Consider the following 57,671-nt stretch of genomic DNA (forward strand, 5'->3'; position numbering starts at 1 on the left):
AGTCATTCTCGAGTGCCAGTACTCGTCGCTTTTGATTGTCGCAACTGCTTTGAAACTGGCTTCCCCATTGCCCGTATCCCAGGCAGGAGGCACGCTGAATCCATCGACGTTTCGAGAATCGCGATTTGGTGTAGGTATTGTGCTCCAGGCCGTAATTGCCGGGAGCCCGGCATTGGCCATCAGTTGTCGTACTTTTTGGATCATCTGGCGATGCATGAACAAGAAGTCTTCACCGGCCCCATTATCTGGTTCCCTGTCTGCAACGGTCCCCCTCGTTGGGAGTTGATTAGGCCTGGGAGGTGCCCAGTCCAACTGGCCTACCAGCTTTTTCTCATCTGGTGAAAGTTCCCCATCGCGGGGCTTTACCCAGTTGTCCCTCAAGCCATGCCAAATCGCATGGTGTAGCCGATGATGCTCCGAACCTAACATTTGCAGGACAACATTGGGCAGTGGAATACTGGTGTTTGCTTCGATAAGGATATCGCGCACCATGATGAAGGAGGCTACCGCTCCAGCGCGCGCTTGCCGATCAACCGTTTGATTAGGATTCAGATCATCATGCGGCTGGCTCCGAATCACTGATCCCACAATGGAATCGACTTGTTTTGAACCATTGATCCAATTATTAATGATGTATCCTTCGTATTCGTACAACCAACCATCACTCTCGGAATTGGCGACGCCATAAGCATTCCATTTCACCCACAGGACACCTTCACGCACTTCTAGCTTGCCGCGTATATTCATATCAAGCGTAGTCTTGTCATCACCCATTCGAAAGAGTCCTGTCAGCCCTCCTGTGACCGTAGGATGAAAAATCATCAACCCTTGGCCGAACATGTAGCGTGACCATTGTGCAACATCGTCTTTGACGATGTTTTCCGCGTCCAATTGGGGGAGGATTTCTGGTTTATTAATAAAGCTTCTATACGTCCAGTTTCCAGCGAAATTGTCGTAAACCATTTTGACGCTCCCTTGCGAAGTGAATGGGATGCGGACTTGTAGGTGACTTGGCCAGCCGCTTACAGACAACATTGGTAAAGAGACCACACGTGAGTGCTAACGCGCCTGGAATCTGTTGGGCGATCCGTCCCCACCGCCCCCCCCTAGGCGCAGCGACCGAAGATTGCCTTCGGCCACCGCGCCAGCAGTGGGCAAAGCCCGCTGTGGATCAGTAGGTTTCCAGCTTAAATGGCGCGTCCACAGTGGCGGCGTTGCCGGTGCTGAGCAGACCTGCCGCATTTGGCCGCCTCAAGACCGTTTCACGGGTCTGTATTTCCACCTCGATACTGTCGTCGTCAATCGCCGAGTTATCGGCGTTGAGTGGCAGCTTGAAGGTGGCCTTGGCTTCCAGGTGCGTCTGGCAGTTCATGCAACCTTCGACGTGCCAACGGCTGAGGATCGGCCGGGTACCTAGGTACTCGCGCTTGCCGTCGATCTTGGCATAGGCCGAGATCAGGAACGAACCACGGATTTTCGCTCGGTTGATACGGCTGACCCGCAGGGTCTTGCCGGTTGGCTGCGGTGCCTCGGCTTTGAACAGCAACTGCTTGGCGGGTTGGACATAGGCATCCAGGGAGCCGGCGCCATAAATGTAGCCCAGTTGATTCTCGATGTTGATGCAGTCACGGGTGGTGAAGGGTTTGCCGTCGGCCTTGACGAAAGGGTCCAGGGTAGTGTCCAGGCTCAGTATGGCGTTCGGGTCCAGGCCCGCGCCGCCCGCAGGGGGTTGCACGCCGTCGGGTTTATAGTAAGTGGCTCCAGGATCCTGGGGGTCGATGCTGAATTCATCAGTGGCCCCTTGCCGGCGTTGCCAGGTCCAGAACACATAGTCGATAAAGCAGTGGTGGAAGAAGAAAACCGGGTCCAGGCCAGCGGTTTCATTCTCGCCCATATCGCCATTGGCCCCGGGAATCGCCGAACTGTCGCCCTGGCCCGGATAGTCGAAACCGCCGACCGCCAGGTGCATGAAGTTGTGGGGCTCCTCCAGCGACACATAGTGAGGGCCCTCCGGGACGGCGTCGTTCTTCGCACCGGCGGAGGTGGTATTGGAGAACAGTGTGTAGCTCGGAGAGTCGAGGCAGGCTTCGAAGCGACTGAACACCTCGCCGCGCCACCTGCCACCAATCTTGATCTTGCCGCTCAGCCAGGTGCTGACGTTCTCATTGAGGTAGGTGATGTTCTTCGCCGGGTCCTTGAACTGCGCGTTGTGTGCCGCCGTGGCTACGCGGTCCGATTCGGTGCCTACCAGCCCGGACAGCGGATAGCGCACGGTCTCGTAGCCTTCGGGTTTGCTGTAGATGATCGGTGTGCCCGTGACCTCATCGGTGATGGCTTGCGGGAACACGAAAGAGCGCAGCGGGTTTTCGATCTTCTGACCGTCGATCACGAAGTATTCCTGGGTCAGGGCCGAAGGCAGGCCATTTTCTCGTGACTCGTCGCTACATTCATCCCAGAACGGCAGGGTGACGTTTTCACATTTGGGGACACTGCGCAGCGCCTCTTCCAGGCGCCAGAGATAGGCGCGGTGCCAGCTCGGAAAGAGCACCGTACCGTGCTGACAGTAGCCGCCCCACCAGTTGGGGTCAGTCTTGCCTTCACCACGGAACGGCTCGCCATGCAGACCACCGATGGAGAAGAAGGAGTTGGGGTGGCTGGCGGGAAGATCCTTGATGCCTTTCCAGGCGCGGATCAGTGCTTCAAGTTCATCTTTTTTGCCGTGGTCATAGTCGTACTGAACATCACTGAGAGAACGGCGTACACGAGGGGTGGATGACATGGTGACCTCCTTGTTGCCAGAAGTCCCGAAAGGCTCGGGGGGTACTGCTCCATCGTCAGCATATACAGGATCTAGCAACGTGCCAGTACGAACGCCAATACACAGACCAGCGGCTCACATTGGTCGAAAACAGATGAGCGACAAGGTTAGGATTCAGATTATTGACTAGGAGTTGTCGACGGACCTTCCCTACTGTCCCTCATCACAAAACCGGATGCCTGACTCTGCGAGAAAATATCGGACTGGATGTTGAAGCGCCTGTTGCTACTAACCCATCGTCTTTCTCATGAGCGCGGGGCCCGTCATCACCGGCTAGAGGCCCACTGGCAGCCATTGGGCGGACATGTAGAGTTTTCTGTTAATTTGGAGCGCCCGACCGACTCAGCGTCTAAAGCATCCAGCATCGCTTTTAGAGGAAAAGAAAACATAACCGTGTACGACACTGATGAGCGGTCGGTGATTTGGACGTTGACCAGCATCCCATGCACGGACATCGTTGTTCTCGACGAAGGTTGGGTTCAATTTTCGATCGAGCAATACCAGCTTTGCTGCTGTGAATTCAGCACGGGCACTGAACATGAGCGAGTTCGTCAACTCCATCTGGGCGCTGTATACCTGACGGCTTTCAGCCTCAGGGTCGGAAACCTACGGTTACCCGCATAGGTTTTCAGCCTGAAACGGTCCTGCCGCGACCACAAAAAACGTCGCCGGAATTCCCCTCCTCGCTAATCACTCCCCCACACCTCCATAGCTATCCCCAGCGTCGATCAATACCACTCAGCACCTGCCTAAAAAAACGCCTTGCAGGTGGAAGGGCGCCAACTATGCTCCCCTGAAGCTGCCCTTGGGCATTGGTTTCAGGCAACAGGACCTCCGGTTTTGCCGTCCGGGCATCGCAACGTTGATTAGCAGGACGCTACACACCTGACGACGCAAGCGCGTTCGCCGCGGTGTTCCCCAGGAGGGAGCCATGCCCGCACCAAAACAGTACTTGATTGCGATCCCGGTCTACGATGGCGTGGACTTGCTCGACGTCAGTGCCCCGTTCGAGCTGTTCAACTGGATGGCTCAGATTGAATCGCAGCACAACCCCGCTGCACCACCCCGGGCAGTACGGCTGATTTCCCTTGATGGGCCGTCCATCACCACCCGGGACGGCTTGACGCTCGGCGGCGACTTACCGATTTTCGATCAACACTCTGAATACATCAGTTTGCTGTGGATTCCCGGCGGCGAACCTGACGACTTGCAGCGCCTGATGGGCGATCCCCAGCGTATGACCTGGCTATTGCGCCAAGGCGAGGCGGCGAAATTTTCCGCCTCCGTCTGCGAGGGCGCATTGCTGGCTGCCGCGGCCGGCTTGCTGGACGGTTACAATGCGACGACTCATTGGGCCTTCATCGCATGCCTGAAACTCTTCACCCGAGTAAATGTGGTGGAAGGCTATCCACGCTACATCGTCGACAGACAACGCATCACCGGTGGTGGTATTTCGTCGGGGCTGGATGAGGCATTGAAAATCATCGCCTTGATCTCCAGCGAGATCGTTGCCCAACAAGTGCAGTTGACCATCCAGTACAACCCCGCCCCTCCCTTCACCAGCGGCGACCCTTCCGTGGCCCAGCCGCCGGTCTACACCCCAGGCGCCGGACGCACCTGCAACTTTACCGGCATGACCACGACCATCGCCAATGTGCTCAAGCGCAGAGGTTCTTCGTAGGAAACGTGCAGCCACCGCAGGGTTTATGCCGCTTTCCATGTAATTCAGCGGATCAAAGGTCACACGGCCGTCAAGGCTGTCGCACACATTCGCGCAGTGGCGCAGGGAGCACAACATGACTTCGCTTCGTATAGTCCTGGCCGGGTTGATGGTCTGTACGGCCTCCACGGCAGCGCTCGCTGAACTCGCCGCCCAGTCTTTCCTTACACCACCCAGGCTCCTTGAAAAAGGACCGACGGGCACGCTGAAGGCGACCGAACTGGCCGTTCCGGAAGGTGGTTGCAACCCGGCGGGCGACATCACCCGCGACGGTCAAACCATCGAACTCAACCTGCAAGTGCAGAAGCGCGAAAACTATATCTACAACCCAGGCAATCCCGACGGAGCCAAGGACAAGGTCAAGCTACGTTCCTATGGCGGCTGCCTGTCGGGGCCGCTCATCGATGTGCAGCCAGGCAACACCCTGCGGGTGCACCTGGACAACCAACTGGAGAAAAACGATCCCAGCTGTCCGGGGGGAAGCGATCCGGCGAATGGTGGGGCTGGTTGCTTCAATACGATCAATCTGCATTACCACGGGATGCACGTCTCGCCGTCGGGCAACAGCGACAACGTGCTGTTGAACATCGCGCCACAAACCAAATTCGAATACGAGATCAACATCCCCACCGATCACCCTTCGGGCACCTTCTGGTACCACGCGCACCGGCATGGTTCCACGGCGCTGCAAGTCGCCAGCGGTGCGGCCGGCGCCCTGATTGTGCGTGGCAACCGCGCCTACACCGGTGGTAAACCAGGCGACATCGACACCATTCTCAAGAACGCTGCCGGGAAGCCCATTACCGAAAAAGTCTTTTTGTTCCAGCAAATCCCGTATGCCTGTTTCGACGACAAGGGCGCCATCATTATGCAAAAGGATGGCACCTGGACGTGTCCCAGCGGCAAAACAGGTGTGGTAGAGAACTTCGATGCGCAACTCTCCTCGGCCACTGTCTGGGATGAGAGCGGTCGGTTCACCAGCATCAACGGCGTGGTGCAACCGACCCTCCAAGGCATTGCCGCGGGAGATATCCAACGCTGGCGCTTCATTCACGGGGGTATCCACGACACCGTGAACCTACAGATCGTGCCCATGAAAACGACCAGTCCCAAAGCCAGTCTCGCGCTCAAAGGTGTGCTCAGTGGTACACCGAAGGAACAGGCTGCGCTGATCGCCGACCTGTGCCCGGTGACCGTGCCCGATTCCAGCAACCCGGTCGAGCTCGTCCCTCAATTCGAGATTGCCGCCGACGGACTCACACGCACCGCAATTCGCCCCATCGGCGTGAACAAAAAGAGCGTCAGCGGCGGCATCGGCAGCAACTTCCTGCAACCCGGTTATCGCAGTGATGTGTTGCTGATGTTCCCCCGCGACGGCACCTACTGTGTGCTGAACCAGGCGGCAACACCCGCAGAACGTGCCAATGCTGGTCCCAATGGTGGCCCGGGCGGCCAGGGCCCGAACGAAACCCAATTACTGGCAACGGTGATCGTCTCTGGCGGCAAGGCCGTGACCGACGATCCGCAAAGCTATATCCAGCAAGCGCTCTACGACGCCAACAAAATGGACCCATCGCTGCCCGTCACGGCCCTCGAAGGATTGCGTACCGGCAATCTGAGCCCTTGGCGCGGGATGGACGACCTCAAGGGTGCGGTGGTCAACAACGACATCCAGAAGGCTGACTTCTTCATCGGCAATCCGCCATTCCCGCCCTCACCGCCTGCCACCCCGCCGAAAAAACCGGGGGATCCGTGGACAGGCGCGTTCGGCTTTTTCATCAACTACAAGTCCTATGACCCCGACCGCATCGACTTCACTCGCCAGGTCAACACCACCGACGACTGGGTGCTGAGCTCGCAGGGCGAACCCCACATCTTTCACATTCACGTCAACCCGTTCCAGGTGATGGACGTGCTATACGCCAAACCCGGCGAGAAACCCATAAGTATCTTCGGCCCCAATGGCGAGTGCCTGGTTCCGGCCGACGAACTGGGCCTGCAAAACCAATACTGCGGGATGTGGCACGAGTTCAAGGACACCATCTTCGTGCAGAACGATTACCAGGTGTTGGTGCGCACGCACTACGACCGTTACATCGGCGAGTTCGTCATCCACTGCCACATCCTCGACCACGAAGACGGCGGCATGATGACCAATATCCAGATCGTTCCAGACCTCAAAGCCGTTGGCGGCGGCATTGGCATGACGGGCATGAAGCACACCTCGAATCAACCGTCGGCCCCCCATCAACATTGATGGGTAATCCCTTTACACAAAAATTGACGACAAGGAGTCGGGCATGACAATTAACTCAACAACCGCGCCTGTCACCACCCCCACCTGGTATAGGCAGATCCGCGATATGTTCACCACCGAGGACCGGGGACACATGGCCAGGCAAGGCCTCGACCTGGCCAACTACGGCGTGGAGGTGAACCACGCCGGCAACATCTACCAACAAGTAGCGGCGGGCAACATGCCGTCGGGGCAACCCTGGTCCCCTGACTGGGTGGATAAGCGTTCTCAAGCGAAGTGGTGTCGTGAGTTGAGAGCGACCTCATGCGGCTAGGCCCTGTTCTACGCAGTTTTACTTACGACCCCTGGCCATTGCTTTTGGCCACGGCGGGACTCGGCCTGGCCCTTTCCGCTTACAACGAGGTCAACACAGAAGGACCCGCGTTTTGCGTGACCGTGAATGGGCTATCGATCATCACCAGTTGGCCCGCTGCACTGCAAGCGGAGCTCGCACTTAACCCATTCCACCGAATCCTGGCGGGTTGGGCCTTGATGCTTCTGGCCATGATGCCGCCCCTTTTGACGATGCCACTCATCCATGTCTGGCGCTCTAGCCTGCCGAGCAGGCGAATACGAGCGTCAGTCGGGTTCCTACTCGGTTACTGTGCGCTGTGGATGGCCGTCGGCCCCATCCTGATAGCCCTGGCGCTGCTGCTACAGATTGCTGTCGTAAAAAACGCCCTGGTCGTGGCACTGCTGATCGCGATGCTATGGAGCGCGAGCCCGTGGCACCACGCAGCACTCAATCGTGGCCATCAACGGCGGCGAATAGGCCTGTTCGGCTGGGCTGCCGACAGGGATTGTCTGATCTTAGGCATGACGCATGGCGTCTTTTGTATTGTTTCGTGCTGGGCCTGGATGTTAGTGCCGCTTGTTAGCGGGGCATGGCACATTCCGATGATGTTGTTCGCAGGCGTAATCTTACTCGCTGAACGGCTCACGCCACCTGGACCGCCACGCTGGGGCTGGCACCCGGTTTTTTCACCGATTTACCTTTACACCCTCCTCACTAAACGCAATGCGCAGCGTCCCCATGGTTAAAGGGACTTGTTCAAGCCACCGTTGCAACCTTACGTCTACTCATACTTGCTAGTAAGGACTAATGACGAAGCACCTAATGATGCCTCGTCATGAAGCTTAGACTGGGTTGAAGCAGTACTCGGCCAGCTTGTTACCATCGAGGTCCCGTGCGTAAGCTGCATAGGCGTTGGGTGCCCAGCCTTGGGGACCTGGTGCACCTACATTGGTGCCGCCACTGGCCAGTGCTGCGGCATGGAAGGCGTCAATGGCTGCGCGATCCGGTGCAGTACGCTAAGGGCTACCAGACGCTGATCCTAGCGGCGCTGCAAGCTATTGCCGGCATACCCTGCCGCATTGACAGCCTCGACCGTGATGAGCTGCGCCGCGCCTTCGCATCTATCACCTCATCTACTCACGCCGGCAGGCCAAACAGTCCATGGAACGATCAAAAGCCCGCACCAGATCGTGTTCTCGTGCGGCAAACGACTGATCACTGACCTGACCCAAAGGCTTAAGTGACCATGCACAGTGAAGGTGAGATGCCCCCTCTGAATTCAAACCTCACCCCGACGCTTTTCAAAGCGCTGCCAGAAAGTCGGCTGCTCACTCCTAGTGATGCTGGAGGCTTGACCAGACTTCTAGCAGACGTGACACCGTAATCCTTCGTACATCGTATGGAGCACGTACACTCCATTCGCTTCTGGGCTATTTGGATGCCAGTGACATGATTGCCCCATGCAGCCTGCGTTCTAACGACTAATAGCCAGTTGCCACTTAGCCATCTCATCGCCATGCTATGCACCAAACGGGATCCAACACATGGAGCGAAAGGTGCCGGACGACGACCTGCTGATTCAGCTTACCCAGCAACACCCTGACTTCTGCCGCCTGCGCACGGAGCTGGAAGAGGCGAAAAGCCTTGGCCCGGCACCTCGGATTGCCGTATGCGGACTCATGAATGCGGGCAAGAGCGCACTGCTCAACGGCCTGACCGGGCATATTGAAACGGAAGTCTTTGAAACCAAGGAAATACGGGCAACCACGCAATTACAGGCGTTGGAGCATGAAGGACGCCTCTATCTGGATACCCCGGGAATCGATGCCTGCGATGAGGATGATCGACTCGCGTGGTTGGGCCTGGCCAATGCCGATGTCATTTTGTTCGTGCACAACTTGCGTACCGCCACGCTTGAACAAATCGAAACGGCCTTCTTGTGCGAGCTCAAGCGCCGTCGCCCGGATCTGGAGCGCCACCTGGTGGTGGTGCTAACCCATGCCGAAAGCGTCACCCAGCGGGAAGTCAGCGAGAAGGCGATCGGCAAGATCTTACAGTCGCTGTTCGGGACCGTGCCGGCTGCCTTCGCAACCTCGTTCACCACCTTGCGCAACGGTGTGCGTAAGGGCAACACGAAGCTGCTCGAACTGAGCGGCTTCGACTCTTTGCGCGAGCATCTGCAGGCGCATCCGGGGCTGCTTGAGCGAGGCATGAGCAAACAGCGTGCCGAACGCGACAATCACCGTCGCGACGCCCTGGAGCATTTCCTCGACCAGCAGATTGCCCAGCGCAGAAAGCGACTGGTCAAGCTCGAGGGCACGCAGGCCGCTCAGCTCGAACAGTTGCAAAGCAGTGTCGAAGGACTCTTCGAATCGGTAAGCCATGGCTTGGCACGCGGCTGACTAATTGATATCACGCAAGGAGAATCAACATGTGGTGGTTACTGATACCCGTGATCGGAACCGTTGTGGCAGCGGTCGTCAGTTCCGACAGCAGTGAAAAGGAAGAAGCCGAGCGCCAGGCACGCGCCAAGTCGCGCGAACGCGCCGAGGCGCGGGCACGCAAGCAGGCAAGGGATCAGCTGCAGGCGCAGCGCAATCAACAGCTCACTCAGGACATCGATGCACAGCTGAGCGAGCTGATGGCCTCGCACAAGGCCGACATCATACTTTCAGGCAAAGGCCACGCCGGTGTGACGATAGAAAGCCTGCAGGCGTTTATCGCCAGCCCGCCTCAAGCCACAGCCCAAGGCCAGCTCAAGGCCCTGCGTCTGCTGGCCCCCAACACCCGATTCAGCCCTAAATGGCTAGAGTGCGAAGGCCAGGTCAAAGCCCTGCGCACTGAAATTCAAGGCCTCAAACGCTTGAAACGACAATTACTGGACAGATCGCTATGACGCCCGCTCCCGCCAACCGCAGCGAACTGCTGCATATCTTTGCGCAGGTCGCGCAAGGGTTCAACGAGGTGCAACGCCAGGTCGAGGAGCGCGAAGCGCGCCTTAAGCAGACTCTGGATGCGCTGGAGCGGATTCGCACAACTTCGCCATGGAGCCGCTCCGGCCTGGCTCCCGATCACCCCTTCCTGACCTTTGCCAAGGCCTGCCAAAACAATCTGGATGAGCGCTTCGACGCCTGGATCAAGAACGTCAGGAACTACGAGCGCAACACGCAGTTTCGCAGCAAGTTCGGCGACTCCCTGCTGGTGTTTGTCTTTGGCAAGGTCAAGGCTGGCAAGTCATCGCTGGGTAATTACCTGGCTTATGGCCGCACCGAACCCGATGCGCAACTGATCGCCCAGGCACAGCCCAAGCCTGAGTTTTTCAGCGAAACCTCCACTCGGTTGTGCGAACAGACCAGCGATGCGCAGATCCGCGAAAACGGCTGTTTCGGCGTCGATGTCGTGGAGGCCACCAGCGCCATCCAAGGGTTCCGCCTACCAGGGTTGACTTGGGTCGATTCGCCCGGGCTGCATTCGGTCAACGCGGGCAACGGTGAGCTGACCAAGGACTACGTCGACGCCGCCGACCTGGTGATCTTCCTCAGCAAATCCGAAAGCCCGGGCCGTCGTTCGGACTTGGACGAGGCCAGGGCTCTGTTGCACAGAGACAAGAACATGATCGTGCTGCTCACCGGTAGCGACGAAAACGACGTGGACGTCGATGATGACGGTGAGGTCGTGGAGAAGCTGATCATGAAAGGCGACAGCGCACGCCAGCTGCAAGTCGACTACTTCATCCAGTCCCTGCGCGAATCAGCCCCCGAATGTTCGCTGGATGATCTCAAGGTTCACTCCATCTCCTCCTGCTATGCCGAGCAAGGCCCCGCCGAGGAACAGCAAGAGCGCTGGCAAGTCAGCGGCTTGGCCGACTTTGCGGCAGAAATCGGCCGCCTTGCCGTTGCCGAAGGCCTGCAGATCAAGCAGCAAGTGCCGTTGAAGAATCTGCAAGCCTTCTGCCGCCAATTGAGCGAGTCGATCAGTTTGCAGCAGACGCTCTTGAGCGAGTTGCAGAGCGAACTGACCAATGCGCGCAAAGAGCTGAAAAACAACACCGAGCGGGTGCTCTCCCAACTGCAGCAGCGCCTGCCCATGGAGATCAACAAGCTGGCTGATCAACACGCGCTGGACGACCAGGGATTTTCCGACGCCTGCTGGGCGCTGTTCGACCGCCAATTTGCCGAGTGCGCCGGGGCACTGTGCGAGGCCATCGGGCAGAAGTTCGAAGACTTGGGCCATGCAGCCCAGAGCGTGGCGCCGGCCGGCAAGGCGCTACCGGGGTTTACCCCTCGCACGCGCAGCGTCAACTACCAATCGCGGCGCAACGAAGGCATCGGCAAGGCCGGGGGTGCCGGGCTCGGCGGTTGGGGCGGGGCTGAGGCCGGTGCCGCCCTTGGTACGATGCTGCTGCCGGGACCCGGAACCATCATCGGCGGGTTGATCGGTGCAGCCATCGGTGGCTGGATGGGGGCCAAGGCTGGGGCGGCGGCGGGCGGCCAGTTCGATGAAACGACCCAATTCGAGATCATCGTCGGCGACAACCGTGACGAAGTTTCTCTAACGACGCGCGAGCATTTCATTGACTACGCCAAAGATCGCCTCAACCGGCTCTACCTCCAGCTCGATGCGCTGTGCTTCGTCGATGTATCGACCTGGCTGTCAAATCTCAGCCAGGCCCTGAAAAACCTGGACGACCTCGCTGCACAACAGATCAACGCCATTAGCAAGGAACTCGATCATGGCCCTGCCTGACTTCACTCGTGTACTCGCCACTTACGACACAGTCACTGCGCCGCTCCAGCGATGGTTGCCAGCCGAACGCGTCAGCGAACTAGGCAACCAATTGCATAGCCGAGCGGCACGCCTGCGTCCGCAGATCATGGTCTATGGGCTCTACAACGCGGGCAAGAGCACGCTGCTCAACGCCCTGATGGGACGCGCCGAAGCGCCAATGGCCGACCACCCAGAAACCTCGGTGGTGGCCGAGTATCCTTGGCAGGGGTACGTGCTCCTGGACACACCGGGTATCGATGCGCCGATCAGGCATGAGCAAGTTGCGACGCAGCAATTGCAGGACAGCGAAGTGGTGCTGTTTGTGGTGGCAGCCGGCGGTACGATCGACGAGGCCGCCACCTGGGAACGCCTGGCGCAGATCGTCGTCTCGGGCCGCCGGGTGATGCTGATCGTCAACAACAAGGCCGGTGTGCAGCACGACAGCCGCGACTTCGTCAGCATCAACGACAACCTGCGTCAGCATCTGCAGAGCGCCGCCCTCGCCCATGGCATCGGCGATATCCTGGAGCAGGTGCCGATTCACTGGGTCAACGCCAAGGCTGCCCTGCGCGGCCGTGTCGAAAGTAAGGAGCCACTGGTGGAGTTCAGCGGCATCCTCGAACTGGAACAGGCGCTGGGCGATTTCCTTGCCAGCAGTGACAGTGGCGTGATGTTCAAGACCTGCCGCAAAGACCTGCAAGAAACCATCGAACTGGCCCTGATGCGCCTGCATCAGGCCGGCGGCGATGAACAGGCGCAGGCGCTGGACAAAGCCCGCATGCAGATCGATAGCGAGCGTGACCGGCTGCAGAACGTGCTGCGTCATCACCTCGACAGCCGCTGCGTGCGCGCCAAGTCGAGCGTCGTAGCGCTGATCAACGATGCGCACCTCCAACCCGCTGGACAGGGCGAGCAGGCCATGGAAGACGGCGCCTCAAGAGTCATCGCAGCGCTGACCGCCGACATGATGACTGCCCTCAAGACCGAGTTGCCGGCAACCCAGCGCAAACTTGAAGACATTGGCCAGACTTTGGCCGACAGCGCCTTCGGTGCTGCTCACGCCTGCGTGAATGGCGTTACTCGCGAGAGCAACGGCAATGACGACAGTGGATTGTCGCCAGCGCTCAAGGATGCCATGCGCAAAATGCCCATGGGCGACCTGAAAACGATGACCGAGCAAGGCGTGAAGAAGGCGCTGGAACTGGGCAAAGAGCTGTTGCCCACCTTGTTCAAGGGGATCGGCAAGAAGACCATGGAACGTTGGGCCGCTATGGCCGGACGCTGGGCTGGCCCGCTGGTACAGGCAGGGATGGCCATCTACGGCATATACCAGGCCATCAGCAGTGAAAAGGCCGAAAAGGCCACGCTGGAGCGCCAGACCAAGGCGGTGGAGGATGCGGCCAGCACCTTTGTCGAAGACTTGCGCCAAGCCTATCTGAACCAGATTGCCCTGGTGATTGAGGAAGTCTTCAAGCCGATCGATGAATGGATGGCGACCCAGCGCGCGCTGCTCGTGCAGAGCGGGCAAGAACAGACGCAAGACCAGCATTTGTTCGAAGAAGCCCTGCTGGCACTGCGTCAAGCGTATTGACTCGGTAAGGGGGGGCGTGCCCCCTCCTTACGCGACTGCGCAAGGCTCGATGGCGCTCAATTAATATACAGCCCACTTCGCCAACTCCAACTATTGCAACTCAGGCTGCGGATCATGAAGGTACTGTCGATCCTCAAGCCCCACGTGTTCTTCGACGATCAACGCAGTCAACTGCAGTCTCCAGCGGATGATCTGCCGATGGTGCATGTGCCGTTTGGGGTAGCAAACACTGTCGGCCCGGCGCAGGAAACACAGCGCCATACGGATCCTGCAGAGGCTCGTCGCTGATGGGCACTGGTTTGCGCAGGAAGCTACGCCACTGTTGAGCGTCACTGATCCTTAGCTGTTTATCGAAGTGCACCTGCACGCACGCATCCATTTGCTCTTCCACCTGATGCTTGCGCTCTATGAACGAAGCAACCTGGTCTTCATCGACCGATCCCTGCAAAAACGGATAGTGAATGCTCAGCTCTGCGTTGCCTGACCGCTGCAGCCGCTGGTTCACGCAGCCAAACAGGCGATCCAGCCTCCCCACGCGTTGCTCATTGTCACCGGGTGAGCCGGCCAGGCCGTAATGATGGATCTGGTGGCACTGCAAATGCAGGTTGACCCCTTCCTGGAGTACCGAAGTGGAGACCAGCACGTTGGGATAGAACGGACTATTGAAGCCCAGGATGAGGCGCGGGCGCCCTTCGCTGTTGTCGCCACAGGCATACCAGCATGGGCTGGTGAGGCGCTTGAGGCTGCGCCACTCCTCGTCCCACTGCTCTAAACCATGATCGATGATCTTGCCGCACAGCGTGTCGAACGTCTCCAACGCTGCGATGAAATAGCGCAGCATCAACGAGTCATCGACACGTGCGCTTACCCACTCTTGAAAACCACGGTACGCACGCTGCGCTTCGCGCTCATGGGTCTGCTGCCAGTATTCGACAAACCAGGCATAAAGCTCGACGACGACAGGACTCGCATAAAGAAACCCGGCCTTGATGTAGTTCGCGAAGTTTTCCGCGATCGCCTTGTTGTCGCGCGCCCAGCCTTCGAGCTTGCGATACAGGGTCTGCGGCAAGCGCGGTACCAACAGCGACCAAACGCTGTGCAGCGGATGCTCCAGGTGGTCGTGCGGCGCACCGCGCTTGCGGGCAGCGGTATCGTGGATCTGTGGCCCGTCCCAACCGTGCAAACGCACATACTTGGCAGCATTGGCATAATCAACCCGGCCGGTCTCCGTCTTGGCGTAGAACGCGGTGTAACCGCCAATCAAGTAGTCCGATGCCGGTTCCAGGAACAGTGCAAAGACGCTTTCCGGTTTGCTGAAGCGCAGGCGCACATTGGCACAATCGGTTTGCCCACCAGCGCCTTTCTTGACCACGAACAGCTCGGCAATCCGCGACGCCAGTTGCGTGCCCTCTCCCTCTCCCTCTCCCTCTCCCTCGTCTTGCTCTGCCTCCTCGTGCGCGTCCACTTCGGCAAACGAATGCTTCACGCCTTTAAGAAACTGGGTATAGCCATCGCGCGACCAACCCTGATCGCGCCAGTGCTTGACTGCAGGATCGTCCGCTTGCTTGCCCCATGCGTTGACAATTATGCCGGCCAACAGCTCGTCATAGCGCTCGTTGATGCGCTGGGTCAACTCGCGGACAGAGGGAATACGCCGAACGAAAATCAGGTGTTTCAAGTCTTCGAGCGCGGTGCAGAGGTCACCCACTGCCTTGGGCACGCACTGGTCTATCAGCAAGCCGTACTTGGGATGATCGGGAAAGGTGTGAAACTGATCGTGATAGCTGCGGGTGAGGTCACGCAACAGTTCGGTATCGGTGGCCTTGGTGAAATCCTCGACCACCCGATCTTCGACCGCGTCCTGATAATCCGCATCGCCGCCAACGCCGATCTGCGGTTTCCAGCCAAAAGACTCGAATCCTTCCAGGTAGCCATAGGTAAGGCTCTTGTTCTCCTTCTGCCGGCCCAGGTCGGCCACCAACCGCTTCTGATACAGGGCAAAGAACATCTCGGCATCCGGGCGCCCATCGAAGCTTGCAGGAACAGCTTTTTCGTGGCGGTAATGCCGCTTGCCATACAAACCGCCCTGCCCCTCCATCAGTCGCAAACGCCGCAAGGCGTGCCGTTGCAGCAAATGGCGAGTGTGTTCGGCACCGTTCATGGCTTCAAGGCCAGCGTCACGATCGATCCGGGTGAAATAACCCAGGATGTTCTGCACATCGTCCAGCCGGGTATGGCTGGGCGTCGCGGTGAGCAGAAGGTTCCAGGCGCCCAGGCGGCTGCCAGCGTTGCCAAACAGTGCCCTTGCGGCACACACGCGCTGCGATCCACCCGACACGTTGCGCAGGTAATGCGCCTCATCGACGATGATTAGGTCAAACCCCGAGGGGCCCAGGTGCTGCTTCAACTGCTGATGAAAATCGGCAGCGATCCTGCCTGCCCCCTGAGCACCTTCAGCGCGCCGCTCGGGGTCGAGCAAGCCACTGAGCGCGTAGACAGTGGTGAGGTAAAACTGCCCTTCATCGTTTTGCACCGCCTGCACCAGGTCTTCCAGCTTGTAGCGCTCACAGACCGTATGTACCGGCATGCCATCGGTGGTCTTGACCCTGCCATCGGTTTGGCGAATGTGCTCGCGAACGAAGCCTTCGAACTCCCTGCGCCAATGCCCGCACAAATGTCGGTTGGGCGCCATCACCAGCACCTTGGCATCAGGCTTGATTTTCCACAGCCATGCCGCCACGCCCAGCGCCTGGAAAGTCTTGCCCATGCCGACTTCATCCGCCAGCAGCGCCACCTTGTCCGCTGCCAACAGGTTCCACAGGTAGGCGACCCCTTCGGTCTGCTTGGCTGCCATGGACTGGCGATCATCTGCCAGATAGCGCCAGTCAGGATCCTTGCGCCCTTTGAAGTTGATCCACTGCGACACGGATTCAGGGGTCAGCACGCTCTCTTCAAATCGACTCATGCCCCACCCCACTTGCTTTCCAATCTGCCAAATTCCTGCTCGAGCGTTTGCCGATAATCATCGTTGGCCTCGGCTGGTAACGGCGGCATATCGACCTTCAGTGTGTGCCAACGCGACAAGGCAATTTTGCGGTCACCCTTGGGCAGGCGATGACGAAGCGCCAACGCCAGCTTGCAGAGCCCGTTAACCTCCTGGGCCAGGAACCAGTCGAAGACATTGGGCGTAGACCCGCTGAGGCGCTGGCGGGTCTTGTCTACCCATTCCTGCAGGCATCCCGGTCGCACGAATACCCACTGTTCGAGCGCCGATAACTGTTCAAGCCCATGCAACCGGGCCGCTAACTGGTAGCTCGCTGTGAATAGCCGGAAGTAGCTGATGTGTGCAGGGGCTGAACCGTCTTGCTCGCTTGATCCAGTGTCTTCGTCGGCGCTCCCACCATCGACCTGTAGCTCACCCGTCTCTGATTCGCGCACGCGGAAACCGACATCATCCTGGTTGGGCACAATGTCGATCTGCGCCATGGCGTCGACTAACCCAAGTAGGTCGTCGTATCGCTGCGCGCGACGGAACTCGGGGGTAGTCTCCAGCAACATGCCCACGAAGCACACCCGGCCGTCCTTGAGCACCTGGAAGCTGTGATCGAACAACAGCGCGTGCGCGTTCGCCACCGGCACCCTGCACTCTCGCAGTTCGCGGCTGCGGGGTTTCCAGCCAAGCGCGATTGCAACGTCGATGTCCGGCAGTTTTATCCGATACCCTTGGTCCGGTTCTCCTGCTGTATGCCATTGGCCGCGCAGTTGGTACACCTGCTCTGCCCAGTCAAACGCCACCACGATGTCGAAGGGAAGGTTCTGCGGGATTTGCAACGCTTGCGCCTGCAATGCTTCAGCGCTCAAGAACGACGCCGGGCTGGTGTCCATCGTGGGGCCGAGGACGCTTTCCACGGCACTGTTGTTCGCCAGGATGAACCCCGCCTCGATGTTGTTGCCGGGTAACCGCTTGCCCCGTGAGTCGAGCAGCGAGTTACTGCCCGCCCGGGTGAAATTCCATGAGCCGATGGCCAGGTGCGTGGAGGTTTTCCAAAGCTTGGCATGGGTCATCGGCGAGCGGTCATCGACCGTGCTCGGGTTGTGCCGCAAGCGCAACTCATCGTTGGCGAGAAGATCTCCAAGCGCCTCGGTCCAACCGGTGCGCAGGAACTGCCCATCGAACCGATCAGGCACCAGACTGACCTTCATGCGCGGCTGCTCGTAGCTGCGCTTAAGGTGGCTGACAAACTGTGCCAGATCCTTGGGTAGATAAGGGGACCAGACGGCCAGGTGATGGCAAGCACGCTCGCCCAGCAATTGCGCCAGAAACGGTTGCCTCTGAAAACTGTGACAGAACTGCACGGATGACTCAGCGCTGGCGAACGAGATACTGCGCCTGTTCTCCAAGGGGCACGGTGTACCCACATTGTTAAACAGAGCCTGGAAGAACACTTTGACGGATTGATAAAGCGAAAACGCGTCGATCGGCTGGAAGTGGAATACCTCCTGATTGCGCGCCCACCCGCTGAGCGTGAGGTTGGCACTGCCCGCGCCGAGCACACGCCCCTGGTCACCTTCCAGGTAGATCACCTTTGCATGCAACAGGCTGTCTGCGTCAACGCCTGGGTAGCTCCACTCCGCTTTTTGCGCAGTACAGACACCGTGCACCTGGAGCGCCGTGCGCTTGTTCTGGTCGGCACCGATGAAACGTCGATCACAAAAGACCCTCAGATCGATTTCCTGCTCAGTCAGGGCCAACTGAAGCGCCTCGTACTCCATGCGCGTGCGGGGAATCTCGGCGCCCAGCACAGTTGGCAACACATAGGTTTCGATAAATTCGATATCGATGTTGAAACTGGTGAGCCATACCCTGCGCAACTGGCCGCAGGCCTTCACTTGCTCGGCGAATGCTGAATGCAGTTTCATGCCTGGCCTCCCCGATAACCGGTCACCAGATTGTTGAATTGGTGGATGTAGTAGGTGTTCACCCAGCGATACATGGGCGTATTTTGCGCCTCTGGCAACGCCTTGGTGCGTGCATTGAGCTTGACCTTTTCGGCCTGCTCGATTTGCACCCAGGGCAACTGGCCACGCTCGCGCATCACCGCCGCGTGGTAGCCCATCAGGTCGCGGAGCTGGTCGCTGAAGCGCTCTTGACGCGCCAAGCGCATGAGCCGCTCCAGCCGCCGGCGGCCGGTGTGCGAAGGAATGTCGAGCAGTTCTGGATGCGCGTCGATACGCGCGGCGGCAGCCGGCAAGGTACCGGCGTCGCGCCCCAGCCCCCGCCAGTGCGCCTCGATTTCGTCGAGGCTCTGGTGCCGGCCATGGCAGGCCAGCGTAAACAGCAGATCGGCCTGCGCAAGCAGTGGTTCAACCTGCTGCACGTGCACAAGCTTTCGCCGCTCGGGCGCTTCGCTGCAGTTTTTTTCGGCCACGGAGAACAACTGCTGGATCGGCATGTCGCTGCCTGGATAGTTTTGTGCCTGATCATCCAGTACCTGCAGCAGAGCGCCCGCAGCGCCAGTGTCGAGGCCGGTCAAGGCCAACCAGAAATCGCGCGTGTCAGCGCCTACTTGCGCCGAGTTTGGCAATGCCCTTCGGTAGGCCTCAATGAGGCTGTCAGGTACTTGCTTGAGCGCACTGCCGCCACCTGCCTTGAAGCCCCGGAAAAGCCCCTGCAAATGCATGCGTGCTTCTTGGAACAACACGCTGAACGGCGCGTGAGTTTGAATCATCGCCTTAACTTTCAACCACAACTGCGCTGCTTCTTGACTGTAATGGTAGTTATAGCGGTCGTTGAAGAAGCCAATTTGCATGAACGGCGTCTTGTAGCGCCCACTCACACCCAAGCCTAACTGACGTACCAACAGGTGCCCGGCTGTTTTATGGGTGAAGCGCAGAAACGGGTTGCTGTCGGCCTCAAGGCGCGCACGGGCTTTGCTGGCACCCAGCACGCCTTGACTGTCGACGCCCGAGTCGGGCGCCGCAGTCACCACGGCATACGTGAAAATGTTTTCCAGATAGACCAGGCAAGCCTGGCGCAGCGCCAGGCCATGGCGCCCACCAGACTGCTCGTCCAACGCTTTGCTCAGGCTGGTATCAACATCGTCCAACAAGTCCTTGATAACGGCATGATGCAACAGATTGAGCGTGTAGTTCCGTACATCGTTCGAAACCGAGTTGACCCGGTTGCGAAAAATCTGCTGGCCAAAGGCAGACCAGATGATCAGCACGCCCAACGGATCGATCTGGCTGTCGCCACTGAGGTCTTCATCATATTCAGTCAGGTATTGGCTCAACCGCATGGGGTTACTCAAAACGAAGGATATCGACAGCACGCCGGGCAGCAGAGGCTTTGCTGCACCAGTGGCACTACATAGGTTATTCGTCTGCCGGGTAAATCCAGCAGCCGGGACTCTCACTATCGAAGAAATCTACTTCTACCTCGCCGAGGTCATCCTGGATGATCTGATGGGCCGTATTGCAGTAAGCCTGGCTGCCCCGAAACACTGAAACGGCCACACGCTGGATGCCACTGCCTCGCATCCGCTTGAGCAGGTGCCTGTCATGCTCCCCAAGTCCCCAGCCGAACAGGGTCAGCGATCTACGTGGCGATGTGAGGACCTCCCGATAGACCGTGGACAGGTAATAGCTGCTACGGATTGAGTTGATTTTTTGCCCGGCGGTCCCCTCACTGACGAACAGAGGCACAACTCGTTCGCTACGCCACTGCCGCAGGATCGCTTCCAGCAGCCCATGGCCTGCAGCATGGATTTTGAACTCTTCCTCCACGTTATTACGGCTCAAAGCCAAGCTACCGTGGGGGTAGAAGACCAAGGTATTTTCGCGCTCGCCGTAAAGCGAACGGAATCGCCGCCAATCGTCGTCGAAACTGCCATCGCGGAAGCAGTCCTTGAACTTGTGACCATCGTCGACGTTAAAGCCGTGCGCCATGGTCCAGTAGATCAGCAAGTCGTAGTTCAGCGAGAGCACCGTGTCGAACCCTTTGAGGTACTGGTACATGTTGGGCAGATGTTGTGTGACCTGCTCGTACTCAGGGTGTACGCTGCGGACCGCCTGTATTAAGGAGTCTCGAACTCGCACATACGCCTGGTGCGTTCGCTCGTCAGGAATCTCCAGTGACCGGTTCACGTTGCTGGCCTGCCAGACGAGCCGCAGGACAAGCTCAAAATCGCTGGTTTCGAAAAAGTCGAACAGGCGCTGCACATCGCCGTCGAGCAACTCATTCTCGCGCGCATGCGTCAGCAGTGAGCCATACGCGAAGGTCGGCGCAATCGCGATGCTCGCACCGTTGCCGAGCAAGATAGTGCCGCGACGGTAGTTGTTAGAAATTTCTGCCCACGGCAGGATGGAGAATGGCATACCGGCTCCGCTCTGGATGTTGTCGCGCGATGATAGCCCTACCCGGTGAACGTTTATCAGTGACCGCGTCAATAAAAGACGTGATCACCGAACCGCGGCAAGAATTGAATGAGTGCACGGAAGGAAACTGTATGAGTGGGGAGTAGCTGTCGACTTGATTGCCGGATGCTGCTTTCCGCCACCGCCTGTTGTAGGTCGAAGACGGCCGGCTGGGAGTAACGGCTAGGCACAGATCTTCAGCCTTCATTCGGATACAGCCAGCACAGCATCCACACCGATGAGCTCTGCTGGAATATCGAGTTAACCTGCGATCAATGTTCGAATCACCCAAACGGGAAGTACTACACCGGGTCTGCTGCACGGCTAGCGAGAGCCCCCCCTCCATTGCGGTGAGCCAGTACCCATCTCAAGATGCCACACTGAACAGCAAGGGGTCCGTTCGGCGGAAAATTCCAGGGAGACACACTGGAAGCCAGCGTCCAAAGTATGGGCTAGGGTATGAGCTGAAACCGACCATGCACAAAAAAGTCCTGACAAATCATGACTTTAATGAAAAATAGTGGCGGAAGCGTAGAGATTCGAACTTGGCAATCTTACCCTTGCCCCCACTTTATGTCTTTCCGCTCTGGGCCGAATGCTGCGGCTCAAGCAGATTGCGATCGAGCAGAAATATACCTCAAGCACCCACCTTCCCCATCGCGCTCACCGCTCCGCTGATGCATCGCCCTTGTCCTGGCGAGCACCGTCGGCGAACTTGTCTGGCCCACTCTGAGTCCGTTGCGCGACCTTCGCCCCCTTGGCCGTTTGAGGTACGCTGAAAGCTAGGCAAGACCGCCCTGTTCCAAGTCAAAAATCGCCAATCGCGATCGTCTGCGGACCCGCCGCGACCGGGGGCAAAATTGGGGGCATAGTTTCAATTTTAAGCTATGAAACCAGCGGTCTAGAGCCCAGTCAAAATGTTCTTCGGGGATCCGGATAGCCTGGCCTGATCCTGATGTTGTATCGAGGCTGATGGCCTCATCGCGGGCAAGCCCGCCCCCACAGGGATTCGTGGTGTTAATGAGATCTCTTGTAGGAACGAGGCTTGCCCGCGAACGCCGCGACACGGTTTCAAGCCAGACCTTTGCACTCCACGCAACACACAATTGTCATCATTTCATTTGATAGCCCGCTAACGAAAGGTGCATGCTAGAGGGCTTGCTTCTGGCTTATATCATTCCGAATGATAGTTACCTTTGCCTCGTTCGATTCGTTTGATATCGCCCCGCCAAGCATTATCCGCCCATCTCAATACATTGGCGGATGCATCCATGGAACAGTCACTCAAACATTTGCGCTTCCCTTTGGCCCTGTTGGCCGTGCTGGTGATGAGCGCCTGCGGCAAGACCCCGGACGCCGCCGCCACCATGCCTGCGGCCAAAGTCAGCGTGGCCAAGGTGCTGGAGCAACCGGTTAACGAGTGGGACGAATTCACCGGGCGCCTGGAAGCGCCGGAAACGGTAGAGATTCGTCCACGGGTCTCCGGCCAGATCGATGACGTAACCTTCACCGAAGGCGCATTGGTCAAAAAAGGCGATCTGTTGTTCCAGATCGACCCGCGTCCGTTCCAGGCTGAGGTCCGCCGCCTCGAGGCCCTGGTGGCGCAAGCTCGCGCCACGGCTACCCGCAGTGAAAACGAAGCCCAGCGCGGTGAGCGCCTGCGCACCAGCAACGCGATTTCCGCCGAACTCGCCGACTCGCGTACCAGTGCCGCTCAAGAGGCTCGCGCCGCCGTCGGTGCACTCCAGGCGCAACTGGACCTGGCCAAACTGAACCTGAGCTTCACCCGCGTGACTTCCCCAATCAGCGGTCGTGTCAGCCGTGCGGAAATCACCGCCGGCAACCTGGTGACCGCCGATACCACCGCACTGACCAGCGTAGTGTCCACTGACAAGGTCTACGCCTACTTCGACGCCGACGAGCGTGTATTCCTCAAATACACCCAGCTCGCCCGCCAGGGTCAACGCGGCGCCACTACCCCGGTTTACATGGGACTGTCCAATGAAGACGGCAACCCGCACCAGGGCCAGATGAACTTCGTCGACAACCAGGTCAACCCGAAGACCGGCACCATCCGCGGTCGTGCGGTGTTCGACAACAGCGACGGCAGCTACACCCCGGGTCTTTATGCACGCCTGAAACTGGTGGGCAGCGGCACCTACTCCGCGGTGTTGATCAACGACGAAGCGGTCGGTACCGACCTGGGTAAAAAGTTCGTGCTGGTGATGGATGCCGACAACAAAACGGCTTATCGCCCTGTCGAGCTGGGTCCGAAAATCGAAGGTTTGCGCATCGTGCGCAGCGGCCTGAACAAAGACGACACCATCATCGTCAAGGGTTTGCAACGGGTTCGCCCTGGTTCGCCGGTCACCCCTGAAGTGATCCCGATGGCCAGCAAGGAAACCCTCGCGGCTCTCGCTCAACAACGACAAGCGCTGGAAGCCAGCAACCTGCCCCAAGTCGCACCTGCCAAGGTCGTGCCGGGTACGGTTGTGAAACTGGCTGCTGCGACTCCACGCGGTTAAGGGACAACTCCGATGAATTTTTCCCAATTCTTCATTTCACGGCCGATCTTTGCAGCGGTACTGTCGCTGCTGATCCTGATCGCCGGCGCCATCTCGCTGTTCCAGTTGCCGATCAGCGAATACCCGGAAGTGGTGCCGCCGACCGTGGTGGTCCGTGCCAACTTCCCCGGCGCCAACCCTAAAGTCATCGGTGAAACCGTGGCCGCTCCTCTGGAGCAAGCCATCACCGGCGTCGAGAACATGCTGTACATGTCCTCTCAATCCACCGCTGACGGCAAGATCACCCTGACCATCACCTTCGCCCTGGGCACCGACCTGGACAACGCGCAGGTGCAGGTGCAGAACCGCGTGACGCGTTCCGAGCCGAAACTTCCCGAGGAAGTGACGCGCATCGGTATCACCGTCGACAAGGCGTCGCCCGACCTGACCATGGTTGTGCACTTGACCTCGCCGGACAAACGCTACGACATGCTTTACCTGTCCAACTACGCCTTGCTCAACATCAAGGATGAGCTGGCGCGTCTGGGCGGTGTCGGTGATGTGCAGCTGTTCGGCATGGGCGATTACTCGCTGCGGGTGTGGCTCGATCCGAACAAGACCGCTTCGCGCAACCTGACCGCGACCGATGTGGTCACCGCGATTCGTGAACAGAACCGTCAAGTGGCGGCCGGTGCCCTGGGTGCTCCGCCTGCACCGAATGCAACGGCATTCCAGCTGTCGGTCAACACCCAAGGCCGTCTGGTGTCCGAGGAAGAGTTCGAGAACATCATCATTCGCTCTGGCGAAAATGGTGAAATCACTCGCCTGAAAGACATTGCTCGTGTCGAACTCGGCTCCAGCCAATACGCCCTGCGCTCCTTGCTGAACAACCAGCCGGCGGTGGCGATCCCGATCTTCCAGCGCCCAGGCTCCAACGCGATCCAGATCTCCAACGACGTTCGGGCGAAAATGGCCGAGCTGAAGAAGAACTTCCCGGAAGGCATGGACTTCAGCATCGTCTATGACCCGACGATCTTCGTGCGCGGTTCCATCGAGGCGGTGGTTCACACCCTCTTCGAAGCACTGATCCTGGTTGTGCTGGTGGTGATCCTCTTCCTGCAAACCTGGCGCGCCTCGATCATCCCGTTGGTGGCGGTGCCGGTTTCGCTGATCGGTACGTTTGCCGTGATGCACCTGTTCGGCTTCTCGCTGAACGCCCTGTCGCTGTTCGGACTGGTATTGGCCATCGGTATCGTGGTCGACGATGCGATTGTGGTGGTGGAAAACGTCGAGCGAAACATCGGGCTCGGGTTAACCCCCGTGGAAGCCACCAAGCGTGCAATGCGTGAAGTGACCGGTCCGATCATCGCGACGGCGCTGGTGCTGTGTGCGGTGTTCATCCCGGCCGCGTTCATCTCCGGCTTGACCGGTCAGTTCTACAAACAGTTCGCCCTGACGATCGCGATTTCGACCGTGATCTCGGCTTTCAACTCGCTGACCTTGTCGCCAGCACTGGCCGCCGTGTTGCTCAAGAGCCATGACGCGCCAAAAGACCGCTTCTCCAAGGTGCTGGACAAGATCTTCGGTGGCTGGCTGTTCCGTCCGTTCAACCGTTTCTTTGACAAGGCCAGCCATGGCTATGTCGGCACCGTGGGCCGGGTTATCCGCAGCAGCGGTATCGCCCTGCTGCTGTACGCAGGCTTGATGGTGCTGACCTTCTTCGGTTTCTCCAACACGCCGACCGGTTTCGTACCTGGCCAGGACAAGCAATACCTGGTGGCGTTCGCACAACTGCCGGATGCCGCGAGCCTGGACCGTACCGAAGACGTGATCAAGCGCATGTCCGACCTGGCCCTGAAACAGCCTGGCGTGGAAAGCGCGGTGGCCTTCCCTGGCCTGTCGATCAACGGTTTCACCAACAGTCCTAACGCCGGCATTGTGTTCGTCACCCTGAAGCCTTTCGACGAGCGTAAAGACCCGAGCATGTCCGCCGGTGCGATTGCCGGTGCGTTGAACGGCCAGTACGCCGGGATTCAGGAAGCCTACATGGCGATCTTCCCGCCACCGCCTGTACAAGGCCTGGGGACCATTGGCGGTTTCCGCCTGCAGATCGAAGACCGGGGCAACCTGGGCTATGACGAGCTGTACAAAGAAACCATGAACATCATCGGCAAAAGCCGCAGCGTGCCGGAACTGGCCGGTCTGTTCACCAGCTACACCGTGAACGTGCCGCAGGTCGATGCCGCTATCGACCGGGAAAAAGCCAAGACTCACGGCGTGGCCGTCAGCGACATCTTCGACACCCTGCAGATTTACCTGGGTTCGCTGTATGCCAACGACTTCAACCGCTTCGGTCGTACCTATCAGGTCAACGTTCAGGCTGAGCAACAGTTCCGCCTCGAATCGGACCAGATCGGTCAGCTGAAAGTACGTAACAACCGTGGCGAGATGATCCCGCTGGCGACCTTCATCAAGGTCAGCGACACCTCGGGGCCAGACCGCGTGATGCACTACAACGGCTTCATCACCGCTGAAATCAACGGTGCGGCAGCCCCAGGCTACAGCTCCGGCCAGGCCGAGAAAGCCATCGAGAAACTGCTCAAGGATGAACTTCCGAACGGCATGACCTACGAGTGGACCGACCTGACCTACCAGCAGATTTTGTCCGGCAACACTGCGCTGTTCGTGTTCCCGCTCTGCGTACTGCTGGCGTTCCTGGTGCTCGCGGCTCAATACGAAAGCTGGAGCCTGCCACTGGCGGTGATCCTGATCGTACCGATGACCCTGCTGTCGGCCATTACCGGGGTGATTGCCTCGGGCGGCGACAACAACATCTTTACCCAGATCGGCTTGATCGTACTGGTGGGCCTTGCCTGTAAGAACGCGATTCTGATCGTCGAGTTTGCCAAGGATAAGCAGGAAGAAGGTCTCGGCCCGCTGGCAGCGGTACTGGAAGCTTGCCGTCTGCGTCTGCGGCCGATCCTGATGACCTCCTTCGCGTTCATCATGGGTGTTGTGCCACTGGTTTTCTCCAGCGGTGCGGGTGCCGAAATGCGTCATGCCATGGGTGTGGCGGTGTTCTCCGGGATGCTCGGGGTGACCTTCTTCGGTCTGTTGCTGACGCCGGTGTTCTACGTACTGATTCGCAACTTTGTGGAACGCGGTGAAGCGCGCAAAGCGGCCAAAGCCCTGAAACTGGAGGCGCAACAATGAGCCTGAAAGCCTTCCTGCCGAGCCTGCTGGTACTGGCGCTGAGCGCCTGTGCCGTCGGCCCGGACTACAAGACCCCAGCCACCGAGGCGGCCAACATCACGGCCGTCACCGATGGCAGCGCCGGTCAGAAGAACTTTGACCGCGCCCGTTTCGAAGGCATCTGGTGGCAGCAATTCGACGATCCGACCCTCAACCAGTTGGTGAAGCAGTCCTTGCAAGGCAACCGTGATTTGCGCGTGGCCTTCGCCCGCTGGAAAGCGGCCCGGGCGATTCGCGATGACGCCAGCAATGACGCCATGCCGACCATCACCAGCCGCGCGAGCAGCGATCTGGGCAAAGGGCAGATTCCGGGTCAGACCACCAAACGGGTCAACAGCGAACGCTATGACCTGGGCCTGGACATGGCCTGGGAACTGGACTTGTTCGGTCGCATCCAGCGCAACCTGGAATCCAGCGACGCTGAGCAGCAAGCGGCCGAAGCCGATCTTTACCAACTGCAAGTCACCATGATTGCCGAACTGGTGGACGCCTATGGCCAACTGCGCGGCGCACAACTGCGGGAAAAGATCGCCCTGGCCAACCTGAACAATCAGCAGGAGTCGCGCAAGATCACCGAAAGCCTGCGGGATGCCGGTGTTGGCGATCAGTTGGACGTGGTTCGTGCCGATGCACGCCTGGCGTCTGTCGAAGCCAGCGTGCCGCAGTTGCAGGCCGAACAGGTTCGTCAGCGCAACCGCATCGCCACCCTGTTGGGTGAACGTCCGGACAAACTGACCGTCGACCTGAGTCCAAAAGACTTGCCGGCGATTGCCAAGGCCCTGCCGATCGGTGATCCGGGTGAACTGCTGCAACGGCGTCCGGACATCCGCAGCGCCGAACGCAAACTGGCGGCTGCCACTGCGCGTATCGGCGTGGCCAAGGCTGACTTGTTCCCTCGGGTGAGCCTCAGCGGTTTTCTTGGGTGGACTGCCGGGCGCGGTTCGCAGATCGGCTCGTCGGCGGCCAATGCCTGGGCACTGGGCCCGAGCATCACCTGGGCGGCGTTCGACCTGGGCAGCGTGCGCGCCCGTTTGCGCGGCGCCGATGCTGAAGCCGAAGGCGCCCTGGCGACCTACGAACAGAAAGTACTGTTGGCATTGGAAGAGTCGGAAAATGCTTTCAGCGATTACGGCAAACGCCAGCAGCGCCTGATTTCGCTGATTCGTCAAAGCGAATCAAGCCGAGCCGCTGCGGACCTCGCCGAAATTCGCTACCGCGAAGGCACCGTGGACTTCCTCGTCCTGCTTGATGCCCAGCGTGAGCGTCTGGCAGCCGAAGACACCCAGGCCCAGGCCGAAGTCGATTTGTACCGCGGCATCGTCGCGATCTACAAAGCCCTTGGCGGCGGCTGGCAGCCAGAGACGGTCGCCAGCAAGTAATGCTTTAACGTGCCCCTTTGGTTGGCCGCAACCCAACCAAATTCTTTGCCCCGCGCCTCATTCGGTCGCGGGGCTTTTTTTTGTCGGTCTGTAATTCAACGCATATCCCTGTGGGAGCGAGCCTTTGTGGCGAGGGGGCTTGCCCCCGTTGGGTCGCGAAGCGGCCCCAATCTACGACTGCTGCGCAGCCGAACGGGGGCAAGCCCCCTCGCCACATAAGCCCGTCCCCATATGGGGTTAGTGGGTTGCCTGATTATCCCGGTTTTCCATGACGGTCACCGTGGCCGTGGTCCCGGCGCGCAGGCGGTTTTTGGCGATATAGTCGGCGTCAATCTGAATCCGCACCGGCACCCGTTGTGCCAGTTTGACCCAGGTATAGCTGGGGTTGATGTTGGCCAGCAGGCGACTGCCGGGGGAGTTCTCGCGGTCGGCGATAGCAAAAGCGATGCTTTGTACGGTGCCGCCGAAGGTCTCCCCACTCATCAACTCGATCCTGACCCGATCGCCCTCCTTGATTCGCGGCAGCTTTGTTTCTTCAAAGTAGCCACTGATATAAAACGAATCGCTGTCCACCAGTGCCAACAATGCGCCCCCCGCAGTGGCGTAGTCCCCCTGGCGAGTCAGCAGATTGGTCACGTAACCGCTGACAGGCGCTACGACTCGTGTGCGCTGCAAGTCCAGTTCGGCCTGGGTCAGAGCGGCGATCGCCAGCTGCACGTTGGCATGTGCCAGGCCCAGATTGGCCTGATTGCGCAAGAGTTCCGCCTGCGCCACAGCCACTTCGGTACTGGACTTTTCCCACTCTTCGCCGGAGATCGCGAAGCGCTGTTTAAGGGTTCGACGGCGCTGCTCTTCGCTTTGACGCTGCCGCAGCAGCGCTTCGCTGGAGACAATTGTCGCTTCGGACTGACCCAGCGTGGCTTTGGCAACTTCCACCGCACGCTTGGCATGCTCCACCGCCAGCGTATAGCGAGCCGGGTCGATCTCCAGCAGCAACTGGCCTTTCTCGACACGCTGGTTGTCTTGAACGCTCAGGCTGACGATCCGCCCCGAGACATCGGCGGACAACGTCACCACATCGGCGCGAACCCGTGCATCGCGCGTCCAGGGGGCGCGGGTGTAATGCTCCCAGGCGAACCAGCCGAGGATGACGGCCAGCACCACCACCGCCAGGGTCGCGAGTCGGGCAAGGATCGTCTTCAAGGCATCAGGCTCCCATCATCAGAATCAACGTTGCGCATACGCAGGCATACAACGCGCCTTCGAACAGGGCTTCATGCCAGACAAAACGCAACACCCCCAAGCGGCGCAAGGTCCAGTCCAACAGCAGAAAAATCGGCAAGGCCAGCAACAGGGCCTGGGCGATTGGCGGCAGATAGACGCCACCCACTTCCAGATCAATGGGCAAGGGCCGGCACTCCTTCCACGTTTGTGGGTTGAAAATATTTGCGATGGCGCTCCAGAAACGACACCACGATCAACAACGCCACGCGCATCCTGAATACCGACCACAGGTGTTCATGAACGTCTAGATGCAAGTCGTCCATTTCATCGCCCAAGACATGCAAGCTTCCGAGCAACTGCACAAGGTCAATCCCGGGTCGCCCGGCGATCAATCGCCCTGTCTCTCGGACAGCCGCCAGCAAACGGTTCTTTTGTTCCGTACTTAACAACGTATTGCTTTGCCCCTGCTGCCTGAGCTGGTTCAAAGCCACCCCCAGTGCCATGCACCCGAGGCTGACTTCGAACAGCTCGCGGGAGTGCTTGTCGCTGGTCGCCGGCAATAGTCCCAACATCATGGTCAGGCGATCGACCATACGGCTTTCAAACGCAAATTGCTGCTCGTCGGTGGCCGGCGTCTTCAACAAAGCGTAGACCTGCTCACAGCTTTCATTGAACAGCCGGCGTATCCGTAAATCGGGCCTGAACGGGAAGATCAAGGCGTAAACACTGAGCGCCAGCGCGGCGGCGCTGATATACGCACCGGCAAATTCAAACCACTGAATGGCATTGTTTTGGCCGATTCCTGCGTTTTGCGGTCCCAGCAACAGCATTGTCGTCAGTCCAAGGCCAATGCCTGTGCCAGTGGTTGGCGGACTGGCCAGCCCCACTGCGACCGCGTACAGCAATGGCGCAAACAACAAGGCGAGTAACTCGAAGTCACTGATCATCGGCATCAGCATGAACAGATAGAACGCCGACACCACCAAGGCCAGACCCAGCCCCCTGGCAAAGCTTTGACTGGCCAGCAATGGCCGCGGAAAAGTCGCCATCAGCGAACAGAGAATCCCCACTACAATCATCCCGCCACGGGCCCCATCCCAAGCAGTCTCGATCCAGATCAGCCCCGCCACCAGTAACGCGGTAAATGCCCGGACTGCGTTCATTGCTGCCAACGTGAAGTCCAGATGCAACGGGTTGTCCTGGCCGCGGAATACGCAACTGGCTTCACGTCCTTCCTGGATCGCGTCGCTCAGTTCCAGAATCTGCCCCAGTTGCTCCAACATCCGTGCCTGCTCCCAGCGCAGCGCCCAGGCCAATGAACGCAGCGTGGCAGGCATCGTCTCGGTGAGTTGTTCGGCCTTGTAGGCCTGGTCATCGAAACGCTGTTGCAGCGTCAAAAAATGATGCCGCGCCTCGGTCGACAATGAGCGCCCTTGCACGGCCAGGTCATCGAGAAACGCCAGTTCTTCGCTGCGCAACCGCTGTATCTCTTCCGGCAGCGCACCTTCCCAACGTTCGGTGAGCAATTGCCGCTGGTGACGCAAAGCTGTCAGCCGCGAAGTCAGCAGCACCAATTGATTGCCGAGCAACTGCACCAGGCTATTGGCACTGCGCAACCGTGGCGCATCGAAATACAAATGCCGACGCAGCCCTTCAAGGGCGCTGATCTCGCCCAACAGTTGCATTTGCCGCTTGTGGAAATCGGCCTCGCTTTCCTCGGTTCGAATCACCGCTGCCGCGTGAGTCGCGAGCAGTTTGATCACTTGATCGATCTTGGCGAAGTAACCCTTGGCCACCGCCTCCGGTCGCGCCGTCAGAAGGCTGACCACGCACACGCAGGCCACCGCCAACAATGTTTCTGTCACGCGAGTGACTGCCAGCAGGAACGTGCCCTCCTGATCGGGTTGCGCCAGCAGTGCCACTACCACCGCCGTGTAACCGCTCAAGACAAACGCCTGGGAACTGGTGTAGCGCAACAAGGTGCCGCCGGCGGTACACAGCGCCAACCACAAGGCCAGGGTGATGATGAAAGGCAGCGGCGCCTGGGGAAAAATGGCCATGATCAACACCGCGACTACCGCGCCCAGCGTGGTGCCGATGATCTGGCCGAAACTTCGAGCCAAGGCCATGCCGCCCAATGGCTGACTGACAATAATCACCGCCATGATCGACCACTTGGGCTGGTCGAGGTCGAACACAAAGGCCAGATACAGCGTCAGCAACCCGGCCACGATGGTTCTCAGGGCAAACAGCAGCACCTCGCGTCCGGGGTTGAGAATCGCCTTGAAGTATTGAAGCAGCGGCTGCATGGAAGCGCTCATCGAGTGGTCTCCTGCAAGCGTAGTCATTGCTTCAGGGCCTCGACGGGTTTCAGTGTCGACAAAACCTGTAGGCCGTTTCGCCGATAGTTACGCCTGCACTGATAGAGCCTGTCGATCACTTCGTCAGCCAAAGCGATTGGACAGGATCACCCCATACCCCTAGGCTCAAATCGCTGCGAAAGCATCACTCTCCCTATAAAGCCCCTGCCCATGATTGTGCGTCCCAAGCCGAATCTGCTCGGCATGCTGTTTTCCCTTAAAGGCTCGATTGCCAAGCGCATTGCCTTGCGCAGTCTGTTGGTGACCCTGCTGGCGTCGGTGATCGTGCTGGTGGAGATCTGGCATCCGGCGTATTTCTCCAAGGTCAACGCCACGCCGTTCACCCTGCTGGGTCTTTCTTTGTCGATCTTCATGAGCTTTCGTAACAACGCCTGCTACGACCGCTGGTGGGAGGGCCGCAAGCATCTGGGGCAGTTGATCATCGAAGTGCGCTCGTTGATTCGCCAGACCCAGGGGCTGATGGCGGCGGCCAAACGTGAACTTATGCTGCGTGAACTCTGCGGGTTCGCCCATGGCTTGATCGCCCGCCTGCGCCTTGAGAGCGAGATGAGCGCCATCAAACCGTGGACGCAGGATGCCGTGGACGCGGGGCACCCGAATATCACTGACGCGCTCTTGCAGCGGATCGGCGTCCGGTGTTCGGCCCTCGCCGAGCGCGGCCAGATCAGCGAATGGCGTTATACCCAACTGGAAACACGACTGGTCAGCCTCAGTCAGGTCCAGGCCAGTTGCGAACGCATCAAAAGCACGCCACTGCCCTTCCCTTACACCCTGCTGCTGCACCGCACCATCTACCTGTTCTGCATCCTGTTGCCGTTCGCCATGGCAGAATCTCTTGGCTGGCTGACACCGGTGATTACCGCCATTGTCAGCTACACCTTTTTCGGCCTCGACGAAATCGGTGACGATCTGGAGGACCCGTTCGGTTTCGATGAGAACGATCTGCCGTGCAATGCGATTTTGCGCACGCTGGAGCGCGAAGTGCTGGCAGCGTTGGGGCAAACCGACTTGCCACCGGTCCTTGAGCCCGATGACTACGTGCTGAACTGAGCCAGGGTTTGACTCACAGCCCGGCCTGACCGAAGCTGGTGACTTTGTAAAAGCCTGTCAGCTCCCGGATCCCTGCATGCCTCAGTCCCGCCGCTATCTGCTCATCAGCCTCTGCGCACTGCTTGCCCTCGCCCTCGCCTGGTTTTTTTTGCGCAGCACGACGCCTGTGGTGCCGGAGGCGATTCGACGCGGCTACAGCGAAGCGCTGACCCAGGCACGCACGGGTCAACCGGGGGCGGCGCGGGTTCTTTACCAGCAATTGGGCCGCCCTGACCTGTCCGACAAGCGCCGCGTCTGGCTGCATGCCGAACTGCCCAACTACCCCAGCCCGCAAGCCTTGAAACTGGCGGATGCGGACCTGCAACATCCATCGGCGGATGTACGCATCGCGGCGATCAAAAGCATCAGCGGTTTAGTGCCCAATGGACAGCGAAGTCTGTTGCTCGGCCCCTTGCTCGATGACAGCGACCCAAGTGTTCGGTTTACGGCGGTCAACGCTTTGCTGGGGCTGTCTCCGGATGAGCTGGGGTTGTATTTCGGCCCCCTGGAGCAAGCCATTGACGCTTGGGAACAGGTCCTCAAGCAGCAGCCGGAAAGCGCCGACACCCAGTACCAACTGGCGCGCCTGCATTTGCACAATGCCGAACTGAAGGACGCGCAGCAGGCATTGGAGCGCACGTTGCAACTGGCGCCCGGCAACTTGCCGGCACTGGTGATGCAGATTGACGTGCTGGATCGACTGGGCCAAAGCGATGCCGCCCAGCAATTGTTGGCGAAGCAGTTAAAGGCCCAGCCCGATTCGGCCTATCTGCAACATGCGTTGGGGCTCTGGTTGCTGCATCACGGGCAAAGTGAGTTCGCGTTGCTCGGGCTGTCCAAAGCCGTGGAGCTTGAACCCGACAATAAGGATTACCGCTACGACCTGGCCACCACGTTGCATGGTGAGCAAGAGCTGGAGGCCGCGCAGAAACAGCTGCAGGAAATCGTCCAGCGCCACCCGGCCGATCGCAAGGCGCGCGTGCTGTTGATCAACTATTGGAAGGAAAGCGGACAGTTGCAGAACGTACAGATCCTGTTGGCGCAGCTCGAGCAGCTCAATCCGGATGATCCGGCGCTGCAGCAAGGGCTTTAATCAAGATCAAAAGATCCTCCGAACGCGGCCCGAGCCTTCGGCAGCCCTACAGGGGGGCCGTACGACACAACCGTCGACGCAGCTTCAGGAGAGCATGTCCTGCATGATCTGTTGCAATACATCCAGATCGAATGGCTTGGCCAGGATCGGTGCCTTGCGGGTGATCGGGCTGTCGGTTTCGCGGATTTCCTGCGGGTAACCGCTGATGAAGATCACCTTGAGTTCCGGTCGCAGCTTCACGGCAGGTTCGGCGATTTGTACGCCAGAAATCCCGCCAGGCAGGCGGAAGTCGGTGATCATCATGTCCAGGTTCGGTTTGCTCGCCAGAATCTCAAAGGCCTGCTCACCGTTTTCGGCTTGCAGCACCCGGTAACCTTCACCCGACAAATAAGCGGACAGCACCATCAAAATCGAAGGATCATCTTCGACGATCAGTACCACGTCTTGTGCATCTTCACTCATGGAAAACCTTTGTTCGGTCAATAGCTGCTGATACGACCATGTGGTCAATCAGAGGTTGCGTTCATCGGGCTGTTTTCCTGCAGCGGCAGACAAACGCGAAACAAGGCGCCTTCGCCAATCCGGCTCTCGACGGTAATGGAGCCACCATGGGCGGCGACAATCTGCTGCGAAATAAACAACCCCAGGCCCAGCCCCGCCACGACGGCCCTGGTGGAAACCCGTTCGAACTGCTGAAAAATGCGCTGCTGATTCTCTTCACCGATCCCGATACCGCGATCCTGAACCTCAACCCGCGCTTGCCCGTGGTGATTGTACACGCGAACGTCGATCGCGCTCTTGGCACCATAGCGCAACGCATTAGTCAGCAGATTGCAAATCACTTGTTCGATACGAAACTCGTCCCAGTCGCCCATCACGGGTTGGTCGGCGATCAAGCTGACTGACGCCTGCGCGGCCTCAACCTGCGGTGCGAAGTTCTGCAAAAGATTGTGCACCAGTTGCACCAGGTCAAACCGAGTCGGGCGGATCGACAGCTTGCCGGTGCGGATCCGCGACACATCGAGCATGTCTTCGATCAGGCGGATCAAGCTTTTGATCTGCCGTTCGTCGCGCTCGACCATGGCGTGCATTTTGTCCAGGGTGAACGCCGCGGCGTTATCCCGGGCCAGGTGCATTTTGCGCAACTGGGTTTCGAGGATCAGGCCATTGAGCGGTGTACGGACTTCATGCGCAACGATGGACATGAAGTCATCGCGCATGCGCACCGCCTGCTTCAGTTCTTTCTGGGTGTTCTGCAACTGTTCGAGCAGCGCCCCCTGTTCGCGGCGACTTTGCTCCAGGGCTTCGACCTGCTGCTTCATCGCCTTGCTCTGGCGATACAGATCGACGAAGACATTGACCTTGCTCTTGACCGCGTGGACATCCAGCGGCTTGTGCAGAAAGTCCACCGCTCCGCTTTCGTAGCCCTTGAATGCGTAGTTGAGATCACGGCCAGCGGCACTGACGAACACAATCGGGATGCTTTTGGTTTTTTCCGTGCCGCGCATCAACTCGGCCAACTCAAAGCCGTTCATGCCGGGCATCTGCACATCGAGAATGGCCAGCGCGAATTCGTGCTGCAACAACAGCGACAAGGCTTCATCGGCGGACAAGGCCTTGAAGACGAAGAGGTCCTGCCGCTTGATCAACGCCTCAAGCGCCAGCAGGTTCTCCGGCAGGTCGTCGACGATCAGTAAATTGGTCTGGATGTTACTTAGCATGGGGTTCGTTCCCGCTCGACACACAGACGGCCGAAGCACCGATCACGATAGCTTCTACACAAGGAATACCTGCACGGTTCATGATTTGCGGTAGATCCTTTCTTGTTTGACCAACGGCTCAAACTGATTGCCATAGGCCGAAAAATCCAGGGTTTCCTTACTGCCCAGTGCCAGAAAGCCCCGATGACACAAAGATTCGTGAAACAAGCCGAACGTTCGATCCTGAAGCTTTTTGTTGAAGTAAATCAGCACATTACGACACGAAATTAATTGAGTTTCGGAGAATACGCTATCGGTGGCCAGGCTGTGATCGGCGAACGTTACGTTGTCGCACAGGCTCTTGTCGAAAATCGCGTAGTCATAAGCCGCCGTGTAATAGTCGGCGAACGAACGCTGACCACCGGCCTGCTGATAATTGTGAGTGTAGGCCCGAACATTCTGCAGGGAGAAAATCCCCTGCCTGGCTTTATCCAGCGAGCGCGGGTTGATGTCGGTGGCATAGATGATGGTACGCTCCAGCAGGCCTTCTTCGCGCAGCAGGATCGCCATCGAATAGACCTCTTCGCCGGTACTGCAACCGGCAATCCAGACCTTGATCGACGGCCAGGTCTTGAGCAGCGGCACCACTTCCTGACGCAGCGCCAGGAAGTGCGAAGGGTCGCGAAACATTTCGCTGACCGGAATCGTCAGCAATTGCAGCAGCTGCATGAACGCGGTTGGGTCGTGCAGGACCTTCTCTTGCAGCGCCGAGATGGTATTGCACTCGAATTGGCTCAATGCATGGTTGACCCGACGCTTGATCGACGCGCCGGAGTAATCGCGAAAATCGTAGCTGTATTTGAGGTAGATCGCTTCGATCAACAACCTCAGTTCGATTTCGCTGCGCTCCATTAGAGGCGTTCCATCTTCGGTAACCACACACGAATCAGCGAGAACAGGCGATCCAGGTCGATGGGCTTGGCCAGGTAGTCGTTGGAGCCGGCCTGCAAGCAGCGCTCCTGATCGTCCTTCATCGCCTTGGCCGTCACCGCAATGATCGGCAGCTTGCGCCAGCGCGGATCATTGCGGATTTCCAGAGTGGCTTCGAAACCATCCATTTCCGGCATCATCACGTCCATCAGCACCAGGTCGATGTCCTCGACTTCATTTAATCGCTCAATTGCTTCACGACCGTTACGGCCAATCACCACCACCGCACCCTTCTGCTCCAGCGCACTGGTCAGGGCGAAGATATTGCGTACATCGTCATCCACCAGCAGCACTTTGCGCCCCTCGAACACCTTGTCGCGGCTGCGGGCGGTCTTGAGCATGGTCTGGCGTTCATGGGATAAGCGGGATTCGACCTTGTGCAAGAAGAGTGTCACTTCATCCAGCAACCGCTCGGGCGAACGCGCGCCCTTGATGATGATCGAGCGCGAATACTTGCGCAGCTCGGCCTCTTCGTCCCGGGTCAGGTTGCGTCCGGTATAGACGATCACCGGTGGAAACGAGCAGATATCCTCGCAGGACATGCGTTTGAGCAAGTCGTTGCCAAGCATGTCCGGCAGTTTCAGGTCGATGATCATGCAGTCGAAAATCGTGGTGCGCAGCAAATCGAGTGCATCCTGCGCCAGGCCGACGGCAGTGATTTCGACGTCCTCGTCGCCGATCAATCGGGCGATGCTGTCGCGCTGCAGATCGTCGTCTTCGACCAACAATATGCGTTTGACCTTCTGGGTCAGTTTGGCTTCGAGGCGGGCAAACACCTCCTTGAGCTCCTCGCGCGTAGTCGGTTTAACCGCGTAACCGATGGCGCCCATGTGCATGGCGGCCTCGACACGGTCTTCGACCGAGATCACATGCACGGGAATGTGCCGGGTTTCGGCGTGCTCTTTCAGGCGCTGCAACACCGTCAGCCCGGAATGATCCGGCAGGCGCATGTCGAGCAGGATCGCGTCGGGGATGAATTGCCTGGCCAGGTCGTAGCCTTCATCGGCGCCATAGGCCACCAGGCACTGATAACCCAGTTCATGGGCCAGATCGTAGAGGATGTGCGCAAAGTCCGGCTCATCTTCCACCACCAGGATGCATCGAGTGGCGAACGGCGCCTTGTAGCGATCATCATCGAAACGCGCGATTTCGACCTCGGCAATCAGCGGCACTGGTGCGGTAGCCACGATGGCTTGCGGCATGGTCACCGGCGTGGCTTTCATCGTTTCGACAGGCGTATCGCCCGGTTCGATGTAGTGCTGCGGCAACACCAGGGTGAACACACTGCCCTGCCCCGGCGTGCTGGTCAGGCTGATGGAGCCGCCCAGCAACGTGGCCAGATCACGAGAGATCGACAGGCCCAGGCCGGTACCGCCGTAACGACGGTTAGTGGTGCCGTCGGCCTGACGGAAGGCTTCAAAAATGCTGTCCTGATGATCCGGCGCAATGCCGATCCCGGTATCACGGACGATAAAGGCGATGCCCTCGCCTGGCTGAGCCGCCACGATCAGGCTGACGGTGCCCTTTTCGGTGAATTTCACCGCGTTTGACAACAGGTTCTTGATCACTTGCTCCAGGCGCTGGCGATCGGTGAACAGCATCAGCGGTGCGTCAGCGCGCAATTCGACTTCAAAATCCAGTTTCTTGTCCGCGGCCAACGGCTCGAACATTCCTCGCAGGCCTTCCACCAGGCGCGCAACGCTGGTGTTCTCCGGACGCACCTCAAGCTTGCCGGCCTCAACCTTGGAAATGTCGAGAATGTCGTTGATCAGGTTGAGCAAGTCGTTGCCGGCGGAATAGATCGACTCGGCGAACTTGACCTGCTCGGCGCTGAGGTTTTCCTGCGGGTTTTCCGCCAGCAATTTCGCCAGAATCAACGAACTGTTCAGCGGCGTGCGCAATTCGTGGGACATGTTGGCAAGGAATTCGGATTTGTACTTGCTGGCACGCTGCAATTCTTCGGCGCGGGCCTCGAGCTCAAGCTGGGCCTGATTCAGCTGGCTGTTCTTCAGGTCCATGGCATCGCGTTGCTCGGCCAGGATCTGCGCCTGTTCGGCGAGTTGCTCGTTGGTTTGCTCCAGCTCGATCTGCTGGGTTTCCAGGTGAGCCTGGGACTCCTTGAGAACCCGCGACTGCTCTTCCAGCTCTTCGTTGGCGCTCTTGAGTTCTTCTTGCTGAACCTGCAACTCTTCGTTGAGTTGCTGGGTTTCGGCCAGCACTTCCTGTAAGCGCTGGCGATAGCGCGCCGCTTCGATCGAGGTGCCGATGTTGCCGGCAACCAGTTCGAGCAACTCGATGTCACGATCTGTCAGCGGTCGCAGGAAACCGAGTTCGATCACCCCGTTGACGCGATCGTCATCGCTGGTCGGCACCGCCAGTACACTGCGTGGTAAACCTTCGCCCAGGCCGGAGCTGACTTTGAAGTAGTCGCCTGGCACGTCATCAAGACGAATCAGGCGCGCCTGTTGCGCCACCTGGCCGACAATCCCTTCGCCATTGTAAATCTGCTGCTCAAGCGCTTCCTGTTCCCGGGAGAAACCGTAAGACGCGATGCGCTTCAGGCCACCATGCTCCTCGCGCACATAGATCGCCGCGACGGCGCTGCCCAGGTATTGCGCGCAGAACTGCAGAATGTTGCGCCCCAATAGATTGAGCGATAACTGCCCCAGGACTTGTTCGGCCAGTTCGGTCTGGCCGTTGCGCAACCAGGCCTGCTGCTCCAGACGGCGGGCGCTGGCCTGTTGCGCGGCGAGGTTGACGCTGTAGCTGCGGGACAGGTTGAGAAGATCCCGGCGACCAATATAGGCCAGCAATCCGCTGATACCGGCCACGAACAGCAGATAAAGAGCGATGCTCCAGATTGTGGTGCGCCGCACTTCTTCGTTGCGCGTGGCACGCAACTGCTGCTCCATGTCGATCAGGTCTTCGAATTGCTTGCGGATCTCATCGGTCAACCGTTTGCCGCGACCGACCTTGACGACGCTGCGGTAATCACCGCCTGCATGCTGCAAATCGATCAACGATTGCGCGAAATTGGCCCACTCCGTCTGCAAGGCCTGGAGCCGGTGCAGACGGTCGGTCTGCACCGGATTGTCCGCGGTCAGTTCGAGCAAGGTATTGAGGGCGACCGCTATTCTTGGCTTTGCCGTCTCATAGGGCTCGAGAAAATGCTCGTCGCCACTGAGCAGGAAACCGCGCATGCCGGTTTCCAGATCGACGGTCAGTTTTACCGCTTCATTGACATTATTGATCACCCGGTCCGAGTGCTGGACCCACTGGATCACCGACAGCAGATAAGTGATCAGCAAGACAAAGAACACCGCGCTGATAACACCGACACCCAACGGCAGGCTGACGTTGCGGCTCAGGAGTTTACGGAATCGTTGCTCATCAACCGCAGGCGCAGAGGTCATGGGAAGCCTTGTCGAACTGTTGAAAGCCATCGAGTCTGCCCCAAATCGGCCGAGGGGATCCATTTTTCTGACACGTTTTTCGGCAATATCCTGCATTTCACTGCTCCGGCGCAAAGGAGCGGTTATTCTTCGCGGCTCTTGTGCGGCTATTGTTCTTTGTAACGCCTCGGGAACTTGTCGTGATCTGTCACTTACTCATGCAAGAGCCCGGCGATTTCGATCGACGCTATCGCAAATCCAACCTTTGAGAGCCGCACTATGTCCACCAAAACATCCACCATCCTGGTCGTCGAAGACGATGCCATCGTGCGCACGCTGATCGTCGATGTGCTGGAGGAACTGGAATACCGGGTACTTGAGGCCGATGGCTGCGAAGAGGCGCTGGATTTCATCAACGATGAGGACCAGCACATCGACTTGCTGATGACCGATGTGGGGCTGCCGATCATGGACGGACGTGAATTGGCCAAGCAGGCGCGCATGCTGCGCCCCGAGCTGCCGATTCTGTTCGCCAGCGGCTATGCCGAAAGCATTGAGGTGCCTGACGACATGCATGTGATCGGCAAGCCATTCTCGATTGATCAACTGCGGGATAAGGTCAAAGGCATACTCCCTGCCAGCTAAACCAGGCATCAACCTAGGCACCGAACTTGAAAAAGTGAGGTGCTATTTGATACAGCATTGGCTCCCTGCCATAAAAATTCCAAACATTCGTTACACCATGAAAACGTTGTTAAGCGCCTTATCCTAGAGGCCGCGTCCGCCTTGCTTTTACTCTAAACCAAACGAACCTTTAGTTATTTTTTCTGGCATGGTGAAATAACACCTCACACAACTCTAGTTGCCACTTAACCATAACCAAAAGAGGATGCCGACTCATTTAAACCAACTTTAAATAAACGGATTTATTTATGAGCAGCACGAGCATGTCGGCACATTCCGAGCGTCGTTTGTCTAAACCTTTTCAAGCCACCTATGATATTGAAAAAATCGCAGAGAGTGACAACATTGAAAAACAGAAAGTTATCACAATCCTAAAAAGCAAGATTGCGGACATGAAAGACGATCCGAAAGTCGACTGGAGCAATTCATTTTTCTCGATCACAAAAGGCTCTTCGTTCGAACAGGCACTACAACCAGGCGCTGTGATGCTGCAAGGTTTGATTGAAACGGAAGCGTTTACTAACTTTCTAATCAGAAGCAAGCTGACGATGCCCGCGGGCACCAATGTATACGTAAGCAGCGATGGCCAAATTGGCGCAACAATCAAAAATACCAAGTACACTTTTACCATCGCGGTAAAGCGAAGCCCAGAGCTTAGCGAAGATTTCAACACCCTCATTGAAATTGCAACAACGATGGGCGGGATGGTTTTTACAACGGAGGACGTCAACGTAAAACAATGGTTGACCTTTCATGAGTATGATGCACCGGAAAATCTGACAGGTATAAAAAACCTGATCAAGCATCTGGAATTTGCCTACCGCCCTTCCCCTGCATTGGGTAACTACTGGGAAGCCATCTCAGGCAGTGAGGACAAGGCTTTGGTGTTGTCGGCGGATGACAGGCAAACAATTCGTACCTTGACCGCTCAGCACATCGGGGGACGGGGAAAGCTGCTGGTGGACCTGTGTAGTATTGCATTGGGAAACCGTTCGAAAACAGCAAACCGATTGAATTGCCGCGAACTGCTGCACGAATTGGGTATACACCCCTATTTCAAAAGCTGGTCCGAAAGTTATTTAAAAGCGCTTGACTGGTACGGATCCAAATCAGGTGAATCCGTCTCTGAGTTGAACCTCGAGCAGGTACTCATGACTGCAATTATTCTCGACATTTACCCGGACGCGGGAGGCGACGAGCGTCGAAATCACATCGCGGGTTACAACCTTTATACGCCTGAAAACATAGAGAAATCAGTTCCAGAGGTTTTCACTGAACTGGAACGGCATCTTGAGAATGAGCATGACATTACTTCTGACACCAGTACGCTCGCCGCCTACTTGTTGCTGGCAGGCAGGGCACCCGAATTTCTGGTAAGAAATCTGCCCGAATCATTGCGACTGGGCACCCCCGAATGGATTACGTTCTGTCGGGGTGTTGCCATAGCAGAAGCCAATGCTTGCGGTTCCGTGCTTTCCATGACGTTTGCAAACGTCATGCAACTTGAAGCGATTGAGCCAGTCAACAAGGAGCTGGAAATTCTGCACAGCGTGCTGTCAGTCGACCCGATTATTGACTGGGCGCTGCTGAACAACGTGATTACTCTTGAGCAGGTGATCAGTGACTATAAAGGTTCTGGTGATCGTGCCATTGAGGCTTATCAGACGTTTGCGGATGTCTATTCGCAAGCAGTCGCCACGTTGTCGACCCCTCTGCCCAGCCGAAAAGCGATTTCCCGGGAGATACTTGAGCATATCGTGCCGGACTGCGATTTCATCGACGAAAAAATACTGTTCGAGAAACAACGGTCTAGTGACGAGTTCAACAATTTCGAGCCGTTAGCCATGTCCATGGTAGAGCTCAACATGTCCAATCATCTGGGGACACTGAACTGGGATTTGAAAAAAAGCACTAGTCTCTACCAGAGATTTCCGCACCTTGTGCCTAATCTGGTCTCTACGGAGGGGGTTTTCAAACGTCGTTTTGACCAGGCTTATGCACCATTGGAAAAAGCGATGGCCAGTATTGTCAATCTGGCTTTGTCGGCGTTACCGCCGGCTGACCGGGTTCGTTTGCTGTGCGGTGAAGTCACTTTCTTCACTATCCGCCCCTCGGTTGCCATCATCCAGATCCCCCCCTCGGTTGTCATCATCCAGCCTCCCGATTTGTTTCCTCAGGAAAAACAGAAAGCCAAAGATGAAGCCACGGGGCGCTATGGCGTCGTGATGTGCTCGAAATATGAAGGCCGGTTGTATTGTTATGAACTGTTCACCTTGCACGGTGAATGCAGGGAGAACCCTCAACTGGCAGCACTTGTGCAAAAAGAAGGTCTGCTGGCACAACCTGCGAGACTGGACTTTACCGATCACATCAACAGTTTGAGCAAAGCTGCAAAAATCCATAATTTGCCAACTGATATAGAGAGCTATACCCACGGAGTTCCCCCAGGCAACACGCAGTCAAGTCATGGGGTGATTGAAAAACTGGGGTCATTGAACACATCGGTAAAAACAGGACGCACTATTGAGCCTGGTTATTATGAGAGCTATCAAAGCGAAGAATTCAGTACCCTGACTAATTTCATTTTGAAGCATCGCCCCCTCTGGACGTACGACGAACTGATAGAAGACGCGCGGGGCCTAACAGAACTGGAGCAAAGGTACTCAAAGGAAGAACAACAATTCGAGACATTCATTAATATTATTGTGCCTTTTAAATCCTGCATCGAAGACTTCTTCTCCGATGATCCGGACCGTAACAGGGGCAGCACGCTGTTCTGCACGCTTGAACTTGCGATGACCGTTTTGCTGGTTGTTGGCGTCGCTGCAAAAGCCGCTAGCGTCGCGGCAAAGGCCGTTTCCACCGCCTCGAAGACCAGAGCGCTAGCCAAGTTGGGCCTAGGGTTTCTCCATTCTGTGTTCAACCCGCTGGACGGTACGCCAGAGCTGATCCTGGGCGTCGGAAAGTATTTAAAGAAAGGTGTATTGGGTATCAGCCGGGCTGGTTTGAACTCTTTGGAAAGTGCAACCCATCAACTTCGAAGACTGTCCGGCAGCGCTGACGCTTATGACTTGATCAAAGCGGCGCAACGACCTGATATCGGACAAGGAACCTGGCGTCCGCTGGGTAGCTCTGGAGATTCTTTCATCGTGTCGGCGGTTCGCATGCAGGATGACTGGTACGCTCTCAACCGGCTGGGGCTGCCGTGGGGAAAGAAACTCAAAAATTTCGACTTGAGTTTCAAATCCTACGCTCGCAAGAAACTCCTGCCGGATAGCTTCGTCTCTGCCTATGTCAAAAGAAGCTTACCGATCGCCCAGACAAAAATTGACACCGCACTGCATCAACTGATGGCAAACAGTGCTGATTTCGACGTAAAAGCAATAATAAAATATTTCTTCGGCAATAGTTCCACTGAGACTGTTGAGCACCTGACCGAAGCATTACACAGAATGAAAAAAGACCTCAATCACATCTCCCTGAACAACATAGAGATTGTAAAAAAGCCTTCGGACGGCGCGCTGGCTGCAATCTTTCCCGATGCCTTCGCGCGATGGAAAGCAGCGAATTACCCCGCTGACTCGGTTGACAGTCGATTCATGAAGATTTACTCGGACAATATGACTGACTTTTTCCAAAAGGAAAGATTCGACAGAGGGCGGATCGCTGATGGCGTGGTGCATGAGATGTCTCATGGCTCACAACGTACGATTGACCTGATGTATGCCAACCCGGATCCCGCATTTGGCAAGGCAGGCGATGTCGATGTGACTCAGTTGATGAACCTGGCGAAGCATCCGAATGGACTTGACCCTCGCACATTGCGCGATGCCAGTAAAGAGGGGTTCCTTGAGTTTATCCAGCTTAAAAAAGACTTGCCCAAGGTCGTTGCCGAGTCTCCTGCCCTCCTGAACGCCGACTCTTACGCCCTGGCTATTGGCTTGTTGAATCAACGATCGGCCAATTACCCGCGCTTTCTCGAAAACCTGGGCCGGATGAGGAGCAAGTTCGAGACAGCAACTGGTAAGCACATCACGGAGGCTGTGATCATTAATCTGTCTACACTCGCCTAGACGCCTGGGGCAGAAAAACGCTGTCAACGGGGTCGCTGACCTCCCGTAGACTCAAGTAAACGGCCGCAAACTCACAGGAATCGCCTCCTGTGGTTTAATTGCGGCCTTTTCTTCGTCCCTCCTCGCCTACACCAAGGAACACTGTCATGAGTCAGCCCAACGCAACCAAAGTCCTGGTCATTGGTTACGTCTGGCCCGAGCCCCGTTCTTCAGCGGCCAGTGGGCACGTCATGCAAATCCTTGAGACATTCTTGCAGCAAGGCTGGGACGTCACCTTCAGTAGCCCGGCCGGCACCGGTGAACATCGGGCTGATCTGACGGCGTTGGGCATTCGTGAAATTCCGATTGAATTGAACAACAGCAGTTTCGACGACTTCGTCAGCGAACTTGCTCCGGACATCGTGCTGTTCGATCAGTTCATGATGGAGGAGCAGTTTGGCTGGCGGGTCGAAAAATACTGTCCCGATGCCCTGCGTGTCCTTGAGACATCGGATCTGCAAAGCTTGCGGCACGCCCGGCATCAGCGCCTCAAGGATCGCTTGAAGGCCAATGACGACAACAATGATTTCAGCGACTTGTTCGCGCCGGCGTTGCGCGAGGAATTCGAACTGATGGCTGATACCGATCTCGCCAAACGGGAGATTGCTGCACTGTACCGTTGCGACTTGAACCTGATGATCTCTGAAGTGGAGATCGAATTGCTGGTCGAGCAGTTCAAGCTGCCGCGCAACTTGGTGCACTGGTGTCCGCTGATGGTCGAACCTGAGGGCGTGCCGCCGACAGCCTTTGACGATCGAGCGCACTTTCTCAGCATTGGCAATTTTCGACATGCGCCGAACTGGGATGCGGTGCTCTGGATGAAAACAGCCATCTGGCCGTTGATCCGCGAGCAACTGCCCACGGCTCAGTTGCATATCTACGGTGCTTACACGCCCCCCAAAGCTACCGCGCTGCACAACCCGGCCCAGGGTTTTCATGTCATGAACTGGGCAGAAGATGCTTTGCAAGTGATGTCGGCGGCACGCATTTGTCTGGCGCCTCTACGCTTCGGTGCCGGTATCAAAGGCAAGATTGTCGACGCCATGTTATGTGGCACCCCCACGGTGACGACGCCCATCGGCGCCGAAGCCATGCATGGCAATCATCCCTGGCCTGGGGCCGTGGCCCGCACGGCACGGGAAGTGGCTGACTGTGCCGTGCGCCTGTACAAGGATGAAGCGCTTTGGACGCAGGCCCAACTCCACGGGCAGAGGTTGCTGGCCGATCGATATAAAACGTCGGAACATGGCCCGGCGTTGATCAAGAAGTTGTTGTACTGCCAACAGCACTTGCCTCAACTTAGATGCGATAATTTTACCGGTAGCATGCTGCGTCATCACCACCATAAAAGTACGCAATACATGGCGCAATGGATTGAGGCGAAAAACCGAAACCCTGCTTAATTAACGCACAACTAAATACACACATCTTGCATTATCGCGACGATTGATCACTCCTCTCTTTCCCTTTATAAATTATTGACCGAAGTGGGTAACAGTCACTCACTTCGGCCAGCCAATAACACCTATCAAACTATGCAAGGAAGCATTAAATGGACAACATTGTTCAAAACAACTATGCACTTAGAAACTGGATGGGCGCCACGCCGGCGATTGATACACTGTCGCTCAATGAGTTGACACTGCCAGGCACCCATAACGCCGGCAGCGACTGGAAAACCTCCTGGCCGCTGATCCCGGGCGCCCATTGGCTGGCCTGTCAGCACGAATCGTTTTACTCGCAACTGTGCCACGGCTCCCGAGTGCTTGACATCCGTTTGACGTATGACGCCAGTGCGCCGGGGCTTGGCAAGTTCTGCATTCATCACAACGGCTACCGTAACGGCCGCACGCTTGGACACCTTGTCAGAGACGTAGAAGCATTTCTGCAAGAAAATTCCAATGAATTCATCATCCTGGACTTTCATGAATTGAGTGGGGATGACTTTGATTACGCTTACTTCAATAAGATGATGGTCCACTTTCTTGGGCGCCGCTTGATTCCCAACCAAGATCGCTCGTTGAGCCTCGGCCAACTCAAACGCCTCAGCGACAGCCAACGCGTTGTGGTTGCTGTGCCTTGGCACTGGGCAATTGACAAGAGCGTGTTCATTCAGCAAATCGAGCACAAATGGTCTGGCAACGGCATCACCAGTGCCGCAGAGTTGGAACAGCACATTATAAAAGTGCTGAAATATCCGCCAGGCACATGGGCACCATGGTCCCTGTCCGCGACCAGTTATAGCGCTCTCGGTGGTCCGGTAGATATTCACGATGAGCTTAATTCGTGGTTTGACCCGAATAAAAGCGACTGGGCAACACGTTGCAACATTATCAACGTCGACTTCATTGAAGAAAGCAACATCGTTTCATATTGCCTGACCGCGAACCTGAGTAAAGCGGCCAAGCAAGCGCGCTAGCTATTTCTTGTGCAAGTATTTCCGTGACTGGCAATGCCGTCGTGCACTTCTATGCTGGGTCATGAAAGCCTTTCTACGCAGGCGAGTAATAGGGGTATGGCACGCAGCCATATCCCACACATGAATTTCGTCGCCGCCATGGAGGAGACGATTCAACGACAAGGAACTGTCATGACCCACAACACAGCCATCACGCTGGATAAACAAACGTGGATGAGCACTGCCCTCGACATCAATCGTATAAAACTGACTGATGTTATCTGGCCCGGCGCCCATAACGCCGGCATGGATAAACAGGCGCCTAATTATGAAGTGGTCGTCGGCAACTGGACGACGTGTCAAAACGGTTCATTTGCATGGCAACTGTCCAATGGCGCACGGGCATTCGATATCCGCTTGGGCTACACCGAGGGTGCTGATCAGTCGATCTTCTATTTCCATCACAATGGATATCAGTCACATCGAGTTCTCGATGAACTCATCAGCGCAGTTTCATCTTTCCTCGACCGAAATCCGGATGAATTTGTGGTTTTGGACTTTCATCAGCTAGGGGACGGTAACAATCGCTTCGACTATCAGAAACTCAATGAGCTTCTGGTCAGCCAACTCGGACAGCGAGTAATACCGCCTGACAACTCCACAAAAACGATCGGCGAGCTCAAGCGGATCAGTGCTCGCCGCAGGGTGATATTAGCGGCGCCTGCACGGCGGGAACTGGATGAGAATTATTTCTGGCCGCGCATTGCACACAAGTGGATCAACAGGCGGTTTACCGACACCGAGGATTTGAAAACCCATATTTCCAGCACACTCAAAGACGCGCCTTACGAAACATTTTTATGGTCGTTATCGGCCACCAGCTATGCGTTTCTGGGAGGGCCTCAAGACATCAAAAACCACATCAATGACTGGTTCAATCCCACCCGGGACTGGGTGACGCGCTGCAGCATCATCAATACCGACTTTTTCGACGAATCCGAAATCGTTCGTTACTGCTGGAGTGCCACCAGCATGAAAGCGGTATACGGTGATGCCTTGCATGCCCCCGCCTGAGCACAGTTGCGTTGCAAGCTGGCCTTAGGCGTCCCGAAAGAGGCATGATCAAGGGGCGATAACAATAAAAGTGTCCTGACATGAGCCGACCAGCCAGAGTTACCGATCCCTCCTACGAATTGATGGACGACCACAACGGGTTGTCCATCATCTATCGCCAGCACGGATTCCCCTGCCCCCTGGTGCGCTGGCATTTCCACAAGGAATACGAACTGCACCTGATCATCGCCAGCTCCGGCAAGGTGTTCATCGGTGACTACATCGGCAACTTTTACCCGGAAACACTGTTCCTGACCGGCCCCAACCTGCCCCACAACTGGATCAGCCAGGTGGCCGAAGACGAAGTGGTTCCCGAGCGCGACATGCTGGTCAATTTCACTGACGAGCTGTTTGAAAGCGGCCATCAGGTGTTCGCCGAACTCAAGACAATTGCGCCCTTGCTGGAGCGCGCGCAGTACGGCATCGAGTTTCGCTGCAAGCGCACCATCCGCCAGGCCATTACCTTGATGCAGCGCATCGCCGACACCCAGGGCATGACCCGGCTCGGGCACTTTTTCATTCTGCTGGAGTTGCTGGCGGCGTCCGATGACTATCAGTTGCTGTCGGGGGCCACAACGCCGCAATTGGCCGATGAACACAATATCGACCGTACCAACCGTGCGGTGGATTACATCTTTGCCCATTACGCCCGGGATTTGACGCTGGAAGAAGTCGCCGAGCACTTGGGTCTGACGCCGACCTACTTCAGTCGGGTATTCAAGCAGGCCACCGGGCGCTGTTTCATTGAGTTCGTCAATCGCCTGCGCATCAGCAAATCCTGCGAGTTGCTGGCCGACGGCGACAAACCGGTGACCGATGTGTGTTTCGAGTCGGGCTTCAACAATATTTCCAACTTCAACCGGCGTTTCCAGCAGCTCAAGGGTATGACGCCGACGCATTATCGGCGGTTGGTGGTTCAGCGGTTGACCGAGCAAAACCATAGCTGAGACCGAAAAAACCTGTACTCAATTCAACCTCCGCAACGGCTGGATAGCCGTACCTTGCGCCTCCCCATCAAAACATCAGTGCAAAAAAGTATCGGTTTGAGTGCTAGGGATGATTTGTCAGCCCTGCGTTTGAAGGCTGTAATCAGCGCACATTCTTCCCTCCGCAGGAAGACACAAAAACAATAACTGTCCTTCTGTAACCCTCGGGGTGCAGAAAAGGAGTGCACGATGCAACCTTCGGTAAAAGCTCTGCTTGCCCTCACCTGCATGACCCTCAGTAGCGTCAGCCTCGGCGCTCAGACCCTGACCATCGCCACCGTCAACAACAGCGACATGATCCGCATGCAAAAGCTCTCGAAAACCTTCGAGGCCGAGCATCCGGACATCAAACTCAATTGGGTGGTGCTTGAAGAAAACGTCCTGCGCCAACGCCTGACCACCGACATCGCGACCCAGGGCGGGCAGTTTGATGTGTTGACCATCGGCATGTACGAAGCCGCACTCTGGGGTGCCAAGGGTTGGCTGGAACCGATGAAGGACTTGCCGGCCAACTACGCCCTCGACGACGTTTTCCCTTCGGTGCGTGAAGGCCTTTCAGTCAAGGGCTCGCTCTATGCCCTGCCGTTCTACGCTGAAAGCTCCATCACCTATTACCGCACCGACCTGTTCAAGGACGCCGGGCTGACCATGCCGGAGCGCCCGACCTGGGAACAGATCGGCGAATTCGCCAGCAAACTCACCCATAAAGATAAAGAACAGTACGGCATCTGCCTGCGCGGCAAGGCTGGCTGGGGCGAAAACATGGCGCTGATCACCACTGTCGCCAACGCCTATGGCGCGCGCTGGTTCGATGAGAAATGGCAGCCGGAATTTACCGGCGCTGAGTGGAAAAATGCGCTGAATTTCTACGTCGACACCATGAAAAAGTCCGGCCCGCCCGGCGCATCGAGCAACGGCTTCAACGAGAACCTGGCGCTGTTCAACAGCGGCAAGTGCGCGATCTGGGTCGATGCCAGTGTGGCCGGCTCGTTCGTGACCGACAAAACCCAAAGCAAAGTCAGCGACCACGTCGGCTTTACTTACGCACCGCATCAGGTCACCGACAAAGGTTCTGCCTGGCTGTATTCCTGGGCATTGGCCATCCCAACCAGTTCCAAGGCCAAGGAAGCGGCGAAAACCTTCAGCGCCTGGGCCACGTCCAAGGAGTACGGAGCCCTGGTCGCGGAAAAAAACGGCATCGCCAACGTGCCACCTGGCACTCGCGCTTCGACCTACACCGAGGCTTACATGAAGGCCGCGCCGTTCGCCAAGGTGACGCTGGAATCGCTGAAAGCCGCGGACCCGAGCCAACCGTCGCAAAAGCCTGTGCCCTACATCGGTATCCAGTTGGTGACGATTCCTGAGTTCCAGGCCGTGGGCACCCAGGTCGGCAAGCTGTTCTCGGCGGCGCTGATCGGCCAGACCACAGTCGACCAGGCCCTGACCGCCGCCCAGTCAACCACCGAACGTGAGATGAAGCGCGCCGGTTATCCCAAATAACCCCGCGCACTTGTAGGAGCGAGGCTGTGTGGCGAGGGGGCTTGCCCCCGTTGGGTCGCGAAGCGGCCCCAAAACACTTTGCGACTGCTTCGCAGCCGAACGGGAGCAAGCTCCCTCACCACACAAGCCTCGCCCCTACAGTTGATCTTCATTTGTCTGTTCCCAATCGGTTCTGATCGCCATGAATACTTCAACCACTGTCAAAGCTCACATGGACATCCCGCAACCGGTGCGTAAAAGCCGGTTGACCAACCCCAGCTGGTTTCTGGTCAGCCCCTCGGTGGCGTTGCTGCTGCTGTGGATGATCGTGCCCCTGGGCATGACCATTTACTTTTCGATGATCCGCTACAACCTGCTCTACCCCGGCGAAAACGAATTCGTGGGGCTGGAGAACTTCAGCTACTTCCTGAGCGATTCGGGCTTCCTGCCCGGCGCCACCAATACTCTATTGCTGGTGGGCAGCGTGTTGCTGATCAGCGTGGTGTTCGGCGTATTGATCAGCGCGTTGCTGGAGGCCAGTGAGTTTCTCGGTCGCGGCATCGTGCGGGTGATGTTGATCTCGCCATTCTTCATCATGCCCACTGTCGGTGCGCTGATCTGGAAGAACCTGATCTTTCACCCGGTCTCGGGGATTCTTGCCTACATCTGGAAGCTGTTCGGCGCGCAGCCGGTGGACTGGCTGGCGCACTACCCGCTGCTGTCGATCATCATCATTGTGTCCTGGCAATGGCTGCCCTTCGCGATCCTGATCCTGATGACCGCCATGCAGTCCCTCGACCAGGAACAGAAAGAAGCAGCGCGCCTGGACGGTGCCGGACCGATCGCCATCTTCTGGCACCTGACCTTGCCGCACCTGGCACGGCCGATTGCGGTGGTGGTGATGATCGAAACCATTTTCCTGCTGTCGGTGTTCGCCGAAATCTTCACCACCACCAACGGTGGCCCCGGCTACGCCTCGACCAACCTCGCCTACCTGATCTACAACCAGGCGCTGGTGCAGTTCGACGTTGGCATGGCCTCCGCCGGTGGTTTGATCGCGGTGGTGATTGCCAACATCGCGGCCATCGTGCTGGTGCGCATGATCGGCAAAAACCTGACAGACAAAGCCTGAGGCCTGCGCCATGACTCTTCAACAATCCCGTCGTCTGCAAAGCCTGCTGCTCGGCACCCTGGCCTGGGCCATCGCGATCCTGATTTTCTTCCCGATCTTCTGGATGGTGCTGACCAGTTTCAAGACCGAAATCGACGCGTTCGCCACACCGCCGCAGTTCATCTTCACGCCGACGCTGGAGAACTACCTGCACATCAACGAGCGCAGCGATTACTTCAGCTTCGCCTGGAACTCGGTGGTGATTTCCTTCAGCGCCACGGCATTGTGCCTGCTGATCGCGGTGCCGGCCGCCTACTCCATGGCGTTCTACGAAACCCAGCGCACCAAAGGCACGCTGCTGTGGATGCTCTCCACCAAGATGCTGCCGCCAGTGGGCGTGCTGATGCCGATCTACCTGTTGGCCAAGAGTTTTGGCCTGCTGGATACACGAATCGCGCTGATCGTGATCTACACGCTGATCAACCTGCCGATCGTAGTCTGGATGGTTTACACCTACTTCAAAGACATCCCCAAGGACATCCTCGAAGCGGCACGCCTGGACGGCGCCACCCTATGGCAGGAAATGGTCCGGGTGCTGCTGCCGATCGCCAAGGGCGGCCTGGCTTCCACGGTGTTGCTGTCGCTGATCCTGTGCTGGAACGAGGCGTTCTGGTCGCTGAACCTGACCTCGTCCAAAGCCGCGCCACTGACCGCACTGATCGCCTCTTACTCAAGCCCCGAAGGTTTGTTCTGGGCCAAGTTGTCGGCGGTATCGACCCTGGCTTGCGCGCCGATCCTGATCTTCGGCTGGATCAGCCAGAAACAGCTGGTCCGCGGCCTGTCGTTTGGCGCTGTGAAATGAATCAGAAGCAAAAGATCGCAGCCTTCGGCAGCTCCTACAAGGACCTCCAGGCCTACGCGATCCCAACGTAGGAGCTGGCGCAGCCTGCGATCTTTTGATCTTGAAGGCTGCAAGCTCAACCCGAATCTCAAAGCGGAGGCCCATCATCATGGCCAACCTGAAAATCAAAAATCTGCAAAAAGGCTTCGAAGGTTTTTCCATCATCAAAGGCATCGACCTGGAAGTGAACGACAAGGAATTCGTGGTGTTCGTCGGCCCGTCGGGTTGCGGCAAGTCCACCCTGCTGCGGCTGATCGCCGGCCTTGAAGAAGTCAGCGGCGGCACCATCGAGCTCGATGGTCGCGACATCACCGAAGTCAGCCCGGCCAAGCGCGACCTGGCGATGGTGTTCCAGACCTACGCCCTGTACCCGCACATGAGCGTGCGCAAAAACATGTCGTTTGCCCTCGACCTGGCCGGTGTAGCGAAAGCCGAAGTCGAGAAGAAGGTCGGTGAAGCAGCGCGCATTCTGGAACTCGGGCCGATGCTCGAACGTAAACCGAAACAGCTGTCCGGCGGTCAGCGTCAGCGCGTAGCGATCGGCCGGGCCATCGTGCGCAACCCGAAAATCTTCCTGTTCGACGAACCGCTGTCCAACCTCGACGCCGCCCTGCGGGTACAAATGCGCCTGGAACTGTTGCGCCTGCACAAAGAACTGCAAGCCACCATGATCTACGTGACCCACGATCAGGTCGAAGCCATGACCATGGCCGACAAAGTCGTCGTGCTCAACGGCGGCAAGATCGAGCAGGTCGGTTCGCCACTGGACCTGTATCACCAGCCAGCCAACCTGTTTGTCGCAGGTTTTCTCGGCACACCGAAAATGGGCTTCCTCAAAGGCAAAGTCACCCGTGTTGAAAGCCGGGGCTGCGAAGTGCTGCTGGACGCCGGCACCCGCATCACTCTGCCGCTGAGCGCGGCCCACCTGAGCGTCGGCGGCGCGGTGACCCTGGGCATTCGCCCGGAACATCTGGAGCTGGCGCAACCCGGCGATTGCACGCTACAAGTCACCGCCGATGTCAGCGAACGTTTGGGCAGCGACACCTTCTGCCACGTCCTGACCTCGTCCGGTGAAGCGCTGACCATGCGCGTTCGCGGCGATCTGGCGAGCCGTTATGGCGAAACCCTGAGCCTGCACCTGGACGCCGAACACTGCCATTTATTTGATGCCGACGGCGTGGCGCTGACCCGTCCACTGCGCGCCGCAGCCTGATTTCAGAGAGCATGCGATGAAACTGAATAAATCCAACCTCAACCGCCTCGCCCCCGAGGTGGCCCTGCCCGCCTACACCCTGAGCGACACCCGCCAGGGCATCGCGCACATTGGCGTCGGCGGTTTCCACCGCGCCCATCAGGCGTACTACACCGACGCCTTGATGAACACCGGCGAAGCACTGGACTGGGCTATCTGCGGGGTTGGCCTGCGCGCTGAAGACCGTCGAGCCCGGGACGATCTGCAAGAGCAGGATTACCTGTTCACCCTGTTTGAACTCGGCGATACCGACGACACCGAAGTGCGAGTCATCGGCGCGATCCGCGACATGCTGCTGGCCGAAGACGGCGCCGAGGCGCTGATCGATAAACTGGCCAGCCCCGAGATTCGCATCGTCTCGCTGACCATCACCGAGGGCGGTTACTGCATCGACGACAGCAACGGCGAGTTCATGGCGCACCTGCCGCAGATCCAGCACGACCTGACCAATCCGAACGCGCCGAAAACCGTGTTCGGCTTCCTCTGCGCCGCGCTGGCCAAACGGCGTGCAGCCGGCACGCCCGCGTTTACGCTGATGTCTTGCGATAACCTGCCGCACAACGGCGCAGTGACCCGTAAAGCCTTGCTCGCATTCGCTGCCCTGCGCGATACCGACCTGCGCGACTGGATCGAGTGCAACGTCAGCTTCCCCAACGCCATGGTCGACCGCATCACGCCGATGACCAGCATCGAGCATCGCCTGCAATTGCATGACAAACACAGCATCGACGACGCCTGGCCGGTGGTCTGCGAGCCGTTTGTGCAGTGGGTGCTGGAGGACAAATTCGTCAACGGTCGCCCGGCGTGGGAAAAGGTCGGCGTGCAATTCACCGACGACGTCACGCCTTACGAAGAAATGAAAATTAAACTGCTCAACGGCAGTCACCTGGCCCTGACTTATCTGGGTTTTTTGAAGGGTTACCGTTTCGTTCACGAAACCATGAACGACCCACTGTTCGTGCGCTACATGCGCGCCTACATGGACCTGGACGTGACGCCGCAACTGGCGCCGGTGCCGGGCATCGATTTGACCGAGTACAAAAACACCCTGGTGGCGCGCTTCTCCAATCAGGCGATTGCCGATCAACTGGAGCGGGTGTGTTCGGACGGTTCGTCGAAGTTTCCGAAATTCACTGTGCCGACCCTCAACCGCTTGATCGCCGATGGCCGCGAAACCAAACGTGCGGCGCTGGTGGTGGCGGCCTGGGCGCTGTACCTCAAAGGCGTGGATGAGAACGGTCAGACCTATGCAATTCCGGATCCGCGGGCGGCGTTCTGTCAGGCGCTGGTGGTCGATGATGCGTTGATCACCCAGCGGCTGCTGGAGGTTGAGGAGATTTTCGGCACGGCGATTCCGCGTTCGCCAGAGTTCGTCGCGGCGTTCGAGTGGTGCTGTAACAGCTTGCGGGAGGTTGGCGTGACGCAGACGCTCGAACGAGTGCTGGCCGTCTGATCATTCCCACGCTCGGCGTGGGAATGCAGCCCGGGACGCTCCGCGTCCCATCCAGAAGCGGACGCAGAGCGTCCATTGATGCATTCCCACGCAGAACGTGGGAACAATCTTCGGTAGGGTGTTTCCATGGCAAACCAACAACTATTCCTGGGCATCGACTGCGGCACCCAAGGCACCAAAGCCGTGATCCTCGACGCGCACAGCGGTCAGGTCCTCGGTCAGGGCGCTGCTGTCCACAGCCTCATCAGCGGCGCCAACGGCCGTCGCGAGCAAGACACCGCCCAGTGGCTGGAAGCCTTTACCCAGGCCACCCGTCGAGCGTTGCTCGCCGCGGATGTCGATGGTCAGGCCATTCTCGGCATCGGTGTCTCTGGCCAGCAACATGGCCTGGTGCTGCTCGACGATCACGGCCAGGTACTGCGCCCGGCCAAGCTCTGGTGCGATACCGAATCCACCCCGGAGAACGACCGCTTGCTCGCCCATCTGGGCGGTGAAAAAGGCTCCCTGGAACGCCTCGGCGTGGTCATCGCGCCTGGCTATACCGTGTCGAAACTGCTCTGGACCAAAGAACAGCACCCGGAAATTTTCGCCCGGACCGCCCGCATCCTGCTGCCCCATGACTACCTCAACTATTGGCTTACCGGCCGCAGTTGCAGCGAGTACGGCGATGCGTCGGGCACCGGCTATTTCAACGTGCGTACGCGCCAGTGGGACTTGCAACTGCTGCGCGACATCGATCCCACCGGGCGCCTGCAAGCCGCGCTCCCGGAGCTGATCGATGCCCACCAGCCGGTCGGTACGATCCTGCCAGGCATCGCCGAGCATCTGGGCATCAACCCCAAGGCCCTGGTCTCCAGCGGCGGTGGCGACAACATGATGGGCGCGATCGGCACCGGCAACATCAAGCCTGGCGCGATCACCATGAGCCTCGGCTCTTCGGGGACGGTCTACGCCTATGCCGAGCAAGCGCACGTCAGCCCGGACGCCTCGGTGGCGACGTTCTGTTCCTCCAGCGGTGGCTGGTTGCCGCTGATCTGCACCATGAACCTGACCAATGCCACCGGCGCGATTCGCGAGTTATTCGAACTGGATATCGAGCAGTTCAACGCCTTGGTCGAACACGCGCCGATTGGTGCTGAAGGCGTGTGCATGCTGCCGTTCCTCAATGGCGAACGCGTTCCCGCCCTGCCCCATGCCAGCGGCAGCCTGCTGGGGTTGACCATGACCAACCTGACCCGGGCCAACCTGTGCCGCGCCGTGGTGGAAGGCACCACCTTCGGTTTGCGTTACGGGCTGGACCTGCTGCGCCACAATGGCTTACAAAGCCGCAGCATCTGCCTGACCGGCGGCGGTTCGAAGAGCCCGGTGTGGCGGCAAATCGTCGCCGACATCATGAATACGCCAGTGATCTGTACCGAACACAGCGAGGCCGCGGCGCTTGGCGCAGCGATTCAGGCGGCGTGGTGCAAGTCCTGGGCAAACGGCCACGAAGACAGCCTGGCGGACTTGTGCGAGCGCTGCGTGAAGCTCGACCTGGCCAGTGAAACCCTGCCGATTGCAGAAAATGTACAGGCCTGTCAGCAGGCCTACGAACGCTATCAACAGCATGTCGCAACCCTTTAAAGAGCGAGCAACTATGTATCTGGTGTGTGGTGAAGCGCTGTTCGATTTCTTCAGTGAAGACGATGCCAGTGGCTTGGCGTCCAAAGTGAATTTCAAGGCAATTGCTGGAGGCTCGCCGTTCAATGTCGCGGTAGGTTTGCGTCGTTTGGGCGTGGATGCCGCGTTGTTTGCCGGGCTGTCGACCGATTACCTCGGCCGACGGTTGCAGCAAGTGCTGCAGGATGAAGGCGTGCGCCCGGATTACCTCGTGGACTTTGCCGCGCCGACCACGCTGGCGATGGTGGCGGTCGGTGCCAATGGCTCGCCCCATTACAGCTTTCGCGGCGAAGGCTGCGCTGACCGGCAATTGAGCCTTGCGCATCTGCCGCAACTGGGGCCTGAAGTGCGCGGCTTGCACATCGGCTCGTTCTCGCTGGTGGTGCAACCGGTTGCCGATACCTTGCTGGCGCTGGTGCAGCGCGAAAGTGGCAAACGCCTGATCAGCCTCGACCCGAACGTGCGCCTGAATCCCGAGCCGAATATCGAGTTGTGGCGTTCACGGATCGCCACCCTGGTGGAGCTTGCCGACCTGATCAAGGTCAGCGACGAAGATTTGAGCCTGTTGTATCCCGAGCAGGATCCGCAGCGCGTGATCGAAGGCTGGCTGGAACAT

The 57,671-nt window shown here is 58.0% G+C and carries 38 protein-coding genes and 3 pseudogenes (2 of these 41 cut by a window edge); 27 read left to right on the plus strand and 14 right to left on the minus strand.

The genetic code is table 11. The features are described from left to right. Both ACEN9A_RS15450 and ACEN9A_RS15455 read right to left on the minus strand, forming a co-directional pair. Positions 1–963, minus strand: partial view of a hypothetical protein gene (locus tag ACEN9A_RS15450; protein WP_413387863.1) — the 5' portion only. 573 nt of this gene lie to the left of the window's left edge; the window shows 963 of its 1,536 coding nt (coding positions 1–963); the start codon lies at positions 961–963; its stop codon lies beyond the left edge, outside the window. Positions 964–1,171: 208 nt separating this feature from the next. Beyond that, the gene (locus tag ACEN9A_RS15455; protein WP_413387861.1) at positions 1,172–2,779 is read right to left on the minus strand and encodes a tyrosinase family protein; all 1,608 of its coding nucleotides are present in this window, start codon (positions 2,777–2,779) and stop codon (positions 1,172–1,174) included. A gap of 970 nt (positions 2,780–3,749) precedes the next feature. Here ACEN9A_RS15455 and ACEN9A_RS15460 point away from each other — a divergent pair. The 4 genes from ACEN9A_RS15460 to ACEN9A_RS15475 all read left to right on the plus strand — a co-directional run bounded on the left by ACEN9A_RS15460 (position 3,750) and on the right by ACEN9A_RS15475 (position 7,875). Then, the gene (locus tag ACEN9A_RS15460; RefSeq protein ID WP_413387859.1) at positions 3,750–4,499 is read left to right on the plus strand and encodes a DJ-1/PfpI family protein; all 750 of its coding nucleotides are present in this window, start codon (positions 3,750–3,752) and stop codon (positions 4,497–4,499) included. A gap of 115 nt (positions 4,500–4,614) precedes the next feature. After that, on the plus strand, positions 4,615–6,795 hold the full coding sequence (locus ACEN9A_RS15465; RefSeq protein ID WP_413387857.1) for a multicopper oxidase family protein: 2,181 nt from the start codon (positions 4,615–4,617) through the stop codon (positions 6,793–6,795). A gap of 43 nt (positions 6,796–6,838) precedes the next feature. Further along, complete coding sequence (locus ACEN9A_RS15470) at positions 6,839–7,108, plus strand: hypothetical protein (RefSeq protein WP_413387855.1); 270 nt, start codon at positions 6,839–6,841, stop codon at positions 7,106–7,108. Beyond that, positions 7,099–7,875: a copper chaperone gene (locus ACEN9A_RS15475; protein WP_413387853.1), complete on the plus strand. Its 777-nt coding sequence runs from the start codon at positions 7,099–7,101 to the stop codon at positions 7,873–7,875. Before ACEN9A_RS15470 ends, ACEN9A_RS15475 begins: the two co-directional genes overlap by 10 nt. Positions 7,876–7,971: 96 nt before the next feature. Here the strand turns inward: ACEN9A_RS15475 and ACEN9A_RS15480 are convergent. Next, positions 7,972–8,139, minus strand: a pseudogene (locus tag ACEN9A_RS15480) (VOC family protein); the annotation flags it as partial. Positions 8,140–8,685: 546 nt separating this feature from the next. On the opposite strand from ACEN9A_RS15480, the gene ACEN9A_RS15485 reads away from it, so the two are divergent. The 5 genes and pseudogenes from ACEN9A_RS15485 to ACEN9A_RS15505 all read left to right on the plus strand — a co-directional run. Next, a complete protein-coding gene (locus ACEN9A_RS15485) occupies positions 8,686–9,531 on the plus strand; it encodes a GTPase (protein ID WP_413387851.1) in 846 nt (281 codons plus the stop codon). A 29-nt stretch (positions 9,532–9,560) separates the two neighbouring features. Next, positions 9,561–10,025: a hypothetical protein gene (locus ACEN9A_RS15490; protein WP_412046022.1), complete on the plus strand. Its 465-nt coding sequence runs from the start codon at positions 9,561–9,563 to the stop codon at positions 10,023–10,025. Then, on the plus strand, positions 10,022–11,875 hold the full coding sequence (locus ACEN9A_RS15495) for a dynamin family protein (protein ID WP_413387848.1): 1,854 nt from the start codon (positions 10,022–10,024) through the stop codon (positions 11,873–11,875). The genes ACEN9A_RS15490 and ACEN9A_RS15495 overlap by 4 nt, the downstream gene beginning before the upstream one ends. Then, positions 11,862–13,487: a GTPase gene (locus ACEN9A_RS15500; RefSeq protein ID WP_413387846.1), complete on the plus strand. Its 1,626-nt coding sequence runs from the start codon at positions 11,862–11,864 to the stop codon at positions 13,485–13,487. The genes ACEN9A_RS15495 and ACEN9A_RS15500 overlap by 14 nt, the downstream gene beginning before the upstream one ends. A gap of 117 nt (positions 13,488–13,604) precedes the next feature. Next, positions 13,605–13,775 (plus strand): annotated as a pseudogene (locus ACEN9A_RS15505) (5'-nucleotidase); the annotation flags it as partial. A 1,927-nt stretch (positions 13,776–15,702) separates the two neighbouring features. Here ACEN9A_RS15505 and ACEN9A_RS15510 read toward each other — a convergent pair. The 4 genes and pseudogenes from ACEN9A_RS15510 to ACEN9A_RS15525 form a co-directional block, all read right to left on the minus strand. Next, a pseudogene (locus ACEN9A_RS15510) lies at positions 15,703–16,452 on the minus strand (DEAD/DEAH box helicase family protein); the annotation flags it as partial. Next, positions 16,449–18,407, minus strand: coding sequence for a phospholipase D-like domain-containing protein (locus ACEN9A_RS15515; protein WP_413387844.1), 1,959 nt, complete (start codon positions 18,405–18,407; stop codon positions 16,449–16,451). The pseudogene ACEN9A_RS15510 and the gene ACEN9A_RS15515, both read right to left, overlap by 4 nt. Next, positions 18,404–19,903 (minus strand): hypothetical protein, encoded by a 1,500-nt coding sequence (locus ACEN9A_RS15520; protein WP_495688454.1) that lies wholly within the window; start codon positions 19,901–19,903, stop codon positions 18,404–18,406. Before ACEN9A_RS15520 ends, ACEN9A_RS15515 begins: the two co-directional genes overlap by 4 nt. Beyond that, a complete protein-coding gene (locus ACEN9A_RS15525; RefSeq protein WP_413387842.1) occupies positions 19,863–20,864 on the minus strand; it encodes a DUF4917 family protein in 1,002 nt (333 codons plus the stop codon). The genes ACEN9A_RS15520 and ACEN9A_RS15525 overlap by 41 nt, the downstream gene beginning before the upstream one ends. Before the next feature lie 1,310 nt (positions 20,865–22,174). Here ACEN9A_RS15525 and mexE point away from each other — a divergent pair. From mexE to ACEN9A_RS15540, 3 genes are read left to right on the plus strand one after another with little or no spacing between them, the layout of a single operon-like run. Further along, positions 22,175–23,428, plus strand: a complete 1,254-nt coding sequence (mexE, locus tag ACEN9A_RS15530) for a multidrug efflux RND transporter periplasmic adaptor subunit MexE (RefSeq protein WP_258668490.1) — start codon at positions 22,175–22,177, stop codon at positions 23,426–23,428. A gap of 12 nt (positions 23,429–23,440) precedes the next feature. Next, a complete protein-coding gene (locus ACEN9A_RS15535) occupies positions 23,441–26,620 on the plus strand; it encodes an efflux RND transporter permease subunit (RefSeq protein WP_019649903.1) in 3,180 nt (1,059 codons plus the stop codon). Further along, positions 26,617–28,038: an efflux transporter outer membrane subunit gene (locus ACEN9A_RS15540; protein ID WP_258668491.1), complete on the plus strand. Its 1,422-nt coding sequence runs from the start codon at positions 26,617–26,619 to the stop codon at positions 28,036–28,038. Before ACEN9A_RS15535 ends, ACEN9A_RS15540 begins: the two co-directional genes overlap by 4 nt. Before the next feature lie 237 nt (positions 28,039–28,275). Here the strand turns inward: ACEN9A_RS15540 and ACEN9A_RS15545 are convergent, their stop codons facing one another. Genes ACEN9A_RS15545 through ACEN9A_RS15555 form a run of 3 tightly spaced genes read right to left on the minus strand, consistent with a single transcriptional unit; the run spans position 28,276 to position 31,583 of the window. Continuing rightward, positions 28,276–29,241, minus strand: coding sequence for an HlyD family secretion protein (locus ACEN9A_RS15545; protein ID WP_258668492.1), 966 nt, complete (start codon positions 29,239–29,241; stop codon positions 28,276–28,278). Positions 29,242–29,245: 4 nt separating this feature from the next. Beyond that, complete coding sequence (locus ACEN9A_RS15550) at positions 29,246–29,446, minus strand: DUF1656 domain-containing protein (protein ID WP_018926023.1); 201 nt, start codon at positions 29,444–29,446, stop codon at positions 29,246–29,248. Further along, entirely contained in the window at positions 29,436–31,583 is a 2,148-nt protein-coding gene (locus ACEN9A_RS15555; protein ID WP_258668493.1) for an FUSC family protein, read from the minus strand. Before ACEN9A_RS15555 ends, ACEN9A_RS15550 begins: the two co-directional genes overlap by 11 nt. 210 nt (positions 31,584–31,793) lie before the next feature. Between ACEN9A_RS15555 and ACEN9A_RS15560 the strand changes: the two genes are divergently transcribed. Together ACEN9A_RS15560 and ACEN9A_RS15565 are read left to right on the plus strand one after the other, a co-directional pair. Then, on the plus strand, positions 31,794–32,693 hold the full coding sequence (locus tag ACEN9A_RS15560; RefSeq protein ID WP_258668494.1) for a bestrophin family protein: 900 nt from the start codon (positions 31,794–31,796) through the stop codon (positions 32,691–32,693). 76 nt (positions 32,694–32,769) lie between these two features. Continuing rightward, positions 32,770–33,825 (plus strand): tetratricopeptide repeat protein, encoded by a 1,056-nt coding sequence (locus ACEN9A_RS15565; RefSeq protein WP_258668495.1) that lies wholly within the window; start codon positions 32,770–32,772, stop codon positions 33,823–33,825. An 84-nt stretch (positions 33,826–33,909) separates the two neighbouring features. Here the strand turns inward: ACEN9A_RS15565 and ACEN9A_RS15570 are convergent, their stop codons facing one another. From ACEN9A_RS15570 to ACEN9A_RS15585, 4 genes are all read right to left on the minus strand, one after another. Continuing rightward, positions 33,910–34,287 carry a response regulator gene (locus ACEN9A_RS15570; protein ID WP_018926027.1) on the minus strand — a complete coding sequence of 126 codons (378 nt, stop codon included), beginning with the start codon at positions 34,285–34,287 and terminating at the stop codon, positions 33,910–33,912. Positions 34,288–34,331: 44 nt separating this feature from the next. Next, the gene (locus ACEN9A_RS15575) at positions 34,332–35,546 is read right to left on the minus strand and encodes a hybrid sensor histidine kinase/response regulator (protein WP_258668496.1); all 1,215 of its coding nucleotides are present in this window, start codon (positions 35,544–35,546) and stop codon (positions 34,332–34,334) included. Positions 35,547–35,624: 78 nt separating this feature from the next. Further along, entirely contained in the window at positions 35,625–36,437 is an 813-nt protein-coding gene (locus tag ACEN9A_RS15580) for a CheR family methyltransferase (protein WP_204123700.1), read from the minus strand. Beyond that, the gene (locus ACEN9A_RS15585) at positions 36,437–39,928 is read right to left on the minus strand and encodes a response regulator (protein WP_258668497.1); all 3,492 of its coding nucleotides are present in this window, start codon (positions 39,926–39,928) and stop codon (positions 36,437–36,439) included. Before ACEN9A_RS15585 ends, ACEN9A_RS15580 begins: the two co-directional genes overlap by 1 nt. A 258-nt stretch (positions 39,929–40,186) precedes the next feature. Between ACEN9A_RS15585 and ACEN9A_RS15590 the strand changes: the two genes are divergently transcribed. The 13 genes from ACEN9A_RS15590 to ACEN9A_RS15650 all read left to right on the plus strand — a co-directional run. Further along, positions 40,187–40,552 (plus strand): response regulator, encoded by a 366-nt coding sequence (locus ACEN9A_RS15590; protein ID WP_258668498.1) that lies wholly within the window; start codon positions 40,187–40,189, stop codon positions 40,550–40,552. Positions 40,553–40,839: 287 nt separating this feature from the next. Continuing rightward, on the plus strand, positions 40,840–44,664 hold the full coding sequence (locus ACEN9A_RS15595) for a M35 family metalloendopeptidase (RefSeq protein ID WP_413387836.1): 3,825 nt from the start codon (positions 40,840–40,842) through the stop codon (positions 44,662–44,664). Positions 44,665–44,810: 146 nt separating this feature from the next. Further along, positions 44,811–46,106 (plus strand): glycosyltransferase, encoded by a 1,296-nt coding sequence (locus tag ACEN9A_RS15600; RefSeq protein ID WP_258668502.1) that lies wholly within the window; start codon positions 44,811–44,813, stop codon positions 46,104–46,106. 149 nt (positions 46,107–46,255) lie between these two features. Continuing rightward, positions 46,256–47,122 carry a phosphatidylinositol-specific phospholipase C domain-containing protein gene (locus ACEN9A_RS15605; RefSeq protein WP_258668503.1) on the plus strand — a complete coding sequence of 289 codons (867 nt, stop codon included), beginning with the start codon at positions 46,256–46,258 and terminating at the stop codon, positions 47,120–47,122. 171 nt (positions 47,123–47,293) lie between these two features. Then, positions 47,294–48,175 carry a phosphatidylinositol-specific phospholipase C domain-containing protein gene (locus ACEN9A_RS15610; protein ID WP_258668504.1) on the plus strand — a complete coding sequence of 294 codons (882 nt, stop codon included), beginning with the start codon at positions 47,294–47,296 and terminating at the stop codon, positions 48,173–48,175. An 80-nt stretch (positions 48,176–48,255) separates the two neighbouring features. After that, positions 48,256–49,161, plus strand: coding sequence for an AraC family transcriptional regulator (locus tag ACEN9A_RS15615; RefSeq protein ID WP_258668505.1), 906 nt, complete (start codon positions 48,256–48,258; stop codon positions 49,159–49,161). 228 nt (positions 49,162–49,389) lie between these two features. After that, complete coding sequence (locus ACEN9A_RS15620; protein ID WP_258668506.1) at positions 49,390–50,700, plus strand: ABC transporter substrate-binding protein; 1,311 nt, start codon at positions 49,390–49,392, stop codon at positions 50,698–50,700. Positions 50,701–50,881: 181 nt separating this feature from the next. Further along, a complete protein-coding gene (locus tag ACEN9A_RS15625; protein ID WP_408981092.1) occupies positions 50,882–51,811 on the plus strand; it encodes a carbohydrate ABC transporter permease in 930 nt (309 codons plus the stop codon). Between the two features lie 10 nt (positions 51,812–51,821). Next, entirely contained in the window at positions 51,822–52,652 is an 831-nt protein-coding gene (locus ACEN9A_RS15630) for a carbohydrate ABC transporter permease (protein WP_019579064.1), read from the plus strand. Between the two features lie 148 nt (positions 52,653–52,800). Continuing rightward, positions 52,801–53,904, plus strand: coding sequence for an ABC transporter ATP-binding protein (locus tag ACEN9A_RS15635; protein ID WP_258668507.1), 1,104 nt, complete (start codon positions 52,801–52,803; stop codon positions 53,902–53,904). 16 nt (positions 53,905–53,920) lie between these two features. After that, positions 53,921–55,396 carry a mannitol dehydrogenase family protein gene (locus tag ACEN9A_RS15640; protein WP_258668508.1) on the plus strand — a complete coding sequence of 492 codons (1,476 nt, stop codon included), beginning with the start codon at positions 53,921–53,923 and terminating at the stop codon, positions 55,394–55,396. A 126-nt stretch (positions 55,397–55,522) separates the two neighbouring features. After that, positions 55,523–57,019: a xylulokinase gene (gene xylB / locus ACEN9A_RS15645; RefSeq protein WP_258668509.1), complete on the plus strand. Its 1,497-nt coding sequence runs from the start codon at positions 55,523–55,525 to the stop codon at positions 57,017–57,019. Between the two features lie 13 nt (positions 57,020–57,032). Further along, positions 57,033–57,671: the 5' portion of a carbohydrate kinase family protein gene (locus ACEN9A_RS15650; protein WP_019649922.1), read on the plus strand. It continues 300 nt past the right edge of the window; only the first 639 of its 939 coding nucleotides appear in the window; its start codon is at positions 57,033–57,035; its stop codon lies off the right edge, out of view.

It is taken from the genome of Pseudomonas sp. Pseusp18 (assembly GCF_059506005.1).

Bases quoted from the DNA above. Each gene is read 5' to 3' on its own strand.
- ACEN9A_RS15625 (WP_408981092.1), top strand. From the start codon at position 50,882: ATGAATACTTCAACCACTGTCAAAGCTCACATGGACATCCCGCAACCG.
- ACEN9A_RS15615 (WP_258668505.1), top strand. From the start codon at position 48,256: ATGAGCCGACCAGCCAGAGTTACCGATCCCTCCTACGAATTGATGGAC.
- ACEN9A_RS15565 (WP_258668495.1), top strand. From the start codon at position 32,770: ATGCCTCAGTCCCGCCGCTATCTGCTCATCAGCCTCTGCGCACTGCTT.
- ACEN9A_RS15590 (WP_258668498.1), top strand. From the start codon at position 40,187: ATGTCCACCAAAACATCCACCATCCTGGTCGTCGAAGACGATGCCATC.
- ACEN9A_RS15455 (WP_413387861.1), bottom strand. From the start codon at position 2,779: ATGTCATCCACCCCTCGTGTACGCCGTTCTCTCAGTGATGTTCAGTAC.
- ACEN9A_RS15535 (WP_019649903.1), top strand. From the start codon at position 23,441: ATGAATTTTTCCCAATTCTTCATTTCACGGCCGATCTTTGCAGCGGTA.
- ACEN9A_RS15555 (WP_258668493.1), bottom strand. From the start codon at position 31,583: ATGAGCGCTTCCATGCAGCCGCTGCTTCAATACTTCAAGGCGATTCTC.
- ACEN9A_RS15630 (WP_019579064.1), top strand. From the start codon at position 51,822: ATGACTCTTCAACAATCCCGTCGTCTGCAAAGCCTGCTGCTCGGCACC.
- ACEN9A_RS15470 (WP_413387855.1), top strand. From the start codon at position 6,839: ATGACAATTAACTCAACAACCGCGCCTGTCACCACCCCCACCTGGTAT.
- ACEN9A_RS15605 (WP_258668503.1), top strand. From the start codon at position 46,256: ATGGACAACATTGTTCAAAACAACTATGCACTTAGAAACTGGATGGGC.
- ACEN9A_RS15635 (WP_258668507.1), top strand. From the start codon at position 52,801: ATGGCCAACCTGAAAATCAAAAATCTGCAAAAAGGCTTCGAAGGTTTT.
- ACEN9A_RS15580 (WP_204123700.1), bottom strand. From the start codon at position 36,437: ATGGAGCGCAGCGAAATCGAACTGAGGTTGTTGATCGAAGCGATCTAC.
- ACEN9A_RS15540 (WP_258668491.1), top strand. From the start codon at position 26,617: ATGAGCCTGAAAGCCTTCCTGCCGAGCCTGCTGGTACTGGCGCTGAGC.
- ACEN9A_RS15620 (WP_258668506.1), top strand. From the start codon at position 49,390: ATGCAACCTTCGGTAAAAGCTCTGCTTGCCCTCACCTGCATGACCCTC.
- ACEN9A_RS15465 (WP_413387857.1), top strand. From the start codon at position 4,615: ATGACTTCGCTTCGTATAGTCCTGGCCGGGTTGATGGTCTGTACGGCC.
- ACEN9A_RS15575 (WP_258668496.1), bottom strand. From the start codon at position 35,546: ATGCTAAGTAACATCCAGACCAATTTACTGATCGTCGACGACCTGCCG.
- ACEN9A_RS15600 (WP_258668502.1), top strand. From the start codon at position 44,811: ATGAGTCAGCCCAACGCAACCAAAGTCCTGGTCATTGGTTACGTCTGG.
- ACEN9A_RS15460 (WP_413387859.1), top strand. From the start codon at position 3,750: ATGCCCGCACCAAAACAGTACTTGATTGCGATCCCGGTCTACGATGGC.
- ACEN9A_RS15570 (WP_018926027.1), bottom strand. From the start codon at position 34,287: ATGAGTGAAGATGCACAAGACGTGGTACTGATCGTCGAAGATGATCCT.
- ACEN9A_RS15515 (WP_413387844.1), bottom strand. From the start codon at position 18,407: ATGAAACTGCATTCAGCATTCGCCGAGCAAGTGAAGGCCTGCGGCCAG.
- ACEN9A_RS15610 (WP_258668504.1), top strand. From the start codon at position 47,294: ATGACCCACAACACAGCCATCACGCTGGATAAACAAACGTGGATGAGC.
- ACEN9A_RS15495 (WP_413387848.1), top strand. From the start codon at position 10,022: ATGACGCCCGCTCCCGCCAACCGCAGCGAACTGCTGCATATCTTTGCG.
- ACEN9A_RS15560 (WP_258668494.1), top strand. From the start codon at position 31,794: ATGATTGTGCGTCCCAAGCCGAATCTGCTCGGCATGCTGTTTTCCCTT.
- ACEN9A_RS15595 (WP_413387836.1), top strand. From the start codon at position 40,840: ATGAGCAGCACGAGCATGTCGGCACATTCCGAGCGTCGTTTGTCTAAA.
- ACEN9A_RS15490 (WP_412046022.1), top strand. From the start codon at position 9,561: ATGTGGTGGTTACTGATACCCGTGATCGGAACCGTTGTGGCAGCGGTC.
- ACEN9A_RS15640 (WP_258668508.1), top strand. From the start codon at position 53,921: ATGAAACTGAATAAATCCAACCTCAACCGCCTCGCCCCCGAGGTGGCC.
- xylB (WP_258668509.1), top strand. From the start codon at position 55,523: ATGGCAAACCAACAACTATTCCTGGGCATCGACTGCGGCACCCAAGGC.
- ACEN9A_RS15500 (WP_413387846.1), top strand. From the start codon at position 11,862: ATGGCCCTGCCTGACTTCACTCGTGTACTCGCCACTTACGACACAGTC.
- ACEN9A_RS15475 (WP_413387853.1), top strand. From the start codon at position 7,099: ATGCGGCTAGGCCCTGTTCTACGCAGTTTTACTTACGACCCCTGGCCA.
- ACEN9A_RS15585 (WP_258668497.1), bottom strand. From the start codon at position 39,928: ATGACCTCTGCGCCTGCGGTTGATGAGCAACGATTCCGTAAACTCCTG.
- mexE (WP_258668490.1), top strand. From the start codon at position 22,175: ATGGAACAGTCACTCAAACATTTGCGCTTCCCTTTGGCCCTGTTGGCC.
- ACEN9A_RS15525 (WP_413387842.1), bottom strand. From the start codon at position 20,864: ATGCCATTCTCCATCCTGCCGTGGGCAGAAATTTCTAACAACTACCGT.